General features: G+C 62.1%; 53 protein-coding genes, 2 tRNA genes and 2 pseudogenes (2 of these 57 running past the window's edge). 36 read left to right on the top strand and 21 right to left on the bottom strand.

Going from position 1 to position 57510, the window contains the following annotated elements; genetic code table 11:
- A protein-coding gene (locus tag JMV54_RS06455) for an NUDIX hydrolase (RefSeq protein WP_201518097.1) crosses the window boundary here: on the top strand, positions 1 to 44 show its 3' portion. It extends 424 nt beyond the left edge of the window; only the last 44 of its 468 coding nucleotides appear in the window; its start codon lies off the left edge, out of view; it ends in the stop codon at positions 42 to 44.
- A gap of 688 nt (positions 45 to 732) precedes the next feature.
- On the opposite strand, the gene JMV54_RS06450 is transcribed toward JMV54_RS06455, so the two are convergent.
- Positions 733 to 1458 (bottom strand): hypothetical protein, encoded by a 726-nt coding sequence (locus tag JMV54_RS06450; protein WP_201518096.1) that lies wholly within the window; start codon positions 1456 to 1458, stop codon positions 733 to 735.
- Between the two features lie 120 nt (positions 1459 to 1578).
- Between JMV54_RS06450 and JMV54_RS06445 the strand changes: the two genes are divergently transcribed.
- Both JMV54_RS06445 and JMV54_RS06440 read left to right on the top strand, forming a co-directional pair.
- Positions 1579 to 2124 carry a peptidylprolyl isomerase gene (locus JMV54_RS06445; protein WP_201518095.1) on the top strand — a complete coding sequence of 182 codons (546 nt, stop codon included), beginning with the start codon at positions 1579 to 1581 and terminating at the stop codon, positions 2122 to 2124.
- A 183-nt stretch (positions 2125 to 2307) separates the two neighbouring features.
- The gene (locus JMV54_RS06440) at positions 2308 to 2997 is read left to right on the top strand and encodes a rhomboid family intramembrane serine protease (protein WP_230972843.1); all 690 of its coding nucleotides are present in this window, start codon (positions 2308 to 2310) and stop codon (positions 2995 to 2997) included.
- Between the two features lie 209 nt (positions 2998 to 3206).
- Here the strand turns inward: JMV54_RS06440 and JMV54_RS10700 are convergent, their stop codons facing one another.
- Positions 3207 to 3710: a cell division protein CrgA gene (locus JMV54_RS10700; protein ID WP_230972566.1), complete on the bottom strand. Its 504-nt coding sequence runs from the start codon at positions 3708 to 3710 to the stop codon at positions 3207 to 3209.
- Positions 3711 to 3742: 32 nt separating this feature from the next.
- On the opposite strand from JMV54_RS10700, the gene JMV54_RS06430 reads away from it, so the two are divergent.
- Positions 3743 to 4549 (top strand): class E sortase, encoded by an 807-nt coding sequence (locus JMV54_RS06430; RefSeq protein ID WP_201518093.1) that lies wholly within the window; start codon positions 3743 to 3745, stop codon positions 4547 to 4549.
- Positions 4550 to 4564: 15 nt separating this feature from the next.
- Positions 4565 to 4750, top strand: coding sequence for a hypothetical protein (locus tag JMV54_RS06425; RefSeq protein WP_201518092.1), 186 nt, complete (start codon positions 4565 to 4567; stop codon positions 4748 to 4750).
- Positions 4751 to 4867: 117 nt separating this feature from the next.
- Here the strand turns inward: JMV54_RS06425 and pknB are convergent, their stop codons facing one another.
- The 7 genes from pknB to JMV54_RS06390 form a co-directional block, all read right to left on the bottom strand.
- On the bottom strand, positions 4868 to 6706 hold the full coding sequence (pknB, locus tag JMV54_RS06420; RefSeq protein ID WP_201518091.1) for a Stk1 family PASTA domain-containing Ser/Thr kinase: 1839 nt from the start codon (positions 6704 to 6706) through the stop codon (positions 4868 to 4870).
- Positions 6707 to 6831: 125 nt separating this feature from the next.
- Positions 6832 to 8616, bottom strand: coding sequence for a protein kinase domain-containing protein (locus JMV54_RS06415; protein ID WP_201518090.1), 1785 nt, complete (start codon positions 8614 to 8616; stop codon positions 6832 to 6834).
- Positions 8613 to 10079 carry a peptidoglycan D,D-transpeptidase FtsI family protein gene (locus JMV54_RS06410; RefSeq protein WP_201518089.1) on the bottom strand — a complete coding sequence of 489 codons (1467 nt, stop codon included), beginning with the start codon at positions 10077 to 10079 and terminating at the stop codon, positions 8613 to 8615. The genes JMV54_RS06415 and JMV54_RS06410 overlap by 4 nt, the downstream gene beginning before the upstream one ends.
- On the bottom strand, positions 10076 to 11398 hold the full coding sequence (locus tag JMV54_RS06405) for an FtsW/RodA/SpoVE family cell cycle protein (protein WP_230972844.1): 1323 nt from the start codon (positions 11396 to 11398) through the stop codon (positions 10076 to 10078). The genes JMV54_RS06410 and JMV54_RS06405 overlap by 4 nt, the downstream gene beginning before the upstream one ends.
- A 64-nt stretch (positions 11399 to 11462) precedes the next feature.
- The gene (locus tag JMV54_RS06400) at positions 11463 to 12725 is read right to left on the bottom strand and encodes a PP2C family protein-serine/threonine phosphatase (protein ID WP_230972842.1); all 1263 of its coding nucleotides are present in this window, start codon (positions 12723 to 12725) and stop codon (positions 11463 to 11465) included.
- Between the two features lie 5 nt (positions 12726 to 12730).
- Positions 12731 to 13255, bottom strand: a complete 525-nt coding sequence (locus tag JMV54_RS06395) for an FHA domain-containing protein FhaB/FipA (RefSeq protein ID WP_201518087.1) — start codon at positions 13253 to 13255, stop codon at positions 12731 to 12733.
- The gene (locus tag JMV54_RS06390) at positions 13252 to 13965 is read right to left on the bottom strand and encodes an FhaA domain-containing protein (RefSeq protein ID WP_201518086.1); all 714 of its coding nucleotides are present in this window, start codon (positions 13963 to 13965) and stop codon (positions 13252 to 13254) included. The genes JMV54_RS06395 and JMV54_RS06390 overlap by 4 nt, the downstream gene beginning before the upstream one ends.
- 197 nt (positions 13966 to 14162) lie before the next feature.
- Here JMV54_RS06390 and JMV54_RS06385 point away from each other — a divergent pair.
- Positions 14163 to 14249: transfer RNA gene (locus tag JMV54_RS06385), tRNA-Leu, on the top strand.
- Between the two features lie 70 nt (positions 14250 to 14319).
- Here JMV54_RS06385 and JMV54_RS06380 read toward each other — a convergent pair.
- Entirely contained in the window at positions 14320 to 16197 is a 1878-nt protein-coding gene (locus JMV54_RS06380; protein WP_201518085.1) for a phosphoenolpyruvate carboxykinase (GTP), read from the bottom strand.
- Positions 16198 to 16425: 228 nt separating this feature from the next.
- Between JMV54_RS06380 and nrdI the strand changes: the two genes are divergently transcribed.
- The 6 genes from nrdI (at position 16426) to JMV54_RS06350 (ending at position 20140) form a co-directional block, all read left to right on the top strand.
- Positions 16426 to 16980: a class Ib ribonucleoside-diphosphate reductase assembly flavoprotein NrdI gene (gene nrdI / locus JMV54_RS06375; RefSeq protein WP_201518084.1), complete on the top strand. Its 555-nt coding sequence runs from the start codon at positions 16426 to 16428 to the stop codon at positions 16978 to 16980.
- Positions 16977 to 18005, top strand: coding sequence for a class 1b ribonucleoside-diphosphate reductase subunit beta (nrdF, locus tag JMV54_RS06370; protein WP_201518083.1), 1029 nt, complete (start codon positions 16977 to 16979; stop codon positions 18003 to 18005). The genes nrdI and nrdF overlap by 4 nt, the downstream gene beginning before the upstream one ends.
- Positions 17986 to 18291, top strand: coding sequence for a hypothetical protein (locus JMV54_RS06365; protein ID WP_201518082.1), 306 nt, complete (start codon positions 17986 to 17988; stop codon positions 18289 to 18291). The genes nrdF and JMV54_RS06365 overlap by 20 nt, the downstream gene beginning before the upstream one ends.
- Before the next feature lie 117 nt (positions 18292 to 18408).
- A complete protein-coding gene (locus JMV54_RS06360) occupies positions 18409 to 18981 on the top strand; it encodes an NADPH-dependent FMN reductase (RefSeq protein WP_201518081.1) in 573 nt (190 codons plus the stop codon).
- A gap of 140 nt (positions 18982 to 19121) precedes the next feature.
- Positions 19122 to 19820: an AzlC family ABC transporter permease gene (locus tag JMV54_RS06355; protein WP_201518080.1), complete on the top strand. Its 699-nt coding sequence runs from the start codon at positions 19122 to 19124 to the stop codon at positions 19818 to 19820.
- On the top strand, positions 19817 to 20140 hold the full coding sequence (locus tag JMV54_RS06350; RefSeq protein WP_201518079.1) for a branched-chain amino acid transporter permease: 324 nt from the start codon (positions 19817 to 19819) through the stop codon (positions 20138 to 20140). The genes JMV54_RS06355 and JMV54_RS06350 overlap by 4 nt, the downstream gene beginning before the upstream one ends.
- On the opposite strand, the gene JMV54_RS06345 is transcribed toward JMV54_RS06350, so the two are convergent.
- Positions 20115 to 21107, bottom strand: a complete 993-nt coding sequence (locus tag JMV54_RS06345) for an acyltransferase family protein (protein WP_201518078.1) — start codon at positions 21105 to 21107, stop codon at positions 20115 to 20117. The genes JMV54_RS06350 and JMV54_RS06345 overlap by 26 nt on opposite strands.
- 139 nt (positions 21108 to 21246) lie before the next feature.
- Between JMV54_RS06345 and serA the strand changes: the two genes are divergently transcribed.
- The 6 genes from serA (at position 21247) to JMV54_RS06315 (ending at position 26889) form a co-directional block, all read left to right on the top strand.
- The gene (gene serA / locus JMV54_RS06340; protein ID WP_201518077.1) at positions 21247 to 22458 is read left to right on the top strand and encodes a phosphoglycerate dehydrogenase; all 1212 of its coding nucleotides are present in this window, start codon (positions 21247 to 21249) and stop codon (positions 22456 to 22458) included.
- A 52-nt stretch (positions 22459 to 22510) separates the two neighbouring features.
- Positions 22511 to 23218, top strand: coding sequence for a hydrogen peroxide-dependent heme synthase (hemQ, locus tag JMV54_RS06335; protein WP_201518076.1), 708 nt, complete (start codon positions 22511 to 22513; stop codon positions 23216 to 23218).
- A complete protein-coding gene (locus JMV54_RS06330; RefSeq protein ID WP_420842080.1) occupies positions 23219 to 24487 on the top strand; it encodes a ferrochelatase in 1269 nt (422 codons plus the stop codon).
- A gap of 143 nt (positions 24488 to 24630) precedes the next feature.
- Positions 24631 to 25701, top strand: coding sequence for a hypothetical protein (locus tag JMV54_RS06325; protein ID WP_201518075.1), 1071 nt, complete (start codon positions 24631 to 24633; stop codon positions 25699 to 25701).
- A gap of 148 nt (positions 25702 to 25849) precedes the next feature.
- Positions 25850 to 26530, top strand: a complete 681-nt coding sequence (locus tag JMV54_RS06320) for an HdeD family acid-resistance protein (protein WP_201518074.1) — start codon at positions 25850 to 25852, stop codon at positions 26528 to 26530.
- Positions 26527 to 26889, top strand: a complete 363-nt coding sequence (locus tag JMV54_RS06315) for a hypothetical protein (protein WP_201518073.1) — start codon at positions 26527 to 26529, stop codon at positions 26887 to 26889. The genes JMV54_RS06320 and JMV54_RS06315 overlap by 4 nt, the downstream gene beginning before the upstream one ends.
- Positions 26890 to 26977: 88 nt before the next feature.
- Here the strand turns inward: JMV54_RS06315 and purB are convergent, their stop codons facing one another.
- Positions 26978 to 28360, bottom strand: a complete 1383-nt coding sequence (purB, locus tag JMV54_RS06310) for an adenylosuccinate lyase (RefSeq protein ID WP_201518072.1) — start codon at positions 28358 to 28360, stop codon at positions 26978 to 26980.
- A gap of 10 nt (positions 28361 to 28370) precedes the next feature.
- Positions 28371 to 28898, bottom strand: a complete 528-nt coding sequence (locus JMV54_RS06305; RefSeq protein WP_201518071.1) for a low molecular weight protein-tyrosine-phosphatase — start codon at positions 28896 to 28898, stop codon at positions 28371 to 28373.
- Positions 28899 to 29045: 147 nt separating this feature from the next.
- On the opposite strand from JMV54_RS06305, the gene JMV54_RS06300 reads away from it, so the two are divergent.
- Both JMV54_RS06300 and JMV54_RS06295 read left to right on the top strand, forming a co-directional pair.
- Positions 29046 to 29351: a hypothetical protein gene (locus JMV54_RS06300; RefSeq protein ID WP_201518070.1), complete on the top strand. Its 306-nt coding sequence runs from the start codon at positions 29046 to 29048 to the stop codon at positions 29349 to 29351.
- On the top strand, positions 29348 to 30805 hold the full coding sequence (locus JMV54_RS06295; RefSeq protein ID WP_201518069.1) for a hypothetical protein: 1458 nt from the start codon (positions 29348 to 29350) through the stop codon (positions 30803 to 30805). The genes JMV54_RS06300 and JMV54_RS06295 overlap by 4 nt, the downstream gene beginning before the upstream one ends.
- A gap of 1 nt (position 30806) precedes the next feature.
- Here the strand turns inward: JMV54_RS06295 and JMV54_RS06290 are convergent, their stop codons facing one another.
- Positions 30807 to 31202: a phage holin family protein gene (locus JMV54_RS06290; protein ID WP_201518068.1), complete on the bottom strand. Its 396-nt coding sequence runs from the start codon at positions 31200 to 31202 to the stop codon at positions 30807 to 30809.
- A 65-nt stretch (positions 31203 to 31267) separates the two neighbouring features.
- On the opposite strand from JMV54_RS06290, the gene JMV54_RS06285 reads away from it, so the two are divergent.
- From JMV54_RS06285 to JMV54_RS06270, 4 genes are all read left to right on the top strand, one after another.
- Positions 31268 to 32371, top strand: coding sequence for a histidinol-phosphate transaminase (locus JMV54_RS06285; protein ID WP_201518067.1), 1104 nt, complete (start codon positions 31268 to 31270; stop codon positions 32369 to 32371).
- Positions 32372 to 32501: 130 nt separating this feature from the next.
- Positions 32502 to 33635, top strand: coding sequence for a thiamine pyrophosphate-dependent dehydrogenase E1 component subunit alpha (locus JMV54_RS06280; protein ID WP_230972841.1), 1134 nt, complete (start codon positions 32502 to 32504; stop codon positions 33633 to 33635).
- Positions 33632 to 34615, top strand: coding sequence for an alpha-ketoacid dehydrogenase subunit beta (locus JMV54_RS06275; RefSeq protein ID WP_201518066.1), 984 nt, complete (start codon positions 33632 to 33634; stop codon positions 34613 to 34615). The genes JMV54_RS06280 and JMV54_RS06275 overlap by 4 nt, the downstream gene beginning before the upstream one ends.
- Positions 34616 to 34631: 16 nt before the next feature.
- The gene (locus tag JMV54_RS06270; RefSeq protein WP_201518065.1) at positions 34632 to 35921 is read left to right on the top strand and encodes a dihydrolipoamide acetyltransferase family protein; all 1290 of its coding nucleotides are present in this window, start codon (positions 34632 to 34634) and stop codon (positions 35919 to 35921) included.
- Positions 35922 to 35926: 5 nt separating this feature from the next.
- On the opposite strand, the gene JMV54_RS06265 is transcribed toward JMV54_RS06270, so the two are convergent.
- On the bottom strand, positions 35927 to 36598 hold the full coding sequence (locus tag JMV54_RS06265; RefSeq protein WP_201518064.1) for a SatD family protein: 672 nt from the start codon (positions 36596 to 36598) through the stop codon (positions 35927 to 35929).
- 115 nt (positions 36599 to 36713) lie between these two features.
- On the opposite strand from JMV54_RS06265, the gene JMV54_RS06260 reads away from it, so the two are divergent.
- The gene (locus JMV54_RS06260; protein WP_230972840.1) at positions 36714 to 37112 is read left to right on the top strand and encodes a hypothetical protein; all 399 of its coding nucleotides are present in this window, start codon (positions 36714 to 36716) and stop codon (positions 37110 to 37112) included.
- Positions 37113 to 37159: 47 nt separating this feature from the next.
- Here JMV54_RS06260 and JMV54_RS06255 read toward each other — a convergent pair whose 3' ends face one another.
- The 4 genes and pseudogenes from JMV54_RS06255 to JMV54_RS06240 all read right to left on the bottom strand — a co-directional run bounded on the left by JMV54_RS06255 (position 37160) and on the right by JMV54_RS06240 (position 41726).
- Positions 37160 to 38440: an MFS transporter gene (locus JMV54_RS06255; RefSeq protein ID WP_201518063.1), complete on the bottom strand. Its 1281-nt coding sequence runs from the start codon at positions 38438 to 38440 to the stop codon at positions 37160 to 37162.
- Positions 38441 to 38507: 67 nt separating this feature from the next.
- Positions 38508 to 39579: pseudogene (locus JMV54_RS06250) on the bottom strand (ISL3 family transposase).
- Between the two features lie 1041 nt (positions 39580 to 40620).
- Positions 40621 to 40893, bottom strand: a complete 273-nt coding sequence (locus JMV54_RS06245) for an HPr family phosphocarrier protein (RefSeq protein ID WP_201518062.1) — start codon at positions 40891 to 40893, stop codon at positions 40621 to 40623.
- Positions 40894 to 40958: 65 nt separating this feature from the next.
- Complete coding sequence (locus tag JMV54_RS06240) at positions 40959 to 41726, bottom strand: DeoR/GlpR family DNA-binding transcription regulator (protein ID WP_201518061.1); 768 nt, start codon at positions 41724 to 41726, stop codon at positions 40959 to 40961.
- A gap of 261 nt (positions 41727 to 41987) precedes the next feature.
- Between JMV54_RS06240 and JMV54_RS06235 the strand changes: the two genes are divergently transcribed.
- The 8 genes and pseudogenes from JMV54_RS06235 to nrfD all read left to right on the top strand — a co-directional run bounded on the left by JMV54_RS06235 (position 41988) and on the right by nrfD (position 51658).
- Positions 41988 to 43178 (top strand): metal ABC transporter substrate-binding protein, encoded by a 1191-nt coding sequence (locus JMV54_RS06235; protein WP_201518060.1) that lies wholly within the window; start codon positions 41988 to 41990, stop codon positions 43176 to 43178.
- Between the two features lie 9 nt (positions 43179 to 43187).
- On the top strand, positions 43188 to 44069 hold the full coding sequence (locus JMV54_RS06230; RefSeq protein WP_230972839.1) for a metal ABC transporter ATP-binding protein: 882 nt from the start codon (positions 43188 to 43190) through the stop codon (positions 44067 to 44069).
- Positions 44066 to 44959: a metal ABC transporter permease gene (locus tag JMV54_RS06225; RefSeq protein WP_201518059.1), complete on the top strand. Its 894-nt coding sequence runs from the start codon at positions 44066 to 44068 to the stop codon at positions 44957 to 44959. Before JMV54_RS06230 ends, JMV54_RS06225 begins: the two co-directional genes overlap by 4 nt.
- Positions 44956 to 45774, top strand: a complete 819-nt coding sequence (locus JMV54_RS06220; RefSeq protein WP_201518058.1) for a metal ABC transporter permease — start codon at positions 44956 to 44958, stop codon at positions 45772 to 45774. The genes JMV54_RS06225 and JMV54_RS06220 overlap by 4 nt, the downstream gene beginning before the upstream one ends.
- 24 nt (positions 45775 to 45798) lie before the next feature.
- Positions 45799 to 46221: a Fur family transcriptional regulator gene (locus JMV54_RS06215; RefSeq protein WP_201518057.1), complete on the top strand. Its 423-nt coding sequence runs from the start codon at positions 45799 to 45801 to the stop codon at positions 46219 to 46221.
- Positions 46222 to 46251: 30 nt separating this feature from the next.
- A pseudogene (fdh, locus tag JMV54_RS06205) lies at positions 46252 to 49525 on the top strand (formate dehydrogenase).
- The gene (locus JMV54_RS06200) at positions 49449 to 50540 is read left to right on the top strand and encodes a 4Fe-4S dicluster domain-containing protein (RefSeq protein WP_230972838.1); all 1092 of its coding nucleotides are present in this window, start codon (positions 49449 to 49451) and stop codon (positions 50538 to 50540) included. The pseudogene fdh and the gene JMV54_RS06200 overlap by 77 nt, the downstream one beginning before the upstream one ends.
- A gap of 20 nt (positions 50541 to 50560) precedes the next feature.
- On the top strand, positions 50561 to 51658 hold the full coding sequence (nrfD, locus tag JMV54_RS06195) for an NrfD/PsrC family molybdoenzyme membrane anchor subunit (protein ID WP_201518055.1): 1098 nt from the start codon (positions 50561 to 50563) through the stop codon (positions 51656 to 51658).
- 500 nt (positions 51659 to 52158) lie between these two features.
- Here nrfD and selD read toward each other — a convergent pair whose 3' ends face one another.
- Positions 52159 to 53169 carry a selenide, water dikinase SelD gene (gene selD / locus JMV54_RS06190; protein ID WP_201518054.1) on the bottom strand — a complete coding sequence of 337 codons (1011 nt, stop codon included), beginning with the start codon at positions 53167 to 53169 and terminating at the stop codon, positions 52159 to 52161.
- Positions 53170 to 53235: 66 nt separating this feature from the next.
- Here selD and JMV54_RS06185 point away from each other — a divergent pair.
- From JMV54_RS06185 to selB, 3 genes are all read left to right on the top strand, one after another.
- Positions 53236 to 53331 (top strand) — tRNA-Sec (locus JMV54_RS06185).
- Between the two features lie 64 nt (positions 53332 to 53395).
- On the top strand, positions 53396 to 54754 hold the full coding sequence (gene selA, locus JMV54_RS06180) for an L-seryl-tRNA(Sec) selenium transferase (RefSeq protein WP_201518053.1): 1359 nt from the start codon (positions 53396 to 53398) through the stop codon (positions 54752 to 54754).
- Positions 54751 to 56550, top strand: coding sequence for a selenocysteine-specific translation elongation factor (gene selB, locus JMV54_RS06175; protein WP_201518052.1), 1800 nt, complete (start codon positions 54751 to 54753; stop codon positions 56548 to 56550). The genes selA and selB overlap by 4 nt, the downstream gene beginning before the upstream one ends.
- 27 nt (positions 56551 to 56577) lie before the next feature.
- Here selB and JMV54_RS06170 read toward each other — a convergent pair whose 3' ends face one another.
- A protein-coding gene (locus tag JMV54_RS06170) for an L-serine ammonia-lyase (protein ID WP_201518051.1) crosses the window boundary here: on the bottom strand, positions 56578 to 57510 show its 3' portion. Its footprint extends 465 nt past the window's final position; only the last 933 of its 1398 coding nucleotides appear in the window; the start codon falls outside the window, past its right edge; its stop codon occupies positions 56578 to 56580.

The raw sequence follows: 57510 nt of genomic DNA, 5'->3' as shown, positions 1-57510 counted from the left end.
GACCCCGCACCGGCCACCTCGAAAACCGGAAAAAGAAGCGGTAACGCGAAGGACCCCGGCACCGCAATGGTGTCGGGGTCCTTGGTTGTTGAGTTGACTATTTGGTCGCTCGGGCGAAATTATTCTTGTAGGTTTCAGGCATGGGAAGGCTTCAGTGTTCGTGAAAGCCGCGGGTCGAATGAAAGCAACGGTAGTGACGTTGTGGACGCTCACTGTGTTAATCGTCGTCTTCACTGTCGGAAGTGTGGTGTTTGGGGTAGCCGGAGAGTTTCATGCCTGCGAGCAGAATGCGCCCACGGGTAAATATGAACGCCTCGTTATTGAGCAAAAGGTGTCAGTATTCCCATTGGGTGCATATTGTGAGTACAGATACCGGGAATTGGATGGGCACGGAACACTCACTCTGATAGGTACACACCGATCAGGGCCCGAATTGAGCTTCAGAACCCTAGGTTTCATAGGTTTGACGGCTCTACTTGGCGGGACAGCAGCGGCGATGACGAGGCTGAATCGTCAATCGGTACCGCAAGGTCAAGGTTCACGACAGTGAGCCGCGTCACTCAGCGTGCATCCAGTGGATGCGTGCGCGTTGCTGCTGCCTGTGCCAGTTTTTACAGACTGCGAAACAAGTGAGCGGCCCCGCACCGGCCACCTCGAAAACCGGAAAAAGAAGCGGTAACGCGAAGGACCCCGGCACCGCAATGGTGTCGGGGTCCTTGGTGAGTCGTTGCGTTACTTCGCGACCGGGGCTTCGACCGAGGTGACGGGGGCGTCGAGTTCTTCGTCGGCGATCCACAGGTCGTCGTCGGCGCGGAAGGTCTGCCACAGGGCGTAGCCGAGCGCGGCGACCGCGGTAACTGCCGAGCCGATCAGGAACCAGCCGCCGAAGCCGAGACCCTTCTTCTGGTTGGTCTCCTTCTTGAACTTCTTCTCGGCCTTACGCTGCGCCTTCTTGGCCTTGCCGGTCAGCTTCTTGGCCTCTTTTTCAGCCTTCTTGGTTGCGTTTGCGGCAGCCTCTTTCGCCTTGTCGGCGACGGCCGCGATTTCAGTCTGCAGGTCGTTCATTCGTTTACCAGCTTCCTTGGTCAGGTTTTCGGTGCGGTCTTGCACGTTCTGAAGCGTCTTGTTGTTGTCGGTGAACTCGCGTACGGCACCGGTGACGCTGCCACCAACTGCCGCCAGTGCGGGCAGCACCTTGGTGTTAATGGTCTTCTCAGCCTGTTTCATCGCCTTGCGGCCGGTTTTTACGCCGCCCTCAAAAGCCGGGCGGACGTTGCGGTCGTAGGCTTTGCGCATCGGGGGGAGTACTTCCTCGTTGGTGACATCGCGACCAACTCCACCGGCCTGCGAGGCCAGGCGGCCGGCCTTCTCAAACACCACCTGCTGTTCTTGCCAGAGGCGGTCAGCATCATTGCGCAGCTTGGCGAGTTTCCGCTGGTTCTTCCGTGACAGTGCCATCACTTACCTCCGTATCGGTGGGATTCGTCACTCACCTTCAGTGTTTCACGCGCGGTATAAGGCAAGCTGAATTCCGCTGAGATACCCGGAGATTCAGGCGCAACATGACAAGATGTAGCCATGACGATTGCGACAGCAGTAATGACCCTGCACACCAACCACGGCGACATCAAGCTCAACCTGTTCGGTCACCACGCACCGAACACCGTGAAGGTCATCACCGGCCTGGCTACCGGCGAGCTCGAGTGGGTAGACCCCAAAACTGGCGAGACTCGCACGAACGCCCCGTTCTATAACGGTGTGATCTTCCACCGCATCATCAAAGACTTCATGCTCCAGGGTGGCGACCCGCTCGGCGTCGGCACCGGTGGCCCCGGTTTCACTTTTGATGACGAGATTCACCCCGAGCTCGACTTCACCAAGCCCTACAAGCTCGCCATGGCGAATGCCGGTAAGCGTCTGGGTCGCGGCACCAACGGTTCGCAGTTTTTTGTCACCACTGCGCCCACCGAGTGGCTGCAGGGCAAGCACACCATCTTCGGTGAGGTTGCCGATGACGACTCGAAGCGCGTAGTTGACGAGATCGAGCAGGTTGCCACCGATGGGCGCGACAAGCCGCTTCAGGATGTGGTGATTGAGTCGGTCGAAATCACCGAGCTCAACTAGTTTTTCGCAACTTCTGAGATGACCCCCACCGAGAACTACTGTTACCGACACCCCGACCGCCAGAGTTTCGTCCTCTGTCAGCGTTGCACCCGCACCGTGTGTGGGGAGTGTCAGACTCCAGCTCCGGTGGGGGTTATCTGTCCCGAATGTATGCGGGCCGACCACCAGGCACAGCCTCGCCGGGTGCGCAAGCTGCGCATGGCCGGGGTCGACCAGCCGATTGTCACCTATGTGGTGATGGGACTGTGCGCCCTCGTTTTTGTGGCGCAGTGGTTCACCGCCAGCGTGTTGAAAACACCGTACGTTGACTATTACGGCACCTATTCACCGATTTTTACGAGCGGGCAATACGGGGTTTTTGAACCGTGGCGGATGCTCACCTCGGCTTTCCTGCACGGTGGCCTGTGGCATCTGCTGATGAACCTGCTGTCGCTGTGGCTGTTTGGCCGCGTGCTCGAACCGATGTTTGGTCGGCTTCGCTACGCGATGCTGCTGCTGGTTTCGGCGCTCGGTGGTTCATTTGCCGTGTCGGTTTTGGCACCCACGACGGCCGTTATTGGTGCTTCGGGCATGGTGTTCGGTTTGATTGGTGCCTGGTTTGTGGTGATGCGCCGGCTGCAGCAAGACGTTACGCCGATGATCGTGTTGATCGGATTGAACGTCGTGGTGGCGTTCATGAACCCCGGTATTTCGTGGGAGGCGCACCTGGGTGGTGCGATTACCGGCGTGATCGTCGCATCAGCGGTGTTGCACGATCACGAGCGTCGCGGAACCTCAGGATCGCGGCGCATCGGTTTGGCAATTCCGGTGATACTGGCACTGGCCGCGCTGTTTATTGCACTTCCGCCGGTGCTCGGTTCGCTGCTGCAATAACTGCCAGGCGCGAACCGCCAGTCACCAACCGCCAGCTGCGATCTGCGCAGCTGACAAAGCATCCCGCCAGAGCGCAGCGTAACCCACTCGGAAACGCAAGTTATCCACAGGGCTATCCACAAGTGGGGATGAATTACACGGATGTTATTCACACTTGTGTAATTTGTGGATAACTCTGTGGATTACCTCACTTTTGCCTGGTGAGAGAACTATTTCCAGTTTGTCATCATCAGGAAGCCCACCAGTGAGATCCCGATACCGACCAGCAGGTTCCAGTCACCGAGCTCGGCAACCGGCAGTTTGGCACTCGACAGGTAATAGACGAGGATCCACAGCAACCCCAGCAGCAGGAAGCCGAACATGATCGGCTTAAACCACACCGGGTTCTGGTCATCGTCGACATTGTGTGTTTTTGGCTGCGAATAGCGCAGCTGCGCCTTCGTCATCGAGTCGCGCTTCGCCTTTTCGGCCTTCGCGTTCGCCTCTTTTTGTGCCTCATGACGAGCGCGACGACGCGACGCTGCGGACTCTTTGCCGCGCGCCTTCGCTGCGATCTCTTTTGAGCGCGCGATGCGCTCTTTTTCGGTCAGCTTTGCTGGTGTCTTCGACTCTTTTTTGTCGTCAACGGCCGCATCGGCTTCGGCAGTTTCAACATCATCGATAGTCGGCTCGAGTTCAGCATCCGACTCGTTGTTGACAGACTCTTTGGACATGGTGCTAATCCTACCGGCCTAGACTGTCGTCTATGGCCCGACGCCCACGTCACGCATCCGATAACCGTCACCGCGCCCCAAAAAGAAGGTCGCGCGTAACGGTGTCGAGCGTACTCGGAGAACTCTTCCTTACGCTCGGCGTGCTGCTGATCGGATTTATCGGCTGGAAGTTCTACCTCAACGACTACTTCATCGGTCGTGAAGAAATAACCAACTCGGCAGAGCTGAGCCAGCAACTTGAGAAGCAACACGCAACAATCGCACCCGCCGAGTTTGACGAGGATGGCGTGCCGGTCAGGCCGATTCCGAAAGAAGAAGCCACCCCCTACGGCATCATGTATGTGCCCGCCTGGGGAGAGGAATTTTCACGACGGATCGCATCCGGTATCGATCGCGATCTGACCCTCGACGCCGCATTTGTTGGCACCTATCTCGACTCGGCACCTCCCGGGGGCAAGGGAAACTACACCCTTGCCGCGCATCGCAACACCTACGGCGGTGCCTTCCGTGACCTCGACCGGCTCATGCTGGGCGACAAGGTCTATCTCGAAACCGTCGACGGATGGTACACCTACGAGTTCCGTTCGGGCGAGTATGTGGTGCCCACGGCGGTCGACGTACTGGCGGGAGTGCCCCACCACCCCGATCTGCCGAAAAACGAGCGCGTGCTCACCATGATCACCTGCAACCCTTCGTGGTCAATGGAAGAGCGCATCATCAGCTATTTCACGCTGGTCGACTTCACGCCGCGTGAGGATGGACCACCTGCCGAGATCAAGTACGCCTACGAGCTGCGCGAACAGTCGGGCGGTAAAGACCACGGCGGTAACGCAGACTAAAGAGGAGCATCACAGTTGTACGGAGCCATTTGGCGAGGCTTGCCGGGGCCATGGCCGGTGAAGCTATTGATTTTGCTGGCGATTCTGGCGGTACTGGTTTGGGTGCTGATCCAGTGGGTTTACCCGTGGGTCGACACCTTCTTGCCCGACCTGCTCGAGGATGGAGACCTCGGGGTTTCGGCGGCGCCGCCGCTGTCGTAGCTCGATTCAAATAGCAAGACCTCTCGTGCGTAATGGTGGCAAAAGTGCCCCAACTCGCACGAGAGGTCTTTCAGCTTTTATTGCGTCGTGTCACCGACGGTTCATCGACGCGACGAACTAATTGTCGTCGTCATCATCACCGCCACCGCCGGGTGGATTCGGCAGGGTTTCATTGTCGATGTCGGTCGGTTCGGGGTTGTCGTCACCGTCGCAATAGGTGAGTTTCACCTCGCTGGCCTGGTCAACGCGGCCCGGCCCCGGAGACATCTTGGTCACCGTGTATGACGGATCGGCCGGACAGCTGGTGTCGGGATCGCGGGTAATCATCAACCCGAGGCCACCGAGCACTTCCTCAGCGTCGGCAAGTGGCTCGTCGGTCACATCGGGGATGGTCACCTGCCCGTTTGACACCCACAGGTCTACGGCAGAGCCGGGGGCCGCGGATGAACCAATTGCGGGTTGGGAACGAACAACCTGATCTTTTGGCACGTACGGCGCGTCTTCACTGGTGATCGCCCCAACCTTCAGGCCGGCATCCTCGAGCGCCTTCTTTGCATCGTCGGCGCTCAGGCCGCTGAGGTTTGGAACCCTCACCGAATCAGGGCCGGCAGATACGGTGATCTTCACGGTCGATTCGAACGCTACGGATGCACCCGCCGGCGGGTTTGAACTCATCACTTCATCGACGGCCACATCGTCACTCGGCGAAGTGGCCACCTGAACCTTGAGGTCGGCATCCTCGAGCGCCTTTACCGCCTCGGATTTTTGCATCCCAACCACATCGGGAACGGTCACCGAAGCATCCGGCACCGAAGGCTGTCCAGAAATTGACATCACCCAAATGACGACACCAATCACCACCGCAGTGACCAGCGCGGCTGCCCCCCAAATCCACATGGCCGGGGGACGACGCTGCACCTGCGGGGCGCGGTCGTCATCGTCTCGCATCGAATTAAGGGCCGATTCGGTGGCATCCACCGCAGTGGGTCCGGGACCGAACAGCTCAGTGGGTGTTTGATCGACACCCTGCTGGGTGGCGTATGCCGGCATCACGCCGTCAAAGGCGGCCAGCAGATCAGCGCGGAACTCGGCGGCCGTCTGGTAGCGATCCTCTCGCCGCTTGGCGAGTGCTTTGAGCACCACGGCATCGAGAGCCGGGGTGACGGCGGGATTGACCTGGCTGGGCCGCTTGGGCGGTTCGGTGACGTGCTGGTAGGCGACCGCAACCGCCGAGTCGCCCTGGAACGGCACCTGACCGGTGAGCATCTCGTAGAGCACAACACCGGCCGAGTAGAGGTCGCTGCGGCCGTCAACGGTTTCACCGCGGGCCTGCTCGGGTGAAAAATATGAGGCGGTACCCAAAATCGCCGTGGTTTGGGCGATGGTACCGGCGGTGTCGGAGATCGCTCGGGCAATACCGAAGTCGGTGACTTTCACCTGGTCGTCGGTGGTGATCATCACATTGCCCGGTTTGATATCGCGGTGCACCACACCCGCCCGGTGTGAGTATTCGAGTGAGGTGAGTAGCCCCGCCATGTACTTGGCAATTTTTTCCGGCGTGAGTGCCGGGGTGCCGATGAGCTCTCCCAATTGCACACCGTCGATGTACTCCATCACGATGTAGGGCACGGTGACCTCAAACCCGTCTGCGCGCACGAACTGGTCTTCACCAGCGTCAAACACCCGCACGATGGTCGGGTGAGTCATTCGCGCGGCAGCCTGCGCTTCGCGGCGAAATCGGGAGCGGAATTCGTTTTCGGTGGCCAGGTTGGTGTGCAGCAGCTTCACCGCTACTCGACGGCCGAGACGTTCGTCGGTGGCCGCATACACCTCAGCCATACCACCGCGACCAATTCGTCGGCCGATGCTGTATCGACCGGCGAGAGTGCGCTCGCCCTGTATCACCGACTCGACTCCTTCAATTGCTGCGGCCTCCCGAAGTGTAACGGGAGGCATAAATAGCCATCCTACTGACGACAGCCACAGCCGAAAAGCGGAACGACAAACCTGTTACTACATTGGTGTGATGCAACAACCGGTGGGAAAGTTCCCGTTCAGGAACGTTCCCACCGGAATTGTCGTTATGGACGCTCGGTTTCAGGGGCACTCTGCGTGGGAACCGGTTGCGGAATCGTAAACTCGGCGCTCTCCGAAGCCTCCGATTCGGTACCCGAGCAGACTGCCTTGTAGGTGACGATCACCCTTGCTATATCACTGCTCACACCGATGCTGACCGAGGTGCCGGAGCTGTCGGTGGGGCCCGATTCGCCGGGGCGCTGGTTGCCCTGCGCATCCACGGCGTCAACTGTCACGACGTACTTGTCAACCGAAGTGCCATCCGGGCAGCTCGTGTACTCCGGCCAGCTCAGCTCTACCGAGCCCTGTTTCGGCGTGCCAGTGGGCTTTTCGGGCGCTGGCGGGGTTGCTAAATCGCCATAAACCGAAACCTGGATAGTTGAACCAAGCCGCACGTTACCGGTGGGGTTGATGCGCTCAACGGTGCCGACCTTGTCGGTTGAAGGCGCCGCGCCCGCAACCACTTTTTCGGGGAACAGCCCCATTGAGCGCAACCGTTCGGCCGCTGTGTCCCAGCTCAGACCCTCAAAGTCGCTGCCATCGAGCGCAACCGTTTCGGCCTGGGTGTTGGTGGGCGGGGTGGTGATGCTCGGCGGCGCCGAGGTGCTGCTCGTCGGCAGCGGCTCGTTATCGCCGGCGTTATTCATCATGGCCACCGCGAACAGCCCGATCGCTACGGCGAGTAGCAGTATGGCGCCCACGAGCACCCAGCGCCAATTGTCTTTTTTCTTCTTGCCGTCATCATCGAGCAGCCCTTCCGGCTGATGCTCCGCGGTTTCGTTAATGTCCTGGCCAGGGGCGGTATCGGTGGGGCCGCCAGCCAGTAGTGCATCAAAATTATCCCGCGGGCCATCATCCAGTACCGAGGTGGGCCGGGTGGGCTGCATGACCTGCGTCTGGTCAAGGGGCGCCGTGCTCGGTCCGGCGCCGCCCGGTGCCACTGCGGGTACGGCCTGTGCGGCCCGCTGAACATCACCATCCCGCAGCGCGCGGGCGGCTCGGGCAAACGCCTCGGCCGATTCGGGCCGGTCGGCCGGATCTTTGGCGAGGGCCGACATCACGAGATTGCGCATCGGTTCGGGAACCGTCACCGGCAGTGCCGGCGGCTCGTCATTGATGTGCGCCATGGCGATCGCCACCTGCGATTCGCCGGTAAAGGGACGGCGGCCGGCCAGGCACTCATAGCCCACCACACCGAGCGAATAAATATCGGTCGAGGGGGATGCGGGATGTCCGGATGCCTGTTCGGGCGAAAGATACTGGACGGTGCCCATCACCTGGCCGGTGGCGGTCAGCGGCACCTGGTCGGCGATGCGGGCGATACCAAAGTCGGTGATCTTGACCCGGTGATCGGGAGTGATCAGCAGGTTTCCGGGCTTGATGTCGCGGTGTACCAGGCCCGCCTTATGGGCGGCACCGAGTGCGGAAGCGGTCTGGGCGATGATGTCCATGACCTGCTCGCCCGGCAGCACTCGTTCGCGTTCGAGAATGGTTGATAGCGCTTCGCCCGGTACGAGCTCCATCACCAGATACGCCGAGCCGTCTTCTTCACCGTAGTCGTAGACGTTTGCGATGCCCTCGTGGTTAACGAGCGCAGCATGGCGAGCCTCGGCGCGGAATCGCTCGAGGAACCCGGGGTCGCCCATGTACTCGTCTTTAAGAATTTTGATGGCGACCTGGCGACCGATGACGAGGTCGGTGGCTTCCCACACCTCGCCCATGCCGCCAATGGCGATTCGGTTGCCGAGCTGGTATCGGCTCCCAAATGTCACTCCCTGACCCGGCCTCATACGCCAAGCACCGCCTTCATTACTTCTCGTCCAGTTGCCGCCGGCAAGCCATTGCCGTATCCCGACTGTCCCATTCCGCCACCATCTTCCAGCACCACCGCAACGGCGACCTGGCGACCATTAAGCTCCGCGTATCCAGTGAACCACAGCGTGTACGGGTCGTCGTCACCGTTCTCGGCGGTACCAGTTTTTCCATAAACTGCCACACCGTCAATTCGGGCATTGTCTGCCGCGCCATTGTCGACGTTATTGCGCATCATGTCTTGCATGAGCTTGGCATTTTCTTCGCTCATGACCCGGCCGTACTCCTTGATGCGCTGCGATTCAAGCACATCTAGCGAGGGAGTAAGCACCTCTTTCACCACCGTCGGCTCCATCAGTACGCCGTTGTTTGCCACACCGGCCGACACGAGCGCCATCTGCAGCGGGCTGGTGCGCAGATTGTCCTGCCCGAAACCGGTCAGGCCGAGCTGTGCATCATCCATCGGCCCCTCGGGGAAAACGCTTGCAGCCGACGTCATCGGCACGTCGAAGGTGTCGTTAAAACCGAAGCGTTCGGCAACGGTGCGCAGTCGGTCTTCGCCAATCTTGATTGCCAATTGCGCAAACGGAATATTGCACGAGTACTGCAGAGCGATGCGCAGCGTGGTGGTTTCAGAATCACCCCCACCGCAGCGCTGACCCCAGGAGGGGTTATTCACCACGTGGTTTGTGCCGGGCAGCTTCCAAGTTGGGGGGTTTGGAATTTTGGTGTCGGGCTTCACAATGCCGTATTCGAGTGCCGCCGTGGCCACCACAAGTTTGAACGTTGAACCGGGCGGGTTGAGCGAACCACCGATGGCCCGGTTAAAAAGCGGGTTGTCGGGGTCGGCTTCAAGCTTCTGATAGTTCTCGATAACCTGCCGGTCGTCGTGCATCGCGAGATTGTTCGGGTCGTATCCCGGCGTTGAATACATCGTGAGGATGGCGCCGGTTGCCGGATCGATCGCGATCACCGCACCTTTGAGGTCGCCGAGCATCTCGGCAGCAATGCGCTGACCATCCGGGTTGAGCGTCAACTCGACCGCGGCGCCGGCGGGTTGTTCGCCCGTGAACATGCTTCGCAGGCTGGTAAAAAATTGCGAATCGCTCGTGCCGGCAAGTTCGGCGTTCATGGCCTGCTCAATCCCCATCGAGCCCTGGGTGGCCGAAAAATAGCCGGTCACCGTGCCGTAGAGCTCGGGGTCGGTGTACACGCGCTGGTACTGGTATTGAGAATTGTCGGGTTGTGACATGGCGATTGGCGAGCCATCCACCAGGATCGGCCCGCGCTGCACCTCATAGCTGGCGAGTAGCGCACGTCGGTTGCGGCCGTCTTCGGCCAACGACTGGGCCTGAAAAACCTGGATGTAGGTTGCCGAGCTAAAAAGCGCGAGAAACATGACGAGCACAAAAATGCCCACCAGGCGAATGTTTTTACTCAAGCCGCACCTCCAATAGCTGGTACCGCATCGTCACGTCGGATCGTGTCGCTCAACCGCAACAGAATGGCGACGATGATCCAGTTGGCGATCAGACTCGATCCACCGGCGGCCAAAAATGGCGTGGTCAGCCCCGTAAGCGGAATAACGCGCGTGACACCACCGACAACAATGAACACCTGAATGGCCAGCGTGAACGACAGGCCGGTGGCAAGCAGGCGACCAAAATCATCCCCGCCGGTGTGACCGATGCGCAGACCGCGCGCCACCATGATCAGGTACAGCGCAAGAATCGCGAACAATCCGGCCATACCGAGTTCTTCACCGAGGGCCGAGATGATGAAGTCACTCTCAGCAACCGGCGTGAGATAGGGGTGTCCGAGCCCAAGGCCGGTGCCGATCAGGCCGCCGTTGCCGAGCCCGAACAGGCCCTGAACGAGCTGATAGCTGCCACCGGTGGCATCGTAGAGGGCGGGGTCGAACGGATTGAGCCAAGCTTCGAGGCGGCGCTGCACGTACCCCCAGCTCGAAGCCAGCACCAGACCGCCACCAACGAACAGGCCGACACCGATGAGCACCCACGATAGGCGACCGGTGGCAACAAAAATCATCACCAGGAACAGGCCGTAGTACAGCAGCGAGGTGCCCAGGTCGCGCTGGAGCACCAGAACCGCCATACACACCGCCCACACCACCAGGATGGGACCGAGGTCACGCATCCGCGGCAGCCGCAGGCCGAGGAACCGCCGCGACACCATCGAGAGCGAATCGCGCGCGGTAACGAGATAACCGGCGAAGAAGATGGCCAGCGCGATCTTGGCAATTTCACCGGGCTGGAAGCTGAACCCCGCAATCGAGATCCACACTCGGGCGCTCGCGGTTGAAACCCCCAGGCCGGGAATCATCGGCAGCAATAGCAGCACCAGTGCGGCAAAACCGAACACATAGGTGTAGCGCTGTAGCACGCGGTGATTGCGCAACAAGAACAGCACCGCAATGGCAATTGCGATGGCGAGCGCGGTGTAAACAATCTGTGCGGTGGATGAATTAATGACGGCGTGCTTGTTCGACTCGTTCACGAGGTCGAGGCGATAAATCATCGTGATGCCGAGGCCGTTGATGGTGGCGGCAATCGGCAGCAAAAACGGGTCGGCCTGCGGCGCGCGGAACCGCAGCACGATGTGCATCCCGAACATCAGCGCCGCCACCGCGCCGAGCAGTATCAGCACCCGGCTGTCGAACTCGCCGGTCACGCCCAACTGCACCTGCAGCAGTGCCGCCAGCACGATCACCATGGCGAAGATGAGGAACCCGAGTTCCATATTGCGCAGTCCCTGCTTGCGTTCGCGGGGTCGCTGCGTTGTGGGCGTCACTTGTGGAGCGGTACTAGTCGATTGCACGTTCGAGCCTTTCGACGAGTGCTCGCGCATCTTCAAGCGAACCGAACGGGATGGTCGAGGTCACCTGCATCTGCTGGTAGACGGGAAGCTTTTCAACTTCGAGGTTGGTTGATTCGACAACTTGGCTGAGCGAAACCGGGCCGAGCTGGGCGCTGACGCCCTGGTAGATGGCCACTCGATCGTTGTCGATGCCCACGTAGTACTGGCGCTGAGTCCAGTCGTAGGCGAGCGCCATGGCTCCGGCCACAATGCTGAGCACGAGCAGGAGGCTTGCTGCCCAGGTGACTCGACGCCAACGCCGCATATTGCGGTCTTCGGCGATGAGCCGGTCGAGGTATTCGTCGCTGGGCGCCACGAACTCTTCGTTTTCGGGGCGGGCGGCGATGCGGCGACGCGATTGCAGCACATCCGGCAGCATGCGACGCACGCGACGCTTGGGCTCGCTGGCTTCGTAGCGCAGCGGGTTGGCGGCCGAACCCACGATTTTCGGGCGGATGGGCTCGAGCTCGGTCTCACCGATTTCAAGCACGACGACGGTGACGTTGTCGGGTGCGCCGTTGTCGAGGGCGAGCTGGATGAGATCGTCACCGATTTCGCGGGATGATTCATTGCTGCGGCCGATCACTTCGCTGATGCGGTCTTCGTCGACATAGCCCGTGAGCCCGTCTGAGCACAGCAGCCAGCGGTCGCCGGCAACCGCGTCGAACACGTAGGTGTCGACATCCGGTTCGGTTTCGACATCGCCGAGCACGCGCATCAGCACCGAGCGGCGGGGATGCACGAGTGCTTCTTCGGGGGTGATGCGGCCAGCATCCACCAGTCGTTGCACGAAGGTGTGGTCGACGGTGACCTGGTGCAGTTCACCGTCGCGATAGCGGTATACGCGCGAGTCGCCAATGTGACCGATCACCAGCTGGTCCCCGACGAGCGTAATGAGGTCGGCGGTGGTGCCCATCCCGGCGAGTTCGGGATGCTCGGCAACGGCCTCGATGATCAGTTCGTTTGCTTCGTGCAGCAGCGCGGTGAGGCCCGTTTTGGCTTCTGCAACGGTTTCGTAGCGCTCTTCGTGGGCGGCGATGTGCTTCACGGCGATTGACGACGCAACATCACCACCGGCGTGGCCGCCCATACCGTCGGCAACGCCGTGCAGCACGGTTCCCACAAATCCCGAGTCTTGGTTATTAGCCCGCACTCGACCGACGTGTGAAACTGCGCCCGCGCGCACGAATTTGACCATAGTGTCGTTCACCGCACCTATTGGAGCTCAAACGAGGTCGTGCCGATGCGCACCGAGACGCCCCGGCGCAGTTCGGTTGGCTGGGATACTCGCTCGCCGTTGACGAAGGTGCCGTTAGTTGAGTCGAGGTCTTGTACCATCCAGCGGCCGTCCCAGTTGAGCAGGCGGGCGTGGCGGGTGGAGGTGTAGTCGTCGCTGATGACAAGGTCTGAGTCGCTTGCCCGGCCGATCGAGATGGGGGCCTGGCTGAGCGAGAGCTCTTCACCGCGGCGCGGTCCCGAGGTGATCACCAGGCGAGTGAGTTCGGCGGGTTCGCTGGCCGCAGCTGCCGGCGCGCCAGCACCAACCGCAACGGGGGCCTGTTGTGGGGCTGCCGCATAGGTTTGCTGCCGCGACTGCTGCTGTTCCATCGCCTTCTGGTAGTCCTGCGATCGGGAACCAAATAGATCGCTGCGCAGCGCGTAGATGATCGAAAAGATGAAGATCCACATCATCGCCAAAAAGACGAGGCGGATCACGAGCATCGTCAATTCACCGCTCATCGACGACCTCCCGGGTTGTGCATGTGACGGGTTGCAGTGCTCGGTTCAGCCTGGGGCACGATACGGAACTGAAGCTGTGTGCGGCCGATTTCAATGAGCGAATTGGGTTCGAGGGCGGCCTGCGCGATCCGCCGGCCATTGAGTTTGGTGCCGTTGGTTGAACCCAGGTCGCGCAGCCCCGCGCGTTGCCCATCCCAGATCACTTCGGCGTGACGCCGTGAGGCGCCGTTGTCGTTGATGGTGATGTGTGCATCACTGCCGCGACCGATCACATTCGACCCCGACTGGATGGGGAAGCGCTGCCCTGCCACTTCGAGCACCGGAACCCAGTTGACCCGGCCCTCGACCGAGCGTGAGTTCACCTCGAGCTGGCCCTCGCTGAGCTGTTCAGAAGCGATGAGCTGCACTGAAATCGGGCCGGCGAACTGATAGTGCTGTTGCACCGCATGCCGCTCGATCTCGTCGAGCAGTGAGTTCTGTAGCGAATTACCCAGGGTGTTGAGGCGGTCGTAGTCGCTGGCCGAAACGACGACCTGGAACTCGTTGGGAACCAGCACCCGATCACGTGAGACAACGGCGGCGCGAGTGTCGAGTTCGCGTTTGAGGGCAGCCACAATTTCTACCGGCTGCAGACCCGACCGGAACGTCTTGGCGAACGCGCCATTAAAGGCCCGTTCAAGCCCACGTTCAAATTTGTCGAGAAATCCCACATTCATCCTTCATGGCCGCAGCCGTCTCGGTGAACCTCGTGACCGGGTCACGAAGATGCTTTGCTCGCAGTGTAGTTGGATTGGCTGAAACCCTGGTGGTTTGGTGCGGGTTCATGCGAATCATTGTGGCTTCGAAACCTGGCAAGCGTGGATGCATTTCGCATTTTGGTTCAGTTAGTGGTAACGTTGTCAGTCGCGCGCGAGTGGCGGAATTGGTAGACGCGCACGGTTCAGGTCCGTGTGCCTTTGCGGGCGTGGGGGTTCAAGTCCCCCCTTGCGCACCATGTGAAATGACCCCCAACCTGGGATGTAATCCTCGGCTGGGGGTCATTTTGTTTCCACGATTATGCTCGCTCACTCCCCAGTGATGGCAGATGCAGAAGGTTCAGCCACAGACGCTTGCTCGGCGAGCGCCGCGCGCAGCTTGCGATGCGCATCCCAAATCTCGGCGGGAAGGTCGGGCAGTTCTGCCAGGTGTTCTTGCCGGTACTGGCACTCTTCCATCCAGCGGTCGGTGTCGATCTGCAGCAGCTGTTCGAGATCGGCCGCGGGAATCTCGAGTCCGCTGAGGTCGAGCTCGGCTGCCGTTGGGATAACGCCCACCGGGGTCTGCTGTCCGTGTACATCTCCCGCTCGGTACTGCATCAGCCAGTTGAGTGCGCGCAAGTTTTCGCGGTAGCCGGGCCACAGGTAGTGCCCATCTTCAGGGGCGCGCTGGAACCAGTTGACGTGCGCGAAAACGGGCAGCTGTCGCACCTGACTCAACACGTCGAGCCAGTGCTGGGCGTAGCGGCCTTCGGAGTACGAGAAGAATGGACGCATCGACATGGGGTCGTATCGCAGCTGGCCGTCGAGGCCCTCGGCGGCAAATGTTGCCTCGGCGCCCAGCGTGAGCCCGTCGTAGACACCGTCAGCAACCGTTTCGATCGCGCGAATGAGTGGTTCGCGGTCGCGGGTGCGGCCACCGAAGATAATGGCGTCCACCACCACACCGGCGGGGTCGGCGGCATCAGCAGCGAGGTTGGGGATGCGGTCGAGTGCCACCGTGAATCGGCTGTTCGGATGCGCCCACGGTGCGGATTGCTCTGCTGGTTGACGCTCGGCAATCGATGCGCCGGTCCAGTCGAGCCAGCCATCGAGGTTGGTTGGTGGCTGCGGGGTGAGTCCCTCCCACCACACCTCGCCGGTGCGTTCGTTGTAGGCGGTGTTGGTGAAGATGGCTCCCGAACCCGGTGCGATTGCTTCCATTGCGGTCGGATTCGTGAGTTCGTTCGTGTTCTTGGCTACGCCAAAGGCGCCGTTTTCGGGGTTGATTGCGCGTAGGCAGCCGTCGTCATCCACCCACATCCAGGCAATATCGTCGCCGTAGAAGTCAACCCGGTATCGCTCTCCGAGTGCTTGGGGCGGTAGCGTCATGGCCAGGTTCGTTTTGCCGGAGGCGCTGGGGAACCCGCCGCAGATATGTGCGGTCTTGCCGGTTTCGAGGTCGCGAACGCCGAGCAGCAGGAACTGTTCTGCGAGGAATCGACCTGAACTGCGGCCGTCGTAGGAGGCTTGACGTAGGGCGTGCGCGATTTTGCCGAGGAGGGCATTGCCGCCGTAAGCCGAGCCAAAGTGGAGGATGGTGCGCTCGTCGGCAATGGTGGCGAACAGTCGTTGGTCATTGGCAGTGCCGTGGCCGAGTGCATCCGGATTGCCGGTGACCTGCACGCCGCGCACAAAGAAGTCGGGGTCGGTAAGCGTGGCGAAGTGGTCGATTCCCACGCGAGCCATGCGGATCATCTGCAGCACGACGCCGCGATTGTCGGTGAGTTCGACACCGGCGGCATAGGGAGCAAGCGGGCTACCGGTGGGTGCCATGAGGTAGGGGACGACATACATTGTCTTGCCTCGGGATGCGCCGCGCATCCGTTCGATGAGCTGCGGCTTCACTTCCGCTGTCGGCTGCCAGTTGTTGTAGCGACCGCGATCGGCGGGGTTGGAGGTGGCCACAAGCGTGCGCTCTTCAGAGCGGGCGGTGTCGCCCGGGTGTGACCGCGAATAGTAGCGGTTGTCACCGGCGGGAAAGAGCTCACCGGCAGCGAGCGCCTCATTGATGAGCCTGGCATCGTCGGCCGCCGAAACTAGCTCGATGCGCTCGGGTTCGGTGATCTTGGCCCATTCGGATACGAACGTTCGGATGCTCTCGTTGGAAATTTCGTCAGGAATTGGAATCCTGTTCGGTTCGCTCATCGCACAACCTCACTCGTTGACTTTCGGGCCGCGCACAGCCCGTGTGGAACCGCGAATCGGACGGTTCGCAGCCACCCTGATACTTGCGCCAACTCTAATGTTCGGCAACACGAACTCTCAAGCATGGGCGTGTCGTACTTGAGGGTGTACTGTTCAATCAGACACTAGATGTTGTGCTGATTGCCTGAATGCCCACTAGATGTTGTGGCGAGTTGGAGGGGGAGTGAAATGAGCACAGGTGCAAGTGTGCGCCGATCAGTTTGTACCACCCAGGACGTGCGGGTCTTGGAAGGAGCCGACTCACCCGACCTGGTGTACTTCTCGAGCGTTTCCGAAAACACCCGGCGGTTCGTCGACCGGCTTGATCGAGATGCGGTTCGCATTCCGCTGCGCCCCCGAGTTGAGGGGATGATTCGGGTCACCCGGCCGTTTGTACTGGTCGTTCCCACATATGGCGGGGGAGAACGTAGCGGCGCCGTGCCCAAGCAGGTGATCCAGTTTCTCAACGACCCCGCCAATCGCGCCCTCATTCGCGGCGTCATCACCGCCGGAAACACCAACTTCGGTGAGTACTACTGCCTCGCTGGCCCCATTATCTCGGCCAAGTGTCGGGTGCCCGAGCTCTATCGCTTCGAACTGCTCGGCACCGACCGGGATGTGGAGCGGGTCAACGAGGGACTCACCGAGTTTTGGGCGCGCATCCAGCCGAAGCCCATCGATTTGCGCGATCCGTCAGCTTCCGAACGCAGCCAACCATTGATCACCGAAGGACAACCTGTATGACCGACTCATCTGCATCCCCTCGACTCGTCACCGAACTCTCGGTCACTCCGCCGAGTTATCGGCATGACCCCACCGCGCGGCTGCGCCCCATCAACTGGAACCGCATCGCCGACGACAAAGATCTCGAAGTGTGGAATCGGCTCACCGCCAACTTCTGGCTCCCCGAGAAGGTGCCGCTTTCAAACGACCTGCCGGCCTGGCAGCAAATGAGCGAAGTGGAACGCACCCTCACCATGCGGGTGTTTACGGGTCTGACCATGCTCGACACCGTGCAGGCCACCGTCGGTGAGATCTGCCAGATTCAGGATGCGCGCACCGAGCACGAAGAGGCCGTCTACACCAACATCGCGTTCATGCAGTCGGTGCATGCCCGCTCGTACTCGTCGGTGTTCTCGACGCTCACCTCAACCCCCGAAATCGACTCGGCCTATCGCTGGGCAATCGGCAACGATCTGCTGCAGGAACGGTGCAAAAAGGTGCTGCAGCACTACTACGGGTCGGATCCGCTGAAGCGGAAGGTGTCATCGACGCTGCTCTCATCACTGCTGCTGTACGCCGGGTTCTATTTGCCGCTGCACTTCTCGGTGCACGCAACCCTCACCAACACCGCCGATATGATCCGGCTGATCCTGCGCGATAAAGCAGTGCACGGGTATTACTCGGGCTACAAATACCAGCGCGGGCTCGAAACCTATGGCGAAGCCAAACAGGCAGAAATGCACGACTTCACCTTTGCACTGCTCGAAGAGCTCTATGAACTCGAACTGCAGTACTCGGGAGAACTCTACGAGCCGCTCGGACTCATGGATGATGTCGCGGTATTTGTGCGCTACAACGCCAACAAAGCCCTCATGAACCTCGGCTATCCGCAGCGATTCACCGCCGAAGAAACGCAGGTAAAACCCGAGATCCTGGCTGCGCTCTCACCCGGCAGCGACGAGAATCACGACTTCTTCAGTGGTTCGGGATCGAGCTACGTCATTGGCAAGGGAGAGGACACCACGGATGACGACTGGAACTTCTAAGCCATCTCCCGAACCTATGCCGCGTCCCGACAGTGGCTCGTGGCTCGAAACCATCGCGTTGTTCGAGGCGATCCGCGAAGGTAACCAGCCTGCGGCCCATCGATTGTTGTGCACCAGCGCCAAACGAGATGCGGTGCTTGGCGGTCTCTTCTCGCTGCTCGGGGTCTTGTTGCGCGCGGAAGATGCCATGGACAGAGCCAAACTCGATCGCTTCATTGAGGTGTCCCACCGTGCAGGTCCGCCGCCAGCGTTTGGGGCGCGACCATTTATACCGCCTCAAAGCTGAGCCCGCTTCACCAACTGAGTCGACCGGCAACCGGCAGCGAACAGATGCTGCTGTGGCCAGGTGTCATGACCACTGCACTGCCACTGAACCCACCACCTACGAAAGTGAATCAACTCAATGACCAAGCACATCAGCGTAATTGTCGGCAGTCTGCGCCGCGGCTCGTTCGCGCGAAAGATTGCGCAGAACGTCATCCCGCTGTTCCCCGAGGGCTACCGGGTCAGCATCGTCGAGATTCGAGATCTTCCGCTCTACGACTTCGACTACGACGACCCTGAGGTCACCGACAAGCCAGTCCCCACCGAATACACCGCCTTCCGAAACACGATCAAAGCCTCTGACGGCATCCTGTTTGTGACACCCGAGAACAACCGCACGATTCCGGCGTGTGTGAAGAACGCAGTCGATATTGGTTCCAAGCCCAATAGTGATGTGGCCTGGAAGGGATTGCCGGTGGGCATCATCAGCCACTCGGTGGGCCGAATGGGTGGCTACTCGTCGCAAAAGAATCTGCGCCTGGCGCTCTCCTACTTCGATATGCCGACATTGGGGCAGCCAGAGGTGTTCCTGTCACAATCACCGGAGCTGTTCGACGGCGGTGACACGATCGTGCGCGAATCGACTGTGGCGTTCCTGCAGAACTACATTGATCGCTTCAGCAGCTTGGTAGCCGACCACAGCCACAGCTAGTCCCGCTCGCTGGCCGTAACGGTAACTGCGGTCGAGTAACCATCTACCCCATCACTAGCGGGCTTACGTGTTCCACTGCAATCAGTCACGGTGCCACCACCGGTTTGGCCCCGGTGCAAACTGGCGTGAGAATGGCGGGTATGAAACGAGCGACCGCGGCCCTGGGGCAAGACGTGCGCCAGGGGCTGGTCGACAGCTTCCCGGTGCTGTTTGCGTTCCTTCCGCTCGGGTTGTCGTTTGGGATGTACGCCGTTGCACTGGGGCTCGACTGGTATTGGGCGCCGATCACCGCGCTGTTTGTCTTCGCCGGTTCGCTCGAGTTTCTCGCGGTGTCGATGCTGCTCACCGGAGCGCCGCTACCGGCTGTTGCCACGACCACGTTTTTCGTGAACGCACGCCACGTCTTTTATGGTCTCTCGGTGCCGCTCGAACGCATCCGGCCGCTACCTCTGCGGCTCTACTCCATTCACGCGCTCACCGATGAGTCGTATGCGGTGCTCGGATCGAAGAACCCGGACGACCTGACCCCAACCCGCATGGTCACCGTCCAGATCTCCACACATATCTACTGGTCGGGCAGCGTGCTGGCGGGGGCGCTCGCGGCCACCGCGATTCCGTTTGATCTCAGCTTTATGGGCTTTGCGATGACGGCGCTGTTCGTGGTGCTGTCGCTAGAAGCCCTCAAACGCAGTCGTGAGTTTGGGCTCGCCGCCGCCGCGCTGCTGATTTCGGTGATCGCCGTGGTGGCTGCCCGTGAAGCAATGCTCGTCACCTCGATGCTCTCGTACCTGGTGGTTGCTCTGGTAGTGGTGATGGTTCGGAGGCGAGCGGCTGGATGAACCCGACTCACTCGATTGCGATTATTGCGGTGATGTCGATCGTCACCTTTGCGTTGCGTGCACTGCCGTTTGCGTTCGGTAAGTGGTTGCGTGAACAACCCGTTGTGCGTGAGCTCAGCCTGCTGCTGCCAATCGGGGTGATGACGGTGCTGGTGGTTTATTCGCTGCGCGACACGAGTTTTGTCGGCATCGACTGGGTGGCGCCCACCGTTGGGGTTGTGGTCACCGCCGGGCTGCATCTGTGGCGCTGGAATATCCTGTTGAGCCTGATCGGTGGCATCGGAGCCTATGGTGTCACGCTGCTGATTTTGGCCGGGTGAATAGCCGGCGCAGCTGGTCGATGCGAACGGGCAGCTCGAATAACCAGTACATATAGCGATAGGCGTAGGTCAGCAGCAGCGGGAAGCCGAAAGTGAACAGGGCGATGATCAGCCAGGTAATAACTGGTGGGAGCGCGACCTCCCAGACGGCGAGTGCCCGTGCCGCAAGCAGCATCGACACCGGATGCGCGCAGAACATCACGATCGAGTGGCGCCCAACGAATTCAAGGAAGGGCAATCGCGGTAGCCGTGGCGCCAGCCACAGCAAAAAAGCCAGCCCCGGAAGCGAAGCGAACACCCCGAGCGGATAGTCGGGGAGCACCAGGATGATTCGGTTCACGGATGCGTAGGCAAAGACAATTGCGGCGGTTCCCATCACGATCGGGAACCAGACCCCCAGCTGCTGTAGGCGAGTCAGATGGGGAGCGAGGGCTACTCCGGTGAAGAAGAAAAAGCTCCAGAACAGAAAAAAGCGGATGTCCTGGTCGGTTTCGCCAATCAGTAGCAGCGTGATCGGTCCGATGAGTGCGAGCACTGCGGCGGGAATGAACCGCACCAGTGGTGCGACCAGGTACACCCCGAGCAGCACGGCCAAATACCACAGGTGCAGCGGTCCCGAACGCCAGTAGTTGATATTGAACAGATCGACCTGGTCGACCACTGTCACGGCGGTGAGCGCACCCCAGACGAGGTAGGGCCACAGGATGCGTGAAACTTTGCCCCATAGATAGGTATCGAGCGGTTTTTTTAGCGAGGGCAGCAGGAGCAACCCCGAGAGCACCATCAATAGCGGCACCCGGTACGGCTCCAGCGAGCCAAAAAGGATTTGGCGCCCCTCGAATCGGAAATCGAATCCGAACTGGCGGGGGAAATCTAGCGAGTGATTGAAGGCAATCAGGATGACGGCCAGGCCTCGCAGCGCATCCATCCAATACAGTCGGGTGCGGGCAGGTTTGGATTGTGCCATCGCACCTCCTGAGCACGTTCATCGACCGGGTCTGCTGCGTGAGTTTTGAAAACACACCGTATCGCAGTTAGTCGTGCGCCCGGGTGGTGAGATGCGGGGTGCCGTGAACGGTATTCATCAGAGTCGTAAGATAAGGGGCATGAAGGCACTGCTTCTCGAGAACATCCACCCCGACGCGACCCGAATTCTTGAAGGCGAAGGAATTGAGGTTGAAACCCGTAAGGGTGCCCTCGATGAGGACGAGCTCATTGCAGCCCTCGACGGTGTGCAGCTGCTCGGTATTCGTTCAAAGACCCGGCTCACGAGGCGAGTGCTCGAAGCTCATCCGCAGCTGATCGCCGCGGGGGCCTTCTCGATCGGCACCAACCAGATCGACCTCGAAGCCGCTGCCGAACACTCGGTGGTGGTGTTTAACGCTCCCTACTCGAACACGCGCTCGGTGGTTGAGCTCGCCATTGGTGAGATCATCGCGATGGCCCGTCACCTCGGCGACCACAACCGCATGATGCACGACGGCGTGTGGAACAAAACCGCGAAGGGGTCGCATGAGGTTCGCGGCCGCACGCTGGGCATTGTGGGTTACGGCAATGTTGGGTCGCAGCTGTCGGTGCTCGCCGAAGCGCTGGGGATGCACGTGTACTTCTACGATGTGGTCGACCGGATGGCCATCGGTAATGCCGTGCGCTGCCGCACCCTCGAAGAGCTGTTGGAGACCGTCGAAACCGTCTCGATTCACGTGGACGGACGCCCCGAAAACGCCAACCTTTTCGATCGCGAAACTATCGCCATGATGCGTCCGCGCTCGCTGCTCATCAACCTGTCGCGCGGTCATGTGGTCGACCACGAGGCGCTGCGCGAGGCGATCGAATCGGGCCACATTGCCGGTGCTGCGGTTGATGTGTTCCCGAACGAACCGAAGAAGATGGGCGACCCGTTTGAGTCGGTGCTGCGCGGGCTCGACAATGTGATCCTGACCCCGCATATCGGTGGTTCTACCGCCGAGGCGCAGGAGGGTATCGGTCGTTTTGTTGCCGGTAAATTCCGCGACTACCTCAGCTCGGGTTCGACTTATATGTCGGTGAATCTCCCCGAGATTCAACTGGCTCCGGTCAGCGACGGTGTGCGTTTGTTGCACCTGCACCGCAACGAACCGAATGTGCTCGCTCGCGTGAACACGCTGCTGGGTGCCGCCGGCGCAAATATCGACAGTCAGCAGCTGGCCACCAGCGGCAACATCGGTTACGCCGTTACCGACTGCTCGAATGGTGTGCCCAGCGAAGTGATCGACCAGCTGCGCGATCTCGATGCCACGATGCGCCTGACGGTGCTCGGTGGTGCCGACCGCCGCTAGATTCGCATCGTACCTCGGGCCGGTTTGAGGTACTGCCGACTAAGCTGGAGGCATGGCAGAAACGATGCAGCCTTCTGGCAATCTCACGCAGTACACCAGTTACACCGTTTTCCGTCGGCCGGTATCGGCGCCGGATATTGACGATCTGGCGGGCGCAACCGCCGCCGTTGAGGCTGCGGTGGCCGAGGTGACTGCGAATGGTGTAACGGTTCGTGGTCTTTACGATGTGTCGGGATTCCGGCATGACGGCGATGTGCTGCTGTGGCTGCACGGCGATGACCCCGAGGCGCTGCAGGCCGCGATTCGCCGCATCCGGATGACCGCGCTGTTCGCACAGCTCGAAACCACCTGGAACGTATTCGGTGTGCACCGTGCCGCCGAGTTCAATGAGCGCCACATGCCGGCGTTCATGTACGGCAAAGAGCCAAAGAAGTGGATCAGCATCTACCCGTTCGTGCGCTCGTACGACTGGTACCTGCTCGACGAGGCTGACCGTAGCGAGATGCTGCGCGATCATGGGATGCGCGGCAGCAAGTTCAAGTCGGTGCTCGCCAACACTGTGGCGGCGTTTGCGATTAGCGACTACGAGTGGATGCTCGCATTTGAATCGGATGAGCTGTACGAGATCGTCGATATGATGCGTGATCTGCGCTACACCGAGGCGCGTCGCCACGTGCGTCACGAGACGCCCTTCTATGCGGGTCGTCGTATTGCAGCGAACGAGCTCGGTACGGTGCTTCGACACGGGGCGGGTGCCTAGTTGGCGGCCCAAAATCTCGGACGCAACAACTCGGATTCATCGCAGTCACCGCTCGGGCGTAAGCCAGCACCGGCATCGGATGCGCCGCTGTGCCCGGGGGCGGTGGTTTCGGCAGCCACCGAGCCTGCTCGCGACGGTAGTGCCTGGGTGAAAACGGGAGTTGACTACGACGGCATCCTGCTCACCTCGTTCGGTGGGCCCGAGGCGCAGGAGGATGTTATTCCGTTCCTGCGCAATGTGACCGCGGGTCGCGGCATTCCGGATGAGCGGCTCGAAGAGGTCGCAGTGCACTATCGCACGCACGGCGGGGTGAGCCCCATCAACGACCAGAACCGGCAGCTGCGCGATGCGCTCGCGGCCGAGCTTGAGCGGCGCGGTCACCAGCTGCCCGTGTACTGGGGAAACCGCAACTGGCATCCCTACATTGTTGATGCGCTGAACGACGCGCACGAAGCGGGTGCGAAGCGGCTGCTTGCTATCGCCACTAGTGCTTACGCATCGTATTCGTCATGCCGGCAGTACCGCGAAGACTACGCCGATGCGCTCGAGGCGTTGCAGCTGAACGGCGAGGTCGAAATCGATAAGGTGCGCCAGTTCTTTGACCACCCGGGTTTTGTGAAGCCTTTCGAACTGGGCTTGCGCGAGGCGATCGACAGCATCCTGGCCGAACTTCCCGAGCTGCAACCAGACGATATTGAGGTGCTGTTTACGACCCACTCGATCCCGACAGCGGATGCGGAGCAATCGGGTCCCGACAGCCGCGACTTTGGTGCTGGTGGTGCCTACGCCGCGCAGCACCTCGAGGTATCGCGCGCTGTTGTGACAAGCGTCGAGGAGGGCCTGGGAGGCACCCCGCTGAGCTGGCAGCTGGTGTACCAATCGCGTTCGGGTCCGCCGAGCCAGCCCTGGCTCGAGCCCGACATTAACGATGTGATCGAGGGCCTGCCGGCTGCGGGGAAGCGCGCCGTGATCGTGGTGCCGGTCGGTTTTGTGAGCGACCACATGGAAGTGCTTTGGGATCTCGATAATGAGGCGCGTCAGAGCGCGGCGGATGCGCAGCTGGCGTTCCGACGCACCCCGACCCCCGGCGTACATCCAGCTTTCGTGAGTGGCCTGGCCGATCTGGTTGAAGAACGGCTGGACGGTACTCCGAAGGCAGATCGTCCCGCCTGTACCGGCATTGGTCCGTGGTATGACGTGTGCCGGGCCGGCTGCTGTGAAAACACCAGGTTGGGTTTCCGTCCCGCGATCGCCGGTCTGCAGCCCTAGCGAGCGCACCTCGAATCATCCCGAGGTCATTGCACTGCTTCGGGACTGTTGGTCATCCTCTGGCGTGAAATTACCCGCTAAAAAATGACTGCAGTCTCGAGGCGTGCGAAGATAGCCGCAACATCATCAACGCGGAGGGAAGCATGTCGAATCAGTATCCGCCTGCCGGAGGGCAGGGTAACTACGACCCGAACTACCCGGGCGGTGACCAGCATGGTCAGTATGGTCAGCAGGCCGGCGGTAATGACTACGCCTCCTATTCGCAGGGCGGTGACCAGCAGGGATACGGCCAGTACGGTGGCCAGGATGCCCAGCAGGTCTATGGCGGCGAACAGGCCGGTTACGACAACTATGGTTACGACGGCGGTCAGTACGGCGACGGCTACGGCGACCAGTTTGGCGGCGGTTATGGCGACCAGTACCCGCCGGCAGGTGCCGGAAACGGCTACGGTGGCGGGCAGCCCGAACCCGAGAAAAAGGGTGTCGCGCCCTGGGTGTGGATTGTTGCCGCGGTAGCCGCTGTGGCGCTCGTTGTCGGTGGTGTTTTTGGTGTTATGGCGCTGATGAACAACGGCGACAACGGGTCGAACACCGCCGAGGAGCCGGCGAGTGACACCGGTGGCGGTGGGAACGGCGGCACCGATAATGGCGGCGGTGATAATGGTGACGACACCGATAATGGCGGCGGCGATAATGGTGACGACACCGATAACGGTGACGACGATAACGGCGGCGGTGGCGACTACAGCCTGAGCTCGCGCGCCGGCGTCAGCGACATCAGCATCGAAGGCTATGGCGGTAGTGACTTCACCCCGTACGACGCGGGTAGTGACCCGCACATGATGAGCGCCATGTCGAGCGACGGCTCGTGCCTGATCATGGCGCAGGTTATGCCCGACAGCGCCAGTGGCGTCAGCACCGACCAAATGCGTGGCCAGATGGGCGCGGCCCTGAGCGCCATGGGTGACCCAAACGGTAAGGCCGACGACCTCGGCACTGCCACCTACACCGACTCGAACGGCGAGCAGGTCGAATTCCTGCTGGTGAAGTTCTCGGGTAATTTCAGTGGCATCTCCGAAGCCTATGCGGCCGTCCACACCTTCCCCGAAAGTGATCACATGATGATGTTCGCGGGTATGTGCAGCAGCGGAACGATGTCGCAGTCAGATTTCCAGAGTGCGGCCGAAAAGATTGAGTTCACACTGAAGCCGTAGGGCACAGTATTTGAAGTGGCACCGACGCCTTAGGGGCGTCGGTGCCACGCTTTTCCCGCAACCTAGCCGTGTGCATCCTGCTTACCGGCCGAGACGACTGTGGCATCGGGTGGACGATAGACTTAGCCGTAGATCGGAGGAAGTGCTCATGAGTGGGTTTAAAGAGGCAGTGAGCCGCGACCATCGAATTCGCAACCTACCCGACAAGCTCTGGCTGTCGATGCTGTTGCGAGCCCTGCCCGCGATCGTCGGTGCCCTCGTGATCGCCTTTACGCCAGATCACTCGCCGCGTTTCGGGTTTTCTGTCTTTGGCGCGGTGGCGCTGTGGTCGGGTGTGATTGTTGGGTTTGAAGCGATCGGTATCAAGGGCCACCCACTGCGGCCGCTGGTCTTCACTCGCTCGATCATCACCGCGCTTACCGGCGGATTCTCACTGTTCATGGCCACCGGTGGCCACGACTGGGCCACCGTGCGCGCGTTCATTCTGACCATCGCCATCTGGGGTATCGTCACCGGCATCGTCGAATTGATCGGGGTGCCGTTCACCCGCAAACAGGCAATGTATGCGGGCGAAATTGTGATTTCGGGTGCGCTGACCCTGCTGCTTGGCGTGATCGTCGCCTTTGTGCCACCAGAACTGGATGCACCCTACGGCGGCCTGGAACACATCGAGGGATCGCTGACCGCATCCGTGCAGGCCGTGGGGCTCGTTGGTGCCTACCTCGCGGTGCTCGGTGTGCTCCTCGTGATCGAAGCCATTACCCTCTACCAGGCGCAGCGGAAAGCGGCGGCGGTAGAATCCACGCAACAGGAGGTTGCAGCGGAGTGACCAAAAACAACTCGAGTCAGGCCGATAACACAGACAAGGCGCAGCGTAAGGCGCTGATGAAACCGTTTGAGGTGCTCGCGATCTCAATCGGCATGGGCCTGTTCGTGGCCCTGCTGGTGATTTTTACCCTCAAAAATGTGGTTGCCGCCCTCGTGCTCGGCGCCGGCGTTGCGGTGCTCGCACTCGTGGTGATCGCGCTGCTGCTGCTCGGCTACAAACCAAACCCTGATGTGCCGGTATATCTCGACCGAGATCTTTACGACTCGGGCGAACCCGGTGCGCAGCAGGCCGCACTCAAGGTCGACCCCGATGCGCTCGGCAAAAAGCTGCCGCGCGAAGAACCAGACACCGACAACTAGTCGAGTTGCCAACGAAAACCGGCCGGGTTCCAGCGTTGAGCGCTGATACCCGGCCGGTTTATTCAGTGGGATTATTCGAACGTCACTGCTAGCGCAGCCGGTCGATGAGCTCGTTCGAACGACCCGTGTAGCTTGCGGGAGTGAGCTCACGCAGCTGCTGCTTTGCCGCATCCGAAATATCGAGACCATCAACGAACGCGATTAATTCGTCACGGCCAACCGAGTGACCGCGGGTGAGCTCTTTCAGCACCGCGTACGGGTCGTCGATGCTGGAGCGGCCGGCCACCTTCTCGGCACGAATAACGGTCTGAATGGCCTCGGCCAGCACCTCCCAATTACCGTCGAGCTCCTCGGCGAGACGGTCAGAGTTCACCGCCAGTGCATCCAGGCCCTTGGCCACGTTCGAGATGGCCAGCAGTGAGTGACCAAAACCGACGCCGATATTGCGCTGCGATGACGAATCGGTGAGGTCACGCTGCATCCGCGAAGTGACGAGAGTCTGTGCGAGCGAGTCGAGCACGGCACACGACATTTCGAGGTTCGATTCGGCGTTTTCGAAGCGGATCGGATTGATTTTGTGCGGCATAGTCGACGAACCGGTCGCGCCCGGAGCCGGAATTTGCTTGAACACACCGCGCATGATGTACAGCCACACATCCGAGCAAAAATTGTGCAGGATGCGGTTGAAATGGCCGATGGCACCGTAAAGTTCAGCCTGCCAATCGTGCGACTCAATCTGCGTGGTCAGTGGGTTCCACACCAGGCCGAGACGGCCGGTGAACTGTTCGGCCACCGACTCCCAATCGGTTTCGGGGCTCGACACCAGATGCGCGGCAAAATTACCGGTGGCACCGGCCCACTTGCCCAGATATTCCTGCGATTCAATGCGCCGCAGCTGGCGACGCAGGCGATGGGCCACCACCGCCAGCTCTTTGCCGAGGGTGGTGGGGGTTGCCGGCTGGCCGTGCGTGAGCGAAAGCATCGGCTGAGCACGCTCGGCAACGGCGAGCGCGCCGATCTGATCGACGAGCGCGGTGGCCGCGGGCAGCCAAACCTGTTCGATCGCATCCCGGATGGTGATCGCGTAGGCGGTGTTGTTGATGTCTTCTGAAGTGCAGCCAAAGTGGGTCAGCTCGGCGATCGAGTTGAGGCCGAGCTCGTCGAGCCGCGCCCGAACGTAATATTCGACGGCCTTAACGTCGTGCTTCGTGACCGCTTCGATCTCGGCGAGCTCGTCGATTGCTCGCTGATCAAAATCGGCAACCACCTGGCGCAACGCCTGCTGCTGCTCGGCCGACAGCGGTTCGGTACCAAACATGCGCAGGTCGGTGAGCTGGATGAGCCACTCGATCTCGACCTTCACCCGGGCGCGGTTGAGGGCGGCCTCGCTGAGGTGCTCACCGATCGGTGCCACCGCGGCAAAATACCGATTGTCGAGGGGGCTGAGGTATTGGTCTGGCAGGGGGCTCATGCGCATCCATTCATCTGTTCGTTTCGCGGCGGGCGGCGCGAACTGCGGGTTCAATCTGGGTGAGCAGATTCTTACAGGCGCGCTCGATCTGCTCGAGAACGCGGTCGAATAGCTCGTCATTCCCATAGTAGGGATCGGGCACCTCGCCCGCCGCGTTGCTGAGCGGGTCAAATTCACACAGCGGGTGAATCAGCATCCGCTGTGCCTCATTTTCGGCCCAGGCGCGCAGGATGCGGCGCTGGCCGCGGTCGAAGGTGACGATGAGGTCGTAGTTTTCGAAGGTGGCCGGGTCGAACTGTTTGGCGCGGTGGTTGGGCACCTCATAGCCGGCGCGGTCGAGGGCCGCGCGGGTGCGGGGATCGGCCTGCTCGCCAACGTGCCATTCGCCAGTGCCAGCCGACGTGATTTCGAGGTCACGTTCAAAACCGTGCTCGCGCGCGAGCGATCGGGTGATTGCCTCGGCCATTGGTGAGCGGCAGATATTGCCGGTGCACACAAATGTCAGCCGAAAGATCGGTGAATGGTCCACGGGCGCCATATTTCTATTGTTACCCATTCGCCGGTCGCATAGTTCGCGGTGGCTGTGGAAACCCAGTTATCCACCGAGACCACACCGGCACCAGCGCGCCCGCGCCAACGCCGCCACAATCACTGCATCCGCATTCACAGCAGGACAGGAAGGCATATGAGCAGGCAGGCCCTAATCACCGATATCAATCTCGACGAATTCGAGCTGCTGCGCAAGCAGCTGCAAGAGCTCGCGACCAAGGCTCGCGAGGTGTGTGCTGAGCTGTACAACACGCAGATTCCCCTGGTTTCGGGAGCACATATCAGCGATTGGCAATCGGTTGCGAAATACGCCTACGACCTAGCGCTCGGGGTGATCACCGCCGAGGCAACGGGTCTTGCTGAGGGATGCTCGCTGATTGCCGCTAGCTATGACGGGCTCGACTGGGTGCTCGAACTCGAAAAGGGGGTGCAGTTCCCGTGACCGTGGTGGTGTACAGCGGCGATTCATTCGCGCTGGCAAACGATCGCCTCGATGAGGCAGCCGCATCGTTCCGCAGGCTGGCAGGCGATTGCGAGAGCGCCGCCTGGTATCCGGCGCTTGCCGATCACGTGTTGGCCAAACCCACGATTTACCTGGCCTCGCTCGAGAGCGTGCTGCTCATTGAGGGTCTGCACCTGGTCAGTTCAAAAGCTGATCTGGTCGGTGACCACCTGGTGCAGGCGCGGGAATGGTACGAGGACGCCGATCAATTTGTGGTGGATGCGATGGAGAACATCACCGAGTTCGCGTACGTGGCCGGTGCCGAGCTGCTGACCTGGGTGGGGAGGGCTGGTGCCGGTGCACTGGTGATGTTTCTCGCCAATCCCGGCGGGCAGGCACTGCTCGCGGGGGTGCTTGCCGGTGGCGGTGTGCTGGTGAGCACTGGCGTCGTCGATCCAGATGAGGTGAAAGCGCAGCTTGGCGAATTGGGCCAGCTAGCCAGCGACCAGCTCGGTCCGCTGCTGTCGAACCCGGTCACGGTGATGTTCCTGCGAGGATTGGTGAGTTCGAGTGACGATATTGCCAACAATGCCATCTACGACACCGTGATCCCCGCGCCGATAGCAGCTGGGGCGGGATCATTGCTCACGATTCTCGGGGTGGGGCCGTTGCGCGACGCCCGCGATATTGCGGGTCGTTCAAAGCAAGCTATTCAGGGTGACCGGTCGCCAAATCTGCAGGTGAGCGCCCAGAGAACTGCTCCGCGCGCCGCGCCCAGCTCGGTGCGGCAGGTGGTGGACCACATTCCACGCTCGCAAGACGGATCAGCGCAGGTGCGCATCAGCACTTATCGAAACCGGCAGGGCAAAGAGGTGCACCTGGTGTCGGTTGCGGGCACCTCGTCGGGTGAGCTCGGCGGCGACAATGTTTTCGATAATCTCAGCAATCTTGCGGCCTATGCCGGTGATGACGACCAGTCGATTGCGGCGGTTGAGCTGGCGATGGCCGAAGCCGGCATTGAGCCGGGTGATGAGGTGGTGTTTTCGGGCTACTCGCAGGGCGCTCTGGTGGTGACTCGGCTCGCCGAAAGTGGGCAGTGGCAGGTGCAATCAGTGGTCACCGCCGGATCGCCCGCCCACGGCAACGAAATTCCCGGAGATATTCCGGTCGTGCAGCTCGAGCACAATAACGACCCGATCACCGCGCTACAGGGCATCCCCGACCCGCCCCGAAATCAGGTGGCACTTGTGGTTCGGAACACCCACCCCGGCGGGGTACCGCCCGGATCAAACCCGCTGGCCGGGCACATGTTTGACGAGTATCAGCTCACCGCCGACCAGTACGACCAGCTCGAGGGCGAATACAACGCCGCGCACCGCGAACGTACGCTCGCCGCGCTGCAGGGTGCCGAGGTGGTGAGTTCAACCGACTACACGATTACGCGGAAACCGTGAATTAGCGGCGGTCGTCCTTTTCGTGGTTGAACAGGCCGTTGAGCACTGCCGACAGCAGCGACAGCAGGATGGCGCCACCCACGGCCCAGCCGAAGCCATCAATGGTGAGACCGAAGCCGAGCAGACCGCTAATCCAACCAACGATCCAGAACAGCAGACCGTTCACCACCAGGGCGAATAGCCCCAGGGTGAGGCAGTACAGCGGCAGCGAAATAACTTTCACGACGCTACCGATAACCGAGTTCACCAGACCCCACAGCACGGCAATGAGCAGGTAGGTGAGCACGAGCGCCAACTGCTCATTGTCGCTCTTATAGGGCGTTACGTGAATGCCCGGCAGCAGCGAGACGAGCCACACGGCGATGGCGTTGAGGACAGTGGTGAGCAGAAAACGCATGCGGCCATTGTTGCAAGCCCAGTTGGATACAAGATGAACACGACTGGCTTGCGTAGACTCAAGCCATGTCCGATGTCGTACCCGTAAAGCTGCGTCCCGAAATTCTCGCGCAGCGCGCCTATAAGCAGGGCCAACCCGCCCCCGCCAACTCGTTCAAACTTTCATCCAACGAACTGCCTTTTGCGCCGCTCGACAGCGTTGTCGCCGCAGCAGCGGGTGCCACCGAGTTCAACCGGTATCCCGACGCGGCGGCAACCAAGCTGCGTCAGGCACTGGCCGAGCACTACGGACTCACCGCTGACCAGGTGCTGGTCGGCGCCGGTTCGGTATCGCTCCTCTACCAGGCCGTGCTCGCCGCAGCGGGCGCTGGTGACGAGGTGATGTATCCCTGGCGTTCATTCGAGGCCTACCCGGGCATGGTGACCGTTGCCGGCGCATCCTCGGTGCAGGTGCCGCTCGACCGCGACAGCCGCGTCGACCTCGACGCCATGCTCGATGCCATCACCGACCGCACCCGGCTCATCATCGTGTGCTCACCCAATAACCCCACCGGAACCTACACGCGGCAGGACGAGTTTGAGCGTTTTCTCGAGCGGGTGCCGAGTGACCTGCTGGTTATCGCCGATGAGGCCTATATCGAGTTCGTCACCGACACCGAGGCCCTCAACGCCACGCGCCTGCTTGCCGACTACCCGAACCTGGTGATTGCCCGCACACTCTCAAAAGCCTATGGACTCGCCGGACTGCGAGTGGGCTACCTGCTCGGTAACCCGCGCGTGCTCAACGCATTCAACACCACGGCAATTCCGTTCCTGGTTTCGGCGCAGGCGCAGGCCGCGGCGCTCGCGGTGATGCAAGAAAGCGATTCGGTGCGCGCCCGCGTTCACGAGATCACGATGCGACGCGACGAGGTGCGGCGAGCGCTGATCGACCAGGGCTGGCCGATTCCCGAATCACAGGCCAACTTTGTGTGGCTGCCGTGTGGTGAGCTCGCCGAGCGGGTCGATGAGATCCTGCGTCAGGGTGGCATTGTCGCGCGCACCTTCCCCGGCGACGGCATTCGAGTTTCGATCGGTGAAGAGGCGTCGACATCGCCACTGCTGGCGGCCTGTGCCCGCGCGCTCGAACGCTACCCCTACCTGCGTCGCGAAGAGGCCGAGGTCGAATAACGCCGTAGCCCGCGCCTATCTTGTAGGTTCCGTGAATAAATCACGCCGCTTACTTGTGGTTCGGCGCTAGCATTTGTGTGTCACGCGTTCATAGACTTTCCCGTGACGAGTGGCCAGGAGGGTGAATCTATTGCAGCCAGTTGAATTCGATGCGACACAGACCGTGCGCATCCTTTCGCCCGATGGGAAGCTGGAGCCGAGCGCCGCTGCCGAGCCCTATGCGGAACGCTTGAGTGCGGTAGACGATGCCTTTTGGTTCACCGCGCTGCGACACATGAAGTTCGCGCGGGCTTTCGACCGCGAGGCCACGAACCTGCAGCGGCAGAGCCAGCTCGCACTTTTTGTGCCGTGCGAGGGGCAGGAGGCCGCGCAGGTGGGTTCGGCGCTGGCAACACGGCCACAGGATGCGATTTTCCCGTCGTATCGCGAACATGCGGTTGCGCACGTGCGTGGTCTCGATCTTTTTCACGTGCTGCGACTGCTGCGCGGCGTCACCAACGGGGGCTGGGATCCGGCCGAGCAAAACAACTTCCGCAACTATGTGCTGGTGATCGCCTCGCAGGCGCTGCACGCAACCGGCTACGCGATGGGGCAACGCTTCGACGGCGCCTGCGGCACCGGCGACCCCGAGCGTGATGAGGCAACCATCGTCTACTTTGGCGACGGCGCCACCAGCCAGGGTGACCTCAATGAGGCGCTCGTGTTTGCGAGCAGCCAGCAGACCCCGCAGGTATTTTTCCTACAGAACAACCAGTGGGCAATTTCGGTGCCGGTGCGGGTGCAATCACGCACCCCGCTGTATCGCCGTGCCGATGGGTTCGGGATGCCCGGGGTGCAGGTTGACGGTAATGATGTGATGGCCAGCTGGGCTGTCACCCAGCACCACCTCGACCGCGCCCGCGCCGGTGAGGGGCCAGCGTTCATCGAAGCGTTCACCTACCGCATGGGTGCCCACACCACCAGCGACGATCCCACTAAATACCGCAGTGGTGATGAAGAATCGCACTGGCGCGCGCTCGACCCAATCGACCGCCTCGAACGGTATTTGCGCGCGGCCGGTGTGGCCGCCACCGAGATCACCGAGGTTGACGAAGCCGCCAGCGATTTTGCGAGCGATATTCGCCGCCGCATCCTCGAACTTCCCGATCCCGATCCCATCGAAATGTTTGCCCACGCCTACGCCGAACCGCACTCGGCGATTGAACAGCAACGCCTCGACTACCTCGATTTCGAAGCCTCGCTGAGCGAGGAGTATTCCGAATGACGACCGTTGAGACCCTGCCCATGGCGCGCGCCCTCAACCGTGCGCTGCGCGACGCGATGAGTGCCGACGAGCGCGTCATGCTGATGGGCGAAGACATCGGCAAACTCGGCGGCGTGTTCCGCGTCACCGAAAACCTGCAGCGCGACTTTGGTGAGAACCGCGTGCTCGACACTCCGCTTGCCGAATCGGGAATTATCGGCACGGCGATCGGCCTGGCGATGCGCGGCTACCGACCGGTGTGTGAGATCCAGTTCGATGGTTTTGTCTACCCCGGTTTTGACCAGATCACCTCGCAGCTGGCGAAGTTCCATGCCCGCACCGAGGGCGCGGTGAAACTACCCGTGGTGATTCGGTTGCCGTACGGCGGCCACATCGGCGCGGTCGAGCACCATCAAGAAAGCCCCGAAGCCTACTTTGCGCACACCGGCGGCCTGCGCGTGATTGCCCCGTCAAACCCCAACGACGGCTATTGGCTGCTGCGCCAGGCAATTGAGTGCGATGACCCGGTGGTGTTCCTCGAACCAAAGGGCCGATACTGGCACAAGGGCGAGGTCGACTTCGCTGCCCCCGCCGGCGACATGGAGGCGACGCGGGTGGCAAAGAGTGGCAGCGCCATCACCCTGATCGGCTGGGGCGCACAGACCGCCATGAACCTCGAGGTCGCACAGCTCGCAGCCGAAGAGGGCGTCGACATTGAGGTGCTCGATATTCGCGGGCTCTCGTCGGTGGATTGGGAACCGATTTTTGAGTCGGTGCGCCGCACCGGCCGCGCCGTAATCGCGCAGGAGGCCCCCGGCCACGTGTCGTTCGCCAGCGAGGTGGCGGCCACCATCACCGAACACTGCTTTTACACGCTCGAAGCGCCGGTGCTGCGAGTGAACGCCTACGATGTGCCGTTCCCGCCGGCCCGCCTGGGTGACGCCTATCTGCCCGACCCCGATCGCATCCTCGATGCCGTCGACCGAGCGCTCGAATACTAAACCGGAGGATCCCAGGATGAGTCAGCTGTACGAACTGCCGGATGTCGGTGAGGGACTCACCGAGGCCACGATCGTGTCGTGGCGGGTGGCCGCGGGCGACACGGTTGCGGTGAATGACGTGCTCGTTGAGATCGAAACCGCCAAGTCGCTCGTTGAACTGCCAAGCCCGTTTGCCGGAGTGATTGGTGATCTGCTGGTGGCCGAAGGTGACCTGGTTGAGGTTGGCGCCGCCATTTTGCGGATGCGTGAAGAACCCGGCCAGGCAGCGAAAGGCGACGGCGAGGGCGCCAATCTTGTGGGCTATGGCAGCGGCGCCGGTTCGCGCTCGCGGCGTGGCCGTCGCCGCGGTAGTGCCGCCGAGCGTCGCGCAGCCGCACCGAAGGCACCCGCTGCCGCACCAGAACAGTCGGCACCGGCAGCTGCCAGGGTGCCGGCCGCATCCGCCTACCCGGTGATCGCCAAACCGCCGATTCGGAAGCTGGCGCGCGATCTGGATGTGGATCTCGAGCGGGTGCAACCAACCGGCGCCGCGGGCGAGGTGACCCGTGAGGATGTGATTCGGCACGCCGAGCAGGCGCGCATGTTCGCGAATATTGAGACTCCCGAGTGGAGCGATGTTCGTGAGGAGCGCCACCCCGTTGAGGGTGTGCGCAAGATGATCGCGCAAAACATGGTGAAGTCGATGTTCACCGCCCCGCATGTGACGCTTTTTGTGGACGTTGACGCCACGCGCACGATGGAGTTCGTGAAGCGGTTGAAAGCCTCACCCGACTATGCGGATGTGAAGGTTTCGCCGCTGCTGATCGTTGCGAGGGCCGTGATGTGGGCGATTCGCCGCAACCCCACCACGAACGCGACCTGGACCGACAGCGAATACACCATTAAGCACTATGTGAACCTCGGGATTGCGGCGGCGACCCCGCGCGGTTTGATCGTGCCGAATATTAAAGAGGCGCAGTCGATGTCGATGCGTGAGCTGGCGCAGTCGCTGCAGGAGCTCACCATGACGGCTCGTGAGGGGAAGACCACACCTGCCGACCAGCAGGGCGGCACGTTCACGATCACCAACATTGGTGTGTTTGGGATGGATTCAGGCACCCCGATTCTCAACCCCGGTGAGGTGGGCATCCTGGCATTCGGTACCGTGCGGCCCAAGCCCTGGGTGGTGGATGATGAGGTGCGGGTGCGGCAGGTCACGACGCTTACCGCATCCTTCGATCACCGGCTTGTTGACGGCGATGTTGCCTCACGCTTTTTGGCGGATGTGGCGAAGATCGTTGAAGAGCCGGCGCTGCTGCTCGATTAGCTGCGTTACGGCAGTGCGATGACGGCTCGGATCGCGTCGGCGAGGATGCGCAGGTCGTTATTGTCGATGCGCTGCGAGTTGGCGGATGGCGAGATACCGGCGGCTTCGGCGGCCGACTGGTTGTCGTGGCCGTCGATGAGTGCGAGCAGTGACTGCGCGGCTCCGGTCCGCAGTCGCCCGAGCGCAGAGTCGATGAGCTGCAGCGCGGGGGTGATGAGCGAGGCCCCGGGTTCATCCGTGTCGGCATTGACCAGTGCGGTGCGCACGGACCGGTAGCCGCGGGTTTGGGCAATGGCTGCGACCTGGCCGATGGCATCGCGGGCGGCGTACCAGGCTGAGCCGTCTTGGATGCCGTGCTCGGTGTCAATTTCGACCACCTCGCCACGGCCCAACCCGATGCGCAGGTCGACGGTTCCGGCCAGTTCGAGCCGGAGTCGGTAGCCAGCTTCGAGTGCCCCGCCGAGGGTGGGGTAGACGCCCTGTAGTTCATCACCCACGGTGACGCGGAGCGCATCGAGGCTCGGTACCTGCTGGTTGATGCGCGGGAGGGTGTTGAGAATTGCGGTGTGGCTTTGGGCTCGATTGCTATCGCGCGAGCCGACCTGGTCGGCGAGCAGCGCGACGCATTGGGTTGGATGCGATAGGTCGACCGGGTTTTTGACCTTCATTTTCGCCATATGAAGATAATAGCTTCATTGAACTGCTCTGGAGAAGTGAGTTCCTCAGGCAAATACAGTGCTCTTCCACCGAGCGGTGGCCAGTGTTGTCGGTATCGCTCGTTAGCATTTGCGTGTGGACCCACTGCTCAGTCAGGTATTGAAAGCCCTTATCGTGGCGCTATTCGCTGTGATCGCAGTGGCGGCCAATCCGCTCATCGGCTGGCTTCTTGCCAAGATTGACCAGCCCACACCAAAACAGGATGATGATCGCTTGCTTGAGCCGCAGCGTGTGCTTCCCGGCGGGCGTTGGATTGGCATGCTTGAACGCGTGGCGACCTACAGCACGCTCATGGCCGGGTTCCCCGCCGGGTTGGCGATGATCGTCGCGGTCAAGGGCCTCGGCCGTTACCCAGAACTGCACGCACAGGCGAGCCCGCGCATCGGTGAGCTGTTCATCATTGGCACGATGCTCAGCATGCTGTGGGCTGCCGGATGTGCGGGGCTGGCCTACTGGTTGATCCGGCTTTGGTAGCGGTGGTTGGCTGATGGACACCGTAACTTATTGCTGATCGCGTTAAATCAAACCTTGCGCCCAGCTGCGGCGTAACAATCCGTGTTCTTGTGTGTTTGCATAGCCAAGAGTGCCGCGGCCACAAGGAAGAGCGCGTAAATGAACACTGCGACTTGGGGGAATTCAGTGGCATTCACGACGATTGCCAACCAGCTTCCGACGCTAGTGCCGAGAGCAGTCGCGGCGAAAGACCAGCTCATGATGCGCCCAAACCGTGAGCCTCGAAAGCTACGCTGACGCAACGTCGTTGTGAGGACTGCCCGCATCCGGGCGAGGAAACCAATGAAAAGTGCGTAGACAATACCGATCCACCATGAGATTTGGCCATTTGCGGTCGCGAAAGCGATGCTCAAGGCGAGAAGAAAGACAACCGTCATCCAAAGGAGTCTGGAAACAGTACGGGAGAGATCTCCGAGTTTAGAGAGTGCCTTTGCTATCCAGGGGCCGATGGTTGCGCCAACACCAAAGGCAGCTACGGTGAGCCCGAGTGCATCGGTGGGTGGCATGTCTGAGGAGGCTGCCCCCGCCAAGTAGACATAGATTCCACCCACTGTGGCTCCCGTCGCAGTGAGAAAGCTGAACAGCGGCGAGGCTACGCCAGTCGTAACCAGATCTTTCATAAACGGCTTGAATGCCATACGTTTTCCGAAGACTGCGAAGTCCTCAGCATCCTGTTCTACTGGCGGGAGCGTAACCACTGTTCGTGAACTTACGAAGCGAAGCAGTGTGCCGGCTGCGGACAAGGTCATGTTTGCGGCCAGCAGCACGTGAATTGATACACCAGCCAAGACACTACCTAGCGGCATGGCGAAGACGATTCCGATGAACGCGAGGATCGAGTAGATCGACGCGTTAAAGGTCATGGCTTCATCAGGGTCTGCCTGGGCGAGCTGTTGGCCGTAAAACTCCTCGACCACATCGGTAATCGCTGGGAACACTACCGAGATGAGCAGATAAACAATAAGCACGGGGACCAATAGCGACGGGGCAACCAGGATGATGATGAACGCCACTGCACTGACAACGGCCTCTAGCAAGTCGGAGGCGATGAGAACACCCGCGGGACTGAACCGGGCGAAGAAACTGGCCATCACAGGAGACGCGAATGAGATCAACTCACCGGCGGTGGTCAAGACAGCTACCCACACGACTGGAAGAAGGCCTAGAGCGACGAGACCATCTGAGCCGCCTTCGATCAGTCGTGTACCCAAGATGGAGACAACAAGTCCTGCGGTCATCCAGCGGCGAGCATGCGCCAGCGTGCGTGCGGGAATGGAAGAGGAACTCACGGGGAGACATTAACGGACGGAGGCTCTAAGCGCGCTCCCCTCAGGGTCTGCACAGGACCAAACCGGCTCATCGCATATGAGGGTGTAGTTGGTTTCTGAAGCCGCCGCTTTCAAGGAGCGCCCGGGCGATGTAGTTGGTGAGGTTGCGGAAGCCGAGGGCGGAGCCGCGGAGGTGTTCGAGTCGGCCGTTGATGGCTTCGGTGGGTCCGTTGCTGGTGCCGGGGCGGTCGAAGTAGGCCAGCACGTCGGTGGCTCGCCTGGTCATGGTGCGCCCGAGCCTTCGGAGTTCTTTGAGCGCGGTGGAACGCCGTGGCTGATGGAGGTGATCACGGCCTGCATCGCGGCCCGGCCGCGGGCCCGGTCGGTGTCGCGGTAGGCGGTGATCATGCGCTGGTAGATGCCCCAGGTCGCTTCGACCTCGACGTGCAGCTCGTTCGAGAACAGTGTCTCGCGCCGGTTCTGCTGGGACGGGGTGAGCAGATCGGTGCCAGCGTGCAGGGTGCGGCGGGCTTGGTAGAGGGGATCGTTCTTTCGGCCGCGGCGCCCGTAGAGCTCTTGCTGTACTCGTCGTCGGCACTCGTCCAGCGCATCGCCGGCCAGGCGGACGACGTGAAACGGATCGAGCACCGGGATCGCGTCGGGCAGTTCCTCGTTGGCTGCCGATTTGTAGCCGCTGAAGCCGTCCATGGCGACGACCTCGATCGCGTCGCGCCAGGGGGCGGGGCGTGCGGCGAGCCACTTCTTGAACACGTGTTTCGTGCGGCCTTCGACCATGTCCAGCAGCCTGGCGGGGCCGGTGCCAGCGTGCGGCCCGGTGAGGTCGATGATGACGGTGACGTATTTGTCGCCCCGACGCGTGTGCCGCCACACGTGCCCGCACCCCCACACCGGTAGCGGCGCACCCGGATCAGCAGCACGGTCGGCAGCCAGCCGAACGGTTCGTGCGCGAGCCGACGCGTCACCGTGTCACGGGGCCTGCCCGCGCTGCCACACCGCCGGCACCACTGATCCGGTTCGGTCACGCGGCACTCCAGCACCGACCGGTCCGGTTCGATGAACTGCCGGATCACCTCCAGTCCGAGCTCGTCGAGACGGCAGAACTTGGTCACGTCAGGAGCAACAAAGGTAGCGTGGGGCACGTCGAGATCTTTCGAATGGGCAGTGTGAGAACTTCCATCCTCGGAAGGCCTCGACTCCTACCCACGCAGCGACGCGCCAACGAACCTCACACCCCGACCACACCCTCAATTCCGAAGAGCCTGCAAACCATGTACTGCAATTACCCTGACGCAGATAAACGACTAAATGCGATTCATGGGTGTACGAACAGGTCTACGCAGCGGCCCGAGGGCTTCCTCTCGTACCTTTCTACGCGGATTCCGATGAGGGGGCAGGGCTAGCCTCTGGGGGTGGCGAGAGTGTCACTATTGAGGTAGCGGGATATCAACCATTAACAGAGCAGGAAGTATACGATTCGTTGCATTAAGGGAGAGGTATAGATGTGACAAGCTCAAACATTCGATCCGTCATGGAAGAATATGATGTTGAACACCTTGACCGGCACCTTCTGTGGATGTACCCATTCATTATAGGGCGTGAATTTTACTGTCCAGAACTGCGGGTGACCTGGGTTGAAATATCCGAAGAAAGGCCAGCGCTTAATTACTTGTTTTGGGACAAGCGGGTAGGTGGGTTGGTTGGGCAGTCTTTCGTTCTGCCAAGGCCAGGGTTGCGTAAGGCGAGGTTGGTTGATGCGGAGATTGCTGCATCGGAGTTCGTTGAGCCAATGGGATATCTCGGGCGAGACGCGTATGGTGTGCTTTGGGAAGACGGATGCGGGCCCATTCCTCCCTCTCGGTGCGTTGTTAATCCCAGCAATTTCGCTGCTTGCGTATTTGCTGAAGAGAGTGAATCCGCATCGCCGAGTCTCGTAGAGCCCAATTTCTTTACTGGAGCAGTCGAAAATGCGGAATCGTTAATCCGGCGCCACTTTCCTTCGGCTCATCGCGTACTGTTATTTCTTAATAATGGTGTAGCTTCTCAAGTCGGTTCGCCTATTGATTGAACAGTTTGGTGACTCCGGATACATTTTTTGAAGTCGTCCGCAGTTGGCTGCATGAACTCCCGCCCAGCGGGGCAGATGATGGCGTGTAATGCTGAGGTCGCCGCTCGTGGCGAAACTAGCCGTTCTGCTCCGCAATGAGCTTGACGAGCCGGTCGGCGATCGCATCCGCATCTTCGCCGTCCACCACAAGCTCGACGGTGTCGCCCTGCGCAATACCGAGTGAGAGCACCGCCAGGATGCTGGCCGCATCCACGCCGGGTTCACCAGGAGTCTTCGAAATGGTGACCTTGGCGCCGCTCTCGCCCACGGTTTTCACCAGTTCGGAGGCGGGGCGGGCGTGCAGGCCGACCGGGTCCTTGACGGTGACGGTGCGAGTTGCCTGTGACATGGGTATTCCTTCCGGGGTGTATTGCACTCAAGTGTGACTTCGCGGGTGGAGATCTTGTTTGCGCCCTAGGGTGTGTTGGCCAGCCGAACTTCAAGGCCGGCGTCGCGGATCACCTCGGCCTGTTCGGGGTCGACCGCATCGTCGGTGATCACGGCGTCGAGCGCGCTCAGCGGTACGACCTTGTTGAGCGCCGCGGTGCCAAACTTGCTCGAGTCGGCCAGCAGGTAGCTGCGATTGGCGTGCGCAATCGCCTGGCGCGAAAAATCGGATTCGAGCACGTGGAAATTGGTGACACCGCGCTCGGCCGAGATGCCGGCGCAGCCGAAAAAACCGACATCAAAAAAGAGCCGCTGCAGGTTCCACATGGCCAGCGGTCCAGAAAGCGACGACTCATCGGGGCGCACATTGCCACCGGGGATAACCAGTGCAATGTCTGGGTTGGCCAGCAGCGTGCTGGCGATCGGCAGGGTGTTGGTCACCACCGTGAGCGGGCTAATTTCGACGATTCGCTCGGCGAGCATTTGCGTGCTGGTGCCGTAGTCAAGAAACACCGTCATGCCGGGTTCAACCAGGGATGCTGTCTGCCGGGCGATGGCGCGCTTGCGTTCAATGTTGAGCGTGCGACGCTGCTCGAACGCTGATTCGCGCCGCTGGTCGCGCAATACAGCGCCGCCCCGGACGACAGTGGCGACACCCTCTTCTTCGAGACGGTAGAGATCTTTGCGGATGGTCTCGCGGGAGACCTGAAATTTTTGGGCGAGGTCGCTGATGCGCACCGTGTGTTCGGCGCGCAGTGCGGCCGTGATCTCGGCGCGGCGTTGGTTGGTTGCCATACTGTTCACTCCAGACCGACGGGAGCGGGGGATACTTCTATTTTGCGTTTGCAAAATTAAGTTTGCAAGTAATTTGCCGCAGAATTGGCAGCTTGCGGTCTTTAGTTTGCCTCCGGCACGTTCAGCTGGATGATTCAACATCAACTTGGCAATTGCAAGGCCGGATGCTGCTGCGCATCCTGGCATCAATTGACAATGATTATTGTTAATCGCTACGGTTGGCTGATTCTGTTTGACGCGCGTGCAAATGAGAGGAACAGGATGCGCAAGTTTTCGAACCTGCTCGGAATGGCCGGTGCAATTGGTGCCGTATCGCTGGCACTGGCCGGCTGCGCAAGCGGTGAATCACCTGCTGCCAATAACAGCGACGGGATTTCAGTGGTGACTACCACCACCCAGCTCGATGACTTTGCTCGCGAGGTGAGTGACGGCACGGGTGCTCAGGTAACAACGCTGCTGAAGCCCGGTCAATCGGTACACGGCTTCGAACCCACCGCAGCTGACCTCGAGGCGCTCCGCAACGCGGATGTGGTGATTTACAACGGCGTCGACCTCGAACCCTGGCTCGACGACACGCTCGACGCTGCCGAGTTTAAGGGCGCGCGCATCGACGCATCGGTGGGCATTGACGTGCACGAAGATGATGACGCGCACGATCACGACCACGACGATGACGCGCACGACCACGACGATGACGCGCACGACCACGACGATGACGCGCATGACCACGATGATGATGCGCATGACCACGATGATGATGCGCATGACCACGATGATGATGCGCACGAACACGACGATGATGCGCACGATCATGACCACGACGATGACGACCACGGTCACGACCACGGCGGTCACGACCACGACCACGGTGGTGTAAACCCGCACATCTGGACCTCACCCAGCAACGCAGAAGACATGGTCGACAACGTGGCCAAGGGACTCGCTGACGCCGATCCCGATAACGCTGCCACCTACAGGAAAAACGCTGAAGCCTACAACGAGAAGCTCGACGACCTCGACGAGTGGATCGAAAAAAACATCGACCAGATCCCCGAAGACAAGCGTCTGCTGGTTACCAACCACGACGCCCTCCACTACTTCAACGACGAGTACGACGTCACCTTCGTCGGTTCGATCATCCCCAGCTGGGACGACAATGCCGAGCCCAGCGCTGCCGAACTCGACGAGCTGATTGCCAAGATCAAAGAGCACAAGGTTCCCGCGATCTTTGCCGAACAGCAGCTATCGCCCGACACCGCGAAAGCAATCGCTAACGAAACCGGCGCCAAGGTCTACTCCGGCGAAGACGGGCTCTACACCGACGCGCTCGGACCGGAAGGCAGCGACGGCGAGACCTACATCGGTTCGCAGATCCACAACGTGACCCAGCTGGTCGATTCGTGGGGCGGCAAGGTGAGCGAGGTGCCCAGCAGCCTGAAAGACGATAAGTAGGCTAATCGGGTGACTCACACATCCAACGAACGGCACATCCCCGAAACCTCCTCGCAGGTTCGGGGATGTGCCGTTCCACCCACCGCGCAGTCGGCGCAGTCACCGGTCGTGCAATTCCGCTCGGCCAACCTGAGCTATGACGGCTCCGCCGTGGCGGCCGCCGGCGTCACCCTCACCGTCCGGCCTGGTGAGGCGGTGGCGCTGATCGGCCCCAACGGCGCCGGAAAATCAACCGTGCTGAAAGCACTGCTCGGGCTCGTATCCGTTGTCGACGGTGACCTGCGCGTATTTGGCGGCAATCTCGATCGGGCCCGCAACCGCATCGGCTACCTCCCGCAGCGGGCCGACCTCGACGCAAACTTCCCGGTCTCGCTGCGCCAGGTGGTCATGATGGGCCGCTACCGCGAACTCGGTATCTTCCGCTGGCCGGGTAAAGCCGATCGGCAGGCGGTGGATGCGGCACTCGAGCGGGTGCGGCTCACCGGCCGCGCCGACCGTGTTTTTGGTGACCTCTCGGGTGGACAACAGCAGCGCGCCCTGCTTGCCCGCGCGCTCGTATCCAACCCAAAACTGCTGTTGCTCGACGAACCCTTCAACGGGCTCGACACCACCAACCGGATGGCCCTGCTTGAAACGCTGCGCGAATTGCGAGGCGAAGGAATGGGCATCATGGTCTCAACCCACGACCTTGAAATCGCCACTCAGGCCTGCACGCACGCGCTACTCATCAACCACCAGCAGGTCGCATTCGGACCCGTTGCCCAAGTGCTCACCGACGCCTCGGTGGTCACCACCTTTGGCGAATCGGCCGAGCATCGAGACACGCACTTCGATGCGACCGCGCATCCGCATCCCATTCCGCACACGAGCACAAGCGAGCCGCTGCCGTGACCGATCTCGTGACCATTTTCGGTGCGTCATTCATGCAGCGGGCACTGTTTGCGGTCATCTTGATTGCCACTGTTGCAGCCGTGGTGGGGGTGGCCCTCAACCTGCGCGAACTCGAGTTTTTGAGTGACGGAATCGTGCACGCGGTTTTCCCGGGCGTGGTGATCGGGTTTCTTGCGGCCAGCTACGACGGCATCTATCTCGGCGCAATCATCGCGGCACTGATCGCCACCGTGCTGCTCACGCTGGCGGCGCATCGCGGCGTGGGCGAGGATGCGACCACGGCCGTGCTGCTTTCGGGCTCGTTCGCGCTGGGCGTCGTGCTGATTTCACGATCAACCAGCTACGCGACCGGGCTTGAACACCTGCTGTTTGGGCAGCTACTCACCATCCGAACCGCCGACCTGGTGGCAATCGCCGTGCTGGGAGGCGCGGCGCTGGCAACTGTGCTGCTCACCTGGAAACAACAACTGTTCATCTCATTTGATCCCGCCGGCGCGCAGGCAGCCGGGCTGTCGCTGCTCGCCTACAAGCTGGCACTCAACCTGTCGATCGCCGCGGTCGTGGTGGCCGCATCCCGGGCGGTTGGCAACCTGCTGGTGCTCGCCATGCTCATCGTGCCGGCCGCTATCGGCCGGCTGGTATCGCGTCGACTGCGAGTGATCGTGCCGGTGGCGATCGCGAGCTCGGTGCTGGTTTCGGTTGCCGGCTTGATCTGCGGCTATTGGCTTTCGGTGGATGCGCGGCTCACCATCTCGCCCTCGGCCGTGCTCGTGCTCATGATGGTTGCGGTGTACCTGATCGTGGCTGGGATCAGCACGACTTCAACGCGAGTGAAACTTGTTAAACAACGCTCGCAGCGGCCGAGTCGTGCCGAGGCGGTAGCCACATGACGCTCTTTCAAACAGCACTCCTGGCGGCGGTGCTCGTTGGACTTCTGTGCGGGCTGGTGGGCTGCCTTGTGGTGCTGCGCCGCCGCGCGTTTTTCACAGTGGCGCTCACCCACGCCACCTTCCCCGGCGGGGTGATGGCCGCGGTGCTGGGCGTCAATATCGTTGTTGGCGCCGGGGCGATGGGCGTGGGCCTGGTGGCGCTGATGGTGGCGCTCAGCCGCATCCATCGGCAGGGCAAACAGGTTGCCTCGGGTATCGTGCTCTCGTTTGGCTACGCCCTCGGCGTGTTTTTGCACGCGCTCAACCCGCAGCTGCCGGTGAAAGTTGAGTCGTATCTCACCGGCTCCATCCTGGCGATCCCGCCCGAAAACATTGCCATCATCGGGGTCGTGCTGCTGATTGCGCTGCTCGCCGTCGCGCTGTGGTGGAAAGAACTCCTGTTTTCGAGCTTCGATCGCGGCGGGTTCGTCGCCAGCGGCTACCGCGAATGGCGCACCGAAGTGCTCGTGCTGCTGCTGATCACGCTGACCGTCGTGGCAACCATGCCGGCGATCGGTTCCATCCTGGCGATATCGATGATCGCGGCCCCGGCTGCCGCCGCGCGGCTACTCACGCAGCGCATCGAACGCCTCGTGCCGCTCGCCTGCGCGCTGGGCGTGGGTTCGGCAGTGCTCGGACTCTACGTTTCACGCTGGTTCAACCTGGCCGCCGGGGGAGCGATGGCAATCACGGCAACCGTGATTTTTTTGCTGGCGTGGGGATGGAACGCGGCACGCGCGAGCATCCCGGCACGCACGAAGATTGCCCGCGGGTGACGACCTCGCCCTAGAGTAGAGGCCATGAACAGTGACGTATCCCGGGCACCCCAGCGCCGCCGCACCTGGCAGCGCGAGGCTGTGCGTGAGCGGCTCGAGGCTGAGGGCGGTTTTGTAACGGCGCAAGAACTGCACCGGTTGCTGGAAGAGAGCGGGCAGCGAATCGGCCTGGCAACCGTGTACCGGGCACTCGGTACGCTCGTCGCCGATGGGCTTGCCGACAGCATCCGTCATGAGGATGCAGAACTCTACCGGTTCTGTGACGATGACGGGCACCACCACCACATCGTTTGCCGGCGCTGCGGAGCCGCCGAACAGATCGAAGACAACGAAATTGAATCGTGGGCCAGGCAGGTGGCAGCCGAGCACGGCTATAGCGAACCCACCCACGTGCTCGAAGTGTTCGGGCTGTGTGGCAATTGCACAAAAACTTCTGAAAAAAAGTAACGACGGCAAAAACTCGCCTAGACTACTGACATGTCACGCAAGAGCTTTCTTGGCTGGCCAGTTCTGCGCCAGCTACGTACCGGTGATACCACCGGTCGCGGGCCTGCCGTGACTTCGGCTCGCACCGAATCCACCGAGCCGCGTATCGCCACCGCCGATAGTGTGGCACGCAGTGTCTGCCCCTACTGTGCTGTCGGATGCGGTCAGCTTGTCTACACCAAAGACAACAAGGTGATTCAGGTCGAGGGCGACCCCGACTCACCAATTTCGCGCGGGCGCCTGTGCCCCAAGGGTTCGGCCAGCGAGCAGCTCGGCAACAGCCCGAACCGCGTCACCGAAGTGCTTTACCGTGCGCCCCGGGCACGCGATTGGCAGCGCATCGATCGCGAAAAAGCCATCGACATGATCGTCGACCGTTTCCTTGAAGCGCGCGCCAACTGGTGGGAAGACCGTGACGAAGACGGCCGCCCGCTGCGCCGCACTATGGGTATCGCATCCCTCGGTGGCGCCACGCTCGACAACGAAGAAAACTATCTGATCAAAAAGCTGTTCACCGCAGCCGGCGCGATTCAGATCGAAAACCAAGCCCGCATATGACACTCCGCCACGGTTCCCGGTCTGGGAGCCTCGTTCGGGCGCGGTGGTGCGACCCAGTCGTTGCAAGACATGGCAAATGCCGATTGCATCGTCATTCAGGGTTCCAACATGGCCGAATGTCACCCCGTTGGGTTCCAATGGGTGATCGAAGCCAAACTGCGCGGTGCCCGCATCATTCACGTTGATCCGCGATTCACCCGCACGACCGCGAATGCCGACAAGCACATTCGCATCCGCGTGGGAAGCGACATCGTGCTGCTGGGCGCGCTCATCAACCACGTCATCACGAACGAGCTCTACTTCGACGAGTACGTGCGTGCCTTCACCAACGCCACCTCGGTGGTGAGCGAAGGATACGAAGGCCCAGAAGACCTCGACGGGCTGTTCTCGGGCTTCGATCCCGAAACCGGCAGCTACGACAGGTCAACCTGGCAGTACGCCGCACCCGATGGCTCGGATAGGACGGTCGCGGCTGGTGAAACCTGCCAGACCGACCCGACGATGCAGCATCCCCGCAGCGTTTTCCAGATTCTCAAACGCCACTACGCGCGCTACACGCCCGAAATGGTAGAAGAAGTGTGCGGTATTTCGCGCGCCGACTTCCAGTACCTGGCCGACTCGATCGTGCAAAACTCGGGCCGCGACCGCACCACCTGCTTCGCCTACGCCGTTGGCTGGACCCAGCACGCCCAGGGTGCCCAATACATCCGCACCGCCACCATCCTGCAGCTACTCATGGGCAACATCGGTCGACCCGGATCGGGCATCATGGCGCTGCGCGGCCATGCCTCGATTCAGGGATCTACCGACATCCCCACGCTGTTCAACCTGCTGCCGGGATACCTACCGATGCCCAGCGCCGGCGTGCACGACACCCTCGACGACTATCTCAACGCGGTCGGACCCAAGAACCAGAAGAGCTTCTGGGCAAACGCCGATGCCTACACCATCAGCATGCTGAAGGCATGGTGGGGCGATGCAGCCACACCTGAAAACGACTTCGCCTACGACTATTTACCACGGCTCAACGGCGCCCACGGCACCTACCAGACCGTGATGCGGATGCTGCGCGACGAGGTCGACGGCTACTTCATCCTCGGCCAAAACCCAGCGGTTGGTTCGGCAAATGGTCGGATGCAGCGGCTCGGCATGAGCCACCTGAAGTGGCTAGTTGTGCGCGACTACTCGATGATCGAATCGGCCACCTGGTGGAAGGACGGCCCCGAGATCGAATCGGGTGAGCTGCGCACCGAAGACATCGAAACCGAAGTGTTCTTCCTGCCTGCCGCTAACCACATGGAAAAATCCGGCACGTTTACGCAGACGCAGCGCATGTTGCAATGGCGTGAACAGGCCGTCACCCCGCCGGGTGAGGCACAGAGCGAACTCGAGTTTTTCTACGAGCTCGGAAAGCGCATCCGTGAACGCCTGGCCGACAGCACTGACCCGCGTGACCGGCCGCTACTCGACCTCACCTGGGACTACCCGGTAGACGAGCACGGCGAACCCGACGCCGAAGCTGTGCTGCGCGAAATCAACGGTTACCGGCTCGCCGAGGGCCCCAATGAACAGGGGCTCGTGAAGGGCTTTAACGAGCTGCGCGCCGACGGCTCCACTGTTGGTGGCTGCTGGATTTACGCGGGCGTGTTTGCCGACAACATCAACCAGTCGCGCCGCCGCCCCAAGCGCGACGAACAAAACGAGATGCAGTCGAACTGGGCGTGGGTGTGGCCGGCGAACCGCCGCATCCTCTACAACCGCGCATCCGCCGACGCCGACGGCAAGCCCTGGAGCGAACGCAAAAAACTTGTGTGGTGGGATGCCGACACCGGCAAGTGGGTCGGCCCCGATGTGCCCGACTTCCCGGCCGACCGCGCCCCGGATGCAAGCCCCGAGGGTGATCCGGCGGGCCCGGCATCGCTCGCGGGTACGGATGCGTTCATCATGCAACCCGACGGTAAGGCGTGGCTGTTCGCGCCGCAGGGCGTGATCGACGGGCCGCTGCCGGCGCACTACGAAGCGCACGAATCGCCGGTGGGTAACTCGGTGTACTCGGTGCAAAACCCGCCGACGCAGGTCGAGTTCAGCCGCAGCGACAACCTGCTCAAACCGGTCGCCGGCACGCCCGGTGCCGAGGTGTATCCGTTCGCGTTCACCACCTATCGACTCACCGAGCATCACACCGCCGGCGGTATGAGCCGCTGGTTGCCGTTCCTATCCGAGCTGCAACCAGAAATGTTCGCCGAGATTTCGCCCGAGCTCGCCGAACTGCGCGGTCTCGAAAACGGTGGCTGGGCCACAATCGTCTCGCCGCGTGCCGCTATCGAAGTGCGCGTGCTGGTTACCGAACGTGTGCGCCCCGTCGTGGCCAACGGCACCACCGTGCATCAGATCGGTCTGCCCTACCACTGGGGTGTCGGCGGCGACGCGATCGTCACCGGCGACTCGGTCAACGACCTCCTCGGCCTGACGCTCGACCCGAACGTGTACATCCAGGATGCGAAAACCGGTGCCTGCGATATTCGCCCCGGCCGCCGCCCGCAGGGTGAAGACCGTGAGCGCTTGGTCAACGAATACCGTGAGCGCGCGGGTATCCTGGCATCCGGCAGCGACGCTAAGGAGGCATGACGATGACCATGACCCCGGAACGCCGCGGCGCAATCAACCTCGGCCGCGTGAACGATCTCGGCAGGGTCTATGCCGGTAACCCCAGTGCCGATGCCGCCGACCCAGCCGCGGCGGTGAACTGGCAGCACACGCACGAGCGCAAAGGGTTTTTCACCGACACCTCAATCTGCATCGGCTGTAAGGCCTGCGAGGTCGCCTGTAAAGAGTGGAACCAAAACCCGCAGGATGGCGACTTCGAGCTGCTCGGCTCGTCATACGACAACACCGGGTCACTCGGTGCCAACACCTGGCGGCACGTCGCCTTCATCGAACAGGACGGCGAGCGCATCGAGCAGGCCCGCGAATCGGGCCGCCAGCTGGTGAACCTCGGTATGCCGACCGTGCGGCCGCCCGAGGGGCCGGCCGCGGCGGTTGCGAAACAGTACGCATCCGACACCGACACGACCATGCCCGACACCCCGGAGTTCCGCTGGTTGATGTCATCGGATGTGTGTAAGCACTGCACCTACGCCGGCTGCCTGGATGTGTGCCCCACCGGTGCGCTCTATCGCACCGAGTTCGGCACCGTAGTGGTGCAGGCCGATGTGTGCAATGGCTGCGGAACCTGCGTCGCCGGCTGCCCGTTTGGCGTGATTGAACGTCGCGACGATGGCACAGTGCAAACCAAGGCGCAGCGCGACGATCACGTCAACGACTTCGAGCAGGAGATACCCAACCGCGGCACCGCCAATAAGTGCACGCTCTGCTACGACCGGCTCGTAGTTGGCGAACAGCCCGCCTGCGCAAAAACCTGCCCCACCACCTCGATCAAATTCGGTGATCGAGCCGAGATGGTGGCGCAGGCGAAAGCTCGTGTGAAGCAGCTGCACGAGCAGGGACTCACCGAGGCTCGGCTGTACGGTGCGAATGAGCTCGACGGTGTGGGCGGTACCGGTTCGGTGTTTTTGCTGCTCGACGAACCCGAAACCTATGGGCTGCCGCCCGACCCGCGGGTTCCCACGAAAGATTTGCCGCAGATGTTTAAGCACGCGGTGGTGGCTGCTGCCGGGATGCTCGGCGCGGTTGCGCTCGCATTTCTCGGTGGGCGGAAGTAGACGAGCGAGGCCGGAAACGAATGAGCACCTCAGTATTTGACGGATACCGCCCGCCCGAGCCGCCGCGTCGTCGGCGTCGCCGCGACGGTGACCAGCCGCGTCGCCGCCCGGCCGGTGGCGGTGACGGTTCGCGCGAGATGGCGATGGTCGACGATGTCGAGTTTTCGTCGTATTACGGCCGCCCGATTGTGAAGGCGCCGCCGTGGAAACATGAAATCGGCATTTACTTCTTCCTCGGCGGTGTGGCCGGTGGTTCGTCGCTGCTCGCGCTGGGGGCGCAGGCGACAAAGCGGCCGCGACTGCGGCGCAACACGCGCATCACTGCGCTGGCCGCCATCGGTGTTGGTGCGCTGGCGCTCATCAAAGACCTCGGCCGCCCCGAGCGCTTCATCAACATGATGCGCACCTTCAAAATCACCTCGCCGATGAGTGTCGGGTCTTGGATTCTCGCCGGATTTGCGAGCCTCGCCGCCATCCCTGCGATTTCAGAGGTCGACCGGGCAACGGGCCGTCGGCTGCCGCTACCCAAGTTTGCGCGGCGCCTGGTCGACGTGACGGCCCCGGTGGCCGGGGTCGGTGCGGCAGCGATGGCCGCGCCACTTGCCACCTACACCGCGGTGCTCATTGCTGACACCGCCAACCCGGTGTGGAACGCTGGCCGGCGCGAACTGCCGTATCTGTTCGCCAGCTCGGCGTCGTTGGCCGCATCCGGTGTGGCGATGGTGACCACCCCCACGGCCGAGATCGGCCCGGCGCAGAAACTCGCCGTGGCGGGCGTGATCGGCGATGTGGCCGCCATGCACGTGATGAAAGAGAATATGCATCCGGCCGAGCGCGAACCGCTCGAAACCGGGCAGCCGGGCAAAATGCTCAAGGCCGCCGAAGTGCTCGCGATCGCCGGTGGGGTTGGCGCGCTGCTGGCGCGCGTGCATCGTGTTTTCGGGGTCGTTTCGGGGCTGGCGCTCGCCGGCGCCTCAGCGCTCACCCGTTTCGGTGTGCTCGAGGCCGGGATCGAGTCGACGCACGACCCGCGGCACGTGGTCGAGCCGCAAAAAGCGCGGCTCGCGGCCCGTCGCGCCGCGGGCATCGTCGACGACTCCATCACCACCGCCGGCTAGCGGCGCGGCCGCGCTTCGGCGCCGCGCGAGCCGCGCCCCGCGCTCGCGCCGCATCCCCGCCGTCGCTTCGCGTCGCCGCGCCCGCCCGCGTCGCCCGCTCCCCGCCATTCCCGGCCCCCATTTCCGGGTTCTGTGTGGGTTCGCGTTATTTGTATGTGGCAGAACACCCACATTTGACGCAAACCCACACAAATCCGGGGGATGCGCGCAGAGGTTGCCGCGCTTCCCGCACCGTGCCGCGCTCGCTTCGCGCATCCCGCACCGTGCCGCGCTCGCTTCGCGCGCAGCGCTCCCGCGCTTGACGCTTGCATCCCGCCTTTCCAGGGTTTTGTGTGGGTTCGCGTTATTTGTATGTGGCAGAACACCCACATTTGACGCGAACCCACACAAATCCGGGGGATGCGCGCCCGGTCGTTGCGCGCCCACCGGCGCACAACGACGAACACCCGCGGCGCCGCGCGCACCCGCGCACTGCGGCACCGCGCGCACCCGCGCTCGCGCTAGCGGATGTGCACGCGACCGGTTCCGGCCACGGTCTCGCCGATCACCGGGTACCCGGGCACCTCGCCGATCACGAGTAGGCCGCCCGAGGTCTGCGCATCCGCCAGCAAAATCAAGTCGTTCTCGGTCACCGTCGCCGCGATATCAAGGTGCGGGCGCACCCAGTCGAGATTCCGCCGCGAACCGCCAGAAATGAATCCCTCAGCAATTGAGCGACGCGCAGCCTCCAGCGACGGCACCGCCGAGCGGTCGATCACCGCATCCACACCCGAGGCGCGGCACATCTTGAACAGGTGACCGAGCAGCCCAAATCCGGTGACATCGGTGGCCGCCTTTGCCCCCGACTCGAGCGCCTTACGCGATGCCTCGGCGTTCAGCGTGGTCATCACTTCGATCGCCTCGGGGAACACCTCGCCGGTCGACTTGTGCCGGTTGTTGAGGATGCCCACACCGATCGGCTTCGTAAGCGTGATCGGCAGCCCCGGCTCGGCAGCGTCATTGCGCAGCAGCTTGTCGGGATGCGCGGTGCCGGTAACCGCCATGCCGTACACCGGCTCGGGCGCATCAATCGAGTGGCCACCGATCACCGGACACGACACCTGCTTGGCCACATCGAGCCCGCCGCGCAGCACCTCGCGCATGAGTTCCATGGGCAGGGATGCACGCGGCCAGCCCACGAGGTTGATCGCGACAGTCGGGGTGCCCCCCATCGCATAAATATCCGAAAGCGCGTTGGTGGCGGCGATGCGGCCCCAATCGTAGGCGCTGTCGACCACGGGCGTAAAAAAGTCGGCCGTGCTCAGGACCGCCAGCCCATCCTGGATGCGAACAGCGGCCGCGTCGTCACCGTCATCGAGCCCGACGATCACACTGTCATAGTCTTGACCGGCGAGTTCACTCACCACGTTTTCGAGCTCGCCCGGCGGGATTTTGCAGGCGCAGCCGCCGCCGCTGGCCGTGGTGGTGAGTCGCAGTGCGGATTCGTCATTGAACTGTGCAGTCGGTTCCATGCGGCCAGCCTACCCACAGCCGCAACCGCGTCGTGAAAGTTCTTTGCTGGTAAGTTGTCGCTCACTGGAGGCGTCTGGTGCCCTGGTGGGCCCCCCGGTCTTCAAAATCGGTGAGGCCGAGTAGCTCGGTCTGGCGGGTTCGATTCCCGTCCGCTTCCGCCACTGTGATGCCGCCGCGCATCACAACTCGCCCGAAAGCCGCCCCGGCAGCAACAAAGCAGGTGACATGACATCCCCCGACGACCCGCGCCGCCGCATCCCGCGCACCGACACGCTGCTCGCGCTGCCCGAGGTGCGTGCCGCCGCAGCCGGCCTGGGCGAACAGGTGCTGCGCGGGGTGATTCACGCCACCCAGCAGCGCGCCCGTCGCGGTGAGATTACGCCCGAGCAGGTTGCGGAAGAGGTCGTTGCATCGATCGCCTCCACGCGCCCGGCCTCGCTGCGGCCGGTGCTCAACACCACCGGGGTGATCGTGCACACAAACATCGGCCGCGCACCGCTTTCGGTCGCCGCCACCACCGCCATTGTTGAAGCCGCCGGATACTGCGATCTTGAACTCGACCTCGCCACCGGCACCCGCTCGCGGCGCGGCGTGGGCGCGCGGGCGGCGCTCCTTGCCGCCTGCCCCGCAGCCGAGGATGCGCTCATCGTCAACAACGCCGCCGCCGCGCTGATGCTCGCCACCACCGCGCTCGCGGGCACCGCCGCCACCGACGAAAAAGGTGTCGGTGGAAAAGAAATCGTGCTCAGCCGCGGCGAATTTATCGAGATCGGAGCCGGATTCCGCATCAGCGACCTGATCGCCGCAACCGGCGCGCGCATCCGTGAAATTGGCACCACCAACCGCACCCATCTGGCCGACTATGACGAGGCTGTCACTACTGAAACCGGATGCGTGCTGAAAATTCATCCGAGCAACTATTACGTTGCCGGGTTCACCAGTTCGGTTGAAACCTCGACCCTTGCCGAACTGTGCCGCGAACGGGGCGTGCCGCTGATCGCTGATATTGGTTCTGGGTTGTTGGCGCCCGAGCCGCGGCTACCCAACGAACCCGATGCCACAACCGCACTGGGCGACGGTGCCGATTTGGTGATCGCGAGCGGTGACAAGCTGCTCGGCGGACCGCAGGCCGGGATCATTCTTGGCAAGCGTGAACTCATTGGCCGCATTGGCCGGCATCCGATCGCTCGCGCGGTGCGCGCCGACAAACTCACACTGGCGGCCGTTGAAGCAACCGTCGCTGCCGGAACCTCACCGGTGCGCGAGGCACTGGGCGCGGATGCAGACGGGCTGCGGCAGCGCACCGAGCAGCTCGCCAGCCGCGTGACAGCCGCAACCGATACCGAAATCGCCATCGTCCCGCACGACGGTCGCGTTGGCGGCGGTGGCGGGGTTGGGGTGCCGCTTCCCGGATGGGCGCTCGCGCTTCCCGAGGCCGCCGCCACACTGCTGCGCACCGGAACCCCGGCGGTGCTGCCGCGCAGTCACGATGGTGCCTGCCTAATTGACCTGCGGTGCATCCCCGTCGACCGTGACGCCGAGCTGGCCGACGCGATTATCGGCGCACTGCGAGCACTGCGGTGACCGGGCGTTTTGTGGTCGCCACCAGCGGGCATGTTGACCACGGCAAATCGACCCTGGTGAGGGCACTCACCGGCATCGAACCCGACCGGCTGGCCGAAGAACGCCGCCGCGGACTCACAATCGACCTCGGTTTTGCCTGGTTTGAGCTCGACTCGGGCCGCTCGGTGGCATTCGTGGATGTGCCCGGTCACGAGCGATTTATCGGCAATATGCTCGCCGGGCTCGGCCCCGCACCGGTCGTGCTTTTCGTGGTCGCCGCCGACCAGGGGTGGCAGCCACAGTCGACCGACCACCTGGCCGCGGCGGTGGCGCTCGGCATCCGGCACGGCGTGGTGGCACTCACCCGCACCGACCTTGCCGACGACACACAGCTCGACACCACCACCGCGCAGGTGCGGCAACAGCTTGCGGCAACCGCGCTCGCGGATGCGCCGATCGTGCCGGTGTGCGCGCTGGATGGCAGCGGGCTACACGAGCTGCGCGAGGCACTCGATGCGACACTGGCGCAACTACCTGAACCGGATGCATCCGCCCCGATAAGAATGTGGCTTGACCGGGCATTTACTATTTCTGGGGCGGGCACCGTGGTCACCGGCACGCTCGCGGAGGGCGCCCTCGAAATTGATCAACAGCTTGAGCTGTGGCGCGGGGACGCCGACCCGGTGGCGGTGCAGGTGCGCGGCCTGCAGCGCGGCAAACACGACGAGACTCGAGTTACCGGGGTCAGCCGAGTGGCAGTGAACCTCCGGGGAGTCCCTTCCGGGGTGGCGGCCCGCGGGCAGGCGCTCGTCACCCCGCAGCGCTGGTGGGCGAGCGACTCGGTGGATGTGCGACGCGTCAGTGGGCCAGCGTTCGATGAACTCCCGCGCGAGGTGATCGCCCACCTCGGCACCGCGGCGATTGCGGCGACCGTGCGTGAGTTCGGTGCCGAACATGCGCGGCTACATTTTGCTGTCGAATTGCCGTTGCAGATTGGTGACCGGCTCGTGCTGCGCGCACCGGGCGCGGCCGTGGGAATTGGCGGCGCGCTTGTGCTGGATGTTGACCCGCCGCAGCTGCGTCGGCGCGGTGCCGGCCGTCGCCGCGAGGTCGAACTTGCGGGTATGGCCGACACCGGGTCGATCGTGCACGAGGTGGCGCGTCGCGGTGCGATGCCGGCGGCGACGGTCGGACAGTTTGGCATCGAGGTGCCAGATGAACTGCCCAATGAGCTCGTGCGCATTGGTGCGTGGCTTGCCACCAAGGATGCGCTGCTGAGCTGGGCGCGGAAGCTGCGAAAGCTCGTTGCCGATGACGCGGCGGCCGACCCGCTCAGCGTGGGTATAACCCGGGATGCGGCGGTGGATGCGCTGGCGGTTCCGGATGCGGAACTGCTGGGCGCGGTGGTACGGCTGGCAAAACTCGAGGTGCGTGACGGAAGGATCTGCGCCGCACAGCGCGCCGCCACACTCGGACCCATCGAGGCGGCGGTGGCAAAACTTGAAACCCAGCTGCGCACGGCACCGTTTGTGGCACCGGATGCCGACACTCTCGCAGCGCTCAAACTTGGACGTCGAGAACTCGCGGCGGCTGAGCGTGCGGGACGTTTGCTGCGCATCGCCGAGGGGATCGTGCTGCTACCGGATGCGCCGGCGCGGGCGGCAGCAATACTGCGCGAACTGCCGCAGCCGTTCACCGTCAGCGAGGCGCGGCAGCGGCTCGACACCAGCCGGCGCGTGGCGGTGCCACTTCTCGAGCTGCTCGACCGTCGAGGTCTCACCAGGCGTGTTGACGACAGCCGGCGCACGGTGCGGTAGTCGGCCGCGCGTCGGCCGCGCCGCGAACTAGCATTCGACGACGTTAACCGCGAGCCCGCCGAGCGCGGTCTCCTTGTATTTTGCACTCATATCGCGGCCAGTTTCGCGCATCGTGACGATCACATCATCCAGTGACACAAAGTGTGAGCCATCACCCATCATCGCCATTTTTGCCGCATTCACCGCGGTGGATGCCGCAATCGCATTGCGTTCAATACAGGGAATTTGCACGAGCCCGGCAATCGGGTCGCAGGTGAGCCCGAGGTGGTGCTCCATTGCGATTTCGGCAGCGTTTTCAACCTGCGGGGGAGTGCCGCCGAGCACCTGCGCGAGACCGGCGGCGGCCATGGCCGAGGCCGATCCCACCTCGCCCTGGCAGCCGACTTCGGCACCCGAAATGGATGCGTGGCGTTTAATGAGCCCACCGATTGCGGCCGCCGCGAGCAAAAAGTCGGCGATCACGGCCTGCTTTTCGGTCGCATCCCAATGTTTTGCACCGGGCAAATAGTGGGTGGCATAGAACAGTACGGCCGGAATAATTCCGGCGGCGCCGTTGGTTGGGGCGGTCACGATGCGCCCGCCCGAAGCGTTTTCTTCATTGACTGCGAGTGCCACGAGATTCGTCCACTCCTGCCAGAACCGTTCTTCGCGGTGGGGATCAAGCTGGCGCAGGCGCGTGTGCCATGCCGGTGAGCGGCGACGCACCTGCAGGCCACCCGGAAGCGCTCCGCTGCGGCGGATCGCCGAGTCTTTGCACGCCTCCATCACCTCCCACAGCTCGCTCAGGCGCGCCCGCACCTCGGATTCGGGTCGGGATGCGCACTCGTTCGCCAGCATCAGCTCGGCAACCGACATGCCTGTTTCATCACAGGCTTGCAGCAGCTCCGCGCCAGAAGTGAACGGATGCGGGACGGCGACGGCAGCGTCAGCTGCGGCATCCTGGCCCTCGAGTTCGACCGC

The organism is Gulosibacter hominis, assembly GCF_904842695.1.
In the GTDB taxonomy this organism is placed as follows: Bacteria; Actinomycetota; Actinomycetes; order Actinomycetales; family Microbacteriaceae; genus Gulosibacter; species Gulosibacter hominis.
Note: the sequence above shows the minus strand (reverse complement) of the source record. Positions and strands in the feature narration are given on the sequence as shown.

Coding starts and splice junctions, on each gene's coding strand:
- JMV54_RS06450 (WP_201518096.1), bottom strand. CDS start 1,458: ATGGCACTGTCACGGAAGAACCAGCGGAAACTCGCCAAGCTGCGCAAT.
- JMV54_RS06445 (WP_201518095.1), top strand. CDS start 1,579: ATGACGATTGCGACAGCAGTAATGACCCTGCACACCAACCACGGCGAC.
- JMV54_RS10700 (WP_230972566.1), bottom strand. CDS start 3,710: ATGTCCAAAGAGTCTGTCAACAACGAGTCGGATGCTGAACTCGAGCCG.
- JMV54_RS06430 (WP_201518093.1), top strand. CDS start 3,743: ATGGCCCGACGCCCACGTCACGCATCCGATAACCGTCACCGCGCCCCA.
- pknB (WP_201518091.1), bottom strand. CDS start 6,706: ATGCCTCCCGTTACACTTCGGGAGGCCGCAGCAATTGAAGGAGTCGAG.
- JMV54_RS06415 (WP_201518090.1), bottom strand. CDS start 8,616: ATGAGGCCGGGTCAGGGAGTGACATTTGGGAGCCGATACCAGCTCGGC.
- JMV54_RS06405 (WP_230972844.1), bottom strand. CDS start 11,398: ATGGAACTCGGGTTCCTCATCTTCGCCATGGTGATCGTGCTGGCGGCA.
- JMV54_RS06395 (WP_201518087.1), bottom strand. CDS start 13,255: ATGAGCGGTGAATTGACGATGCTCGTGATCCGCCTCGTCTTTTTGGCG.
- JMV54_RS06380 (WP_201518085.1), bottom strand. CDS start 16,197: ATGAGCGAACCGAACAGGATTCCAATTCCTGACGAAATTTCCAACGAG.
- nrdI (WP_201518084.1), top strand. CDS start 16,426: ATGAGCACAGGTGCAAGTGTGCGCCGATCAGTTTGTACCACCCAGGAC.
- nrdF (WP_201518083.1), top strand. CDS start 16,977: ATGACCGACTCATCTGCATCCCCTCGACTCGTCACCGAACTCTCGGTC.
- JMV54_RS06365 (WP_201518082.1), top strand. CDS start 17,986: ATGACGACTGGAACTTCTAAGCCATCTCCCGAACCTATGCCGCGTCCC.
- JMV54_RS06360 (WP_201518081.1), top strand. CDS start 18,409: ATGACCAAGCACATCAGCGTAATTGTCGGCAGTCTGCGCCGCGGCTCG.
- JMV54_RS06355 (WP_201518080.1), top strand. CDS start 19,122: ATGAAACGAGCGACCGCGGCCCTGGGGCAAGACGTGCGCCAGGGGCTG.
- JMV54_RS06350 (WP_201518079.1), top strand. CDS start 19,817: ATGAACCCGACTCACTCGATTGCGATTATTGCGGTGATGTCGATCGTC.
- JMV54_RS06345 (WP_201518078.1), bottom strand. CDS start 21,107: ATGGCACAATCCAAACCTGCCCGCACCCGACTGTATTGGATGGATGCG.
- serA (WP_201518077.1), top strand. CDS start 21,247: ATGAAGGCACTGCTTCTCGAGAACATCCACCCCGACGCGACCCGAATT.
- hemQ (WP_201518076.1), top strand. CDS start 22,511: ATGGCAGAAACGATGCAGCCTTCTGGCAATCTCACGCAGTACACCAGT.
- JMV54_RS06325 (WP_201518075.1), top strand. CDS start 24,631: ATGTCGAATCAGTATCCGCCTGCCGGAGGGCAGGGTAACTACGACCCG.
- JMV54_RS06320 (WP_201518074.1), top strand. CDS start 25,850: ATGAGTGGGTTTAAAGAGGCAGTGAGCCGCGACCATCGAATTCGCAAC.
- purB (WP_201518072.1), bottom strand. CDS start 28,360: ATGAGCCCCCTGCCAGACCAATACCTCAGCCCCCTCGACAATCGGTAT.
- JMV54_RS06305 (WP_201518071.1), bottom strand. CDS start 28,898: ATGGCGCCCGTGGACCATTCACCGATCTTTCGGCTGACATTTGTGTGC.
- JMV54_RS06300 (WP_201518070.1), top strand. CDS start 29,046: ATGAGCAGGCAGGCCCTAATCACCGATATCAATCTCGACGAATTCGAG.
- JMV54_RS06290 (WP_201518068.1), bottom strand. CDS start 31,202: ATGCGTTTTCTGCTCACCACTGTCCTCAACGCCATCGCCGTGTGGCTC.
- JMV54_RS06285 (WP_201518067.1), top strand. CDS start 31,268: ATGTCCGATGTCGTACCCGTAAAGCTGCGTCCCGAAATTCTCGCGCAG.
- JMV54_RS06275 (WP_201518066.1), top strand. CDS start 33,632: ATGACGACCGTTGAGACCCTGCCCATGGCGCGCGCCCTCAACCGTGCG.
- JMV54_RS06270 (WP_201518065.1), top strand. CDS start 34,632: ATGAGTCAGCTGTACGAACTGCCGGATGTCGGTGAGGGACTCACCGAG.
- JMV54_RS06265 (WP_201518064.1), bottom strand. CDS start 36,598: ATGGCGAAAATGAAGGTCAAAAACCCGGTCGACCTATCGCATCCAACC.
- JMV54_RS06245 (WP_201518062.1), bottom strand. CDS start 40,893: ATGTCACAGGCAACTCGCACCGTCACCGTCAAGGACCCGGTCGGCCTG.
- JMV54_RS06240 (WP_201518061.1), bottom strand. CDS start 41,726: ATGGCAACCAACCAACGCCGCGCCGAGATCACGGCCGCACTGCGCGCC.
- JMV54_RS06235 (WP_201518060.1), top strand. CDS start 41,988: ATGCGCAAGTTTTCGAACCTGCTCGGAATGGCCGGTGCAATTGGTGCC.
- JMV54_RS06220 (WP_201518058.1), top strand. CDS start 44,956: ATGACGCTCTTTCAAACAGCACTCCTGGCGGCGGTGCTCGTTGGACTT.
- JMV54_RS06215 (WP_201518057.1), top strand. CDS start 45,799: ATGAACAGTGACGTATCCCGGGCACCCCAGCGCCGCCGCACCTGGCAG.
- JMV54_RS06200 (WP_230972838.1), top strand. CDS start 49,449: ATGACCATGACCCCGGAACGCCGCGGCGCAATCAACCTCGGCCGCGTG.
- nrfD (WP_201518055.1), top strand. CDS start 50,561: ATGAGCACCTCAGTATTTGACGGATACCGCCCGCCCGAGCCGCCGCGT.
- selD (WP_201518054.1), bottom strand. CDS start 53,169: ATGGAACCGACTGCACAGTTCAATGACGAATCCGCACTGCGACTCACC.
- selA (WP_201518053.1), top strand. CDS start 53,396: ATGACATCCCCCGACGACCCGCGCCGCCGCATCCCGCGCACCGACACG.